The organism is Leuconostoc gelidum subsp. gelidum KCTC 3527 (genome assembly GCF_000166715.1).
Classification (GTDB): domain Bacteria; phylum Bacillota; class Bacilli; order Lactobacillales; family Lactobacillaceae; genus Leuconostoc; species Leuconostoc gelidum.
In genome coordinates this window covers 1-51,554 of sequence record NZ_AEMI01000039.1, presented here as the reverse complement: position 1 = coordinate 51,554, position 51,554 = coordinate 1, and the positions used below count along the sequence as shown (strand labels likewise).

Genomic DNA, 51,554 nt, shown 5'->3' with positions numbered 1-51,554 from the left:
TCTTTTTAATTTATTATATTGCCCCTGCTGGATTCGAACCAGCGCATAGCGGTACCAAAAACCACTGCCTTACCACTTGGCGAAGGGGCAATAGTTAATCTTTTTAGCCGTTAACTATTAAATCGGCTATGGGAGCGGTAGGATTCGAACCTACGAACCCGAAGGAACGGAGTTACAGTCCGTCGCGTTTAGCCAGACTTCGCTACACTCCCATATCTCAAACAACTATATAATCATATCAAATTTCAGCACAGTTGACAACCCCTTTTTGAAAATTCCTACAATGACATATTTTTGATAATAAATTAAACATTGTTAACTACAATTTTTGAATTTGTAATCTAAATAAGTGGATTATTATTTATTTGCTGCTCCAATAGCCTTGTTTATATCAGTATCTTTCATTATACTAGAGTAAGGTAAAAATCCGCATTTGGAGTCGTACAACATGATCGTATCTATTACAAACAAACAACGCCGGCAAGCAGTCATCAGTTGTATCATTGCTATGACCTTAGCCATCTTAATTAAATTTAATGTCATACTCCCAGCCATGCTTGATAATAGCATCCACCGTTGGTTTGCCAACATACAAACCGGATACGGTGACGTTGTGATGGCTATTGCTACTTTTCTGGGCAATCCTGTGGTTGATGTTGTTTACATACTTATTTTAGCTGGTATTCTTATTATTGCCAAACTTCATATACCAGCCATTTGGACCATTGCTACTATTATATCAGGTGATGTATTTCTAGCCTTAATAAGGATTATTGTTGGCCGTACACGGCCAGTAGGACATTTACTGGCTGATAGTTCGTCTTCGTTTCCAAGTACGCATGTCTTTGGTTTATTTATTGTCATATTTATCATTGCAATTCTCGTGACTCCTAACATAAATTCTACCTACACGCAGGTACTAATTAATTGGATTAGTATCACAATAGGATTGATGACCATGCTAAGTCGCATTTACTTTAATGCCCATTTCTTCAGTGATACCGTTGCAGCAGTTTTGTTTGCCTATAGTTGGGTTATTCTTTCTGCCTCTCTGTATCCCAAACTAGCAATATTTTTACAAAATCATATTGCATTATTTAAACACGATGAAATTTAAAATAAAACCTCTTAATATCATTAAATGATATTAAGAGGTTTTATTTTATGATCAATTATTGCTAATATTATAATCATCTTCTTCCATGGCTTCAACTGCGCCAAGTAAATAACCATTTCCCACACCAGAGAAAAAGTCATGATTAGCCGTTGAGGTTGAAATGCCATTCATAACAACTGGGTTGACATCATCCGCACCGTCTGGAAACATTGGCTCCTGACCCAAGTTCATTAACGCCTTGTTAGCGTTGTAACGCAAGAAAGTTAACACCTGTTCTGTCCAACCTAAATCATCATACAATTGATGTGTATACTTCTCTTCATTTTCGTATAATTCATAAAGCAAATCATACATCCAGCTTTGTAACTCACTTTTTTCTCCTGCTGGTAGTTGGTTAAAACCGATTTGGAATTTATAACCAATGTATGTGCCATGAACAGATTCGTCACGTATAATTAATTTAATAATTTCTGCAACATTCAACATTTTATTGTGCCCTAAAAAATATAACGGTGTATAAAAGCCAGAATAAAACAGAAATGTTTCCAAAAATACTGACGCTATTTTCTTTTGCAATGGTGATCCAGTTTGATAAATACCATTAATACGGTTAGCCTTGTATTGCAAAAATTCATTCGTATCAGCCCAATCAAAAATAGCTTCAATTTCTGTTTTTTCATTTAACGTTTCAAAAATAGATGAATATGACTTAGCATGAACAGATTCCATAAATTGAATATTATTCAACACTGCCTCTTCTTTTTGATTAACAACATCTAATTTTAATTGCGCCATGCCATCTTGTGATTGCAATGTATCCAAAGTTGTCAGTCCACCAAATACCAAATTCATCGTTTGACGTTCTTGATTTGACATATTACCACGCCACGTTTTCAAATCGTTGGAAATTGGAATACGTGTATCGAGCCAAAACTGTTGTGTCAATTTTTCCCAGGTTGCCTTATCAAGTTCATCTTCAATTGTATTCCAGTTAATTGCTGTATATGAGTTATCTTTTAAATGTTTCATAAGTTTTATTCTCCAAATAAAGGTTTTATTAAGTTATAGGCTTTCTCTGCATCAAATATGCTACCCCGCAGTTCAAAGGCAAATAGCATTGGCACATTAAATTTGTCGGCATAACGTAACGCTGTTAAATTAAATTGTACATTGAAATTACGATTTCCCGATCCAATAATACCTTTTAAATACTGACTATTACGCCCAAATGATAAATAGTCTCCTAAGGCACTCGTAAAAATTTCTGTCACTTCTGGACCAATTCCCGTTCCCCCAGTTAAATAGGTGGGAACCACGGCAACATAGGGTTCTGTTTCATTGGCGTACTCTGTCTCATCACCAATCATACGTGCTTCAAGTATATCATCATTTTTTTCAGCCACTACTTGTAATTTTTCCACAAAAGATTGTGTGTTCCCCTCAGTTGAGGTATATAAAACATTGATTTTTGTCATAAATAATTAGTGTCCTTCAATTACTGCTATGCTGTATGTACAAATAAACCATCTCACAAATAATTAGACGATTTATTTTTAAAACTAAATTGAGCAGCTCTCACATTCATTCACACCTGATTCTTGGTTATCATCAGTAAATGTTCGTATATAGTACAATGATTTGATTCCCTTGTTAAACGCATAATGACGTAAAATAGTCAAATCACGCGTCGTCATTTTATCTGTTCGACCTTTTTTCCATTCATACAAATCATTTGATAACGTCGAACGCATAAACAAAGTTAACGCCATTCCTTGATCGATATGTTCCTGAGCAGCCGCATAGATATCAATCACTTTACGCATGTCTATATCATACGCTGAGACGTAGTATGGCATTGTTTCATTATTCAAACCAGGAGCTGGATAATAAACTTTTCCAATCATACCCTCTTGACGTTCTTCTATTTTATTTACAATTGGCAATAAGGTTGCTGTTGTATCATTAACATAGGAAATAGAACCTGTTGGCGCAATAGCATGACGATAGGCATTATACATACCATATTTTGCGACATCAGCTTTTAATTCTGCCCAGTCATGCTTCGTTGGGATATTATGTTTGGCAAACGATACAGCGACTTTTTGTGTACGCGGCGCCCAATCTTTCTCTAGATACTTATCAAAGTAAGAACCATCAGCATACGTAGATTTTTCAAATTCAAAAAAAGTGTCGTTTCGTTCTTTAGCAATCGCCATCGACGCTTTAATTGAATAATAATTCAATGTCATAAAGAATGTTGTTGTAAAGTCCAGAGACTCCTCATCTCCATAATACATTTTATTTTGAGCAAAGTAAGCGGCTAAGCCCATAGCTCCTAAACCAATGGCATGCTTTTCAGTGTTCCCCTTGGCAATTGATGGCACAACATCTAAGTTTGATGTGTCTGATACATATGTCAACGCACGCACCATTGTATCCACTGATTCACCAAAGTTATTTGTTGCCATCATATTAACAATATTGATTGATCCCAAGTTGCAACTCACATCTGAACCTAAACGCGTATACTGTTGCCCATTATCTAATTCAGATGGTGTTTGTACTTGTAAAATTTCTGAACATAAGTTGGATGAAATAATTTTTCCAGCAATTGGATTGGCACGATTAGCAACATCAATGTTAATGACATAGGGATAACCAGATTCTTGTTGCAATTTTGATATTTCTTCTTCCAAAAAACGTGCATTGACATGATATTTAGTAATCTTATCGTTATTCACCATATTATCATATTCAGATGTAATATCAATATAGTTAAATGGTTTGCCGTACACTTTTTCAACATCAACTGGACTAAATAGATACATGACGTCGTTTTTACGCACTAAATCATAAAACTTATCAGGAATTGTTAATCCCAATGACAATGTTTTAACACGTATTTTTTCATCAGCATTTTCTTTTTTTGTTGACAGAAATGCCATGATATCAGGATGGAACACTGATAGATAAACAACACCAGCACCTTGTCGCGCGCCAACTTGGGAAGAAAAAGTAAAGGAATCTTCCAGTAATTTCATAATTGGTACAATACCACCAGCAGAATTCGCAATTCCCATAACTGGGGCTCCAGCTTCTCGAACATTTGACACATTGATACCAACACCACCACCCATTTTTGACAATTGCAATGCTGAGTTAACTGTTCGACCAATCGAGTTCATATCATCAGATGTTTGTATAATAAAGCACGACACTAATTCACCACGACGCGCACGGCCAGCATTCAAAAAACTCGGTGTGGCAGGTTGATAACGTTGATGAATCATTTCGTCAGCTAAACGCAATGCTAATTCTTCACGACCATCGGCATAATATAAAGCATTCATTGCTACACGATCTACATAGGTTTCAACGTAATGTTGCCCATCATTAGTTTTCAAAGCGTATTGATTATAAAACTTGAATGCTGCCATAAATGACTTGAAATTAAAATGTTGGCTTTCTAAATAAGTGTACAATTTTTCAATAAACGCAAGACGGTATTTCTCAATAAATGCACGTTCCAAAAAATCATTTTCAAACAACCACTCAAAGCGGTCTGCTAATGATTCAAACTGAATGACATTTGGCCAGACATTCTCTTTTAAAAAAGCATCAAGTGCTTCTTGATCCTTTTCGAGCTGAATTTGATTATTTTTAGGAATATTGACTTGATTATTTAAATCAAAATAAGTCACTTGATCCAAGTTAAGTTCTTTTAATGGCATGAATTTTGTCCTCTATACGTCTCACAATTTATGTTTCTAACTAAAATAAAAAAACATCGGTTGATTGCCTCACGATGTTAATTTCATTCAGTTTAAGCTGAAATCTGCTTTAATACATCTGGGCGGAAGCCAGAAAATTTTGGCATCCCTTCGATTGACACAACTGGTGTTTGACGAAAGCCATCCGCTTTTAGTGTATCAACATACTGTGTATTTTCTTCAATGTTGATCTCTTTAAACGGAATACCCTGTGTTTCCAAAAACTTTTTTGTCATTTTGCATTGTACACAATCGTACTTTGTATATACTGTTACTTTCTCCATAAGGCACCTCTTTAATAATATTTATTATTTTTCATTTTTTCATCATAAAATCAAATATCTGTTACTAGCTAGTTTACCTGTTTTTAAAAAAATAACAAGGACAACATGCGTCTTCACAAACAATTGTTCGATATGTCGCACTGAATTCAGTATATACAAAAGAAATACTACAATTTTTTTCACAAGCTAAATAGACGAACGTTAAAAACGCTGTCATATCAAAGTAAACCATCAGTAATCACAAATTAAATTAAACATAAAAAATTTATAAAAGTTGTTCTATACCTGTTCTATCAAACTTTAAATAGGCCAGTGGTTAATTTAATTAAGAACCCACCCGAAATTTTGTTCGACTTTATCTTTTATCCGTATACAGTTATCAGAAATTGTTCGCTTTTTTTAAACCTTATAATTTTTATAAATGGCTTAGATTTTTCATTTTTTTCTGGTATAATAGCGAATAGTTACACATTAGAAAAGAGGTTTACGAATTTGGATTCTGGTCCGTCTATGCTCCTCAACTTTGTCATTATTGTTGTGGTGCTACTACTCGCTATTTTGTTTACATTAACAGAATATTCTTTGGTGAAAGTCCGTCTCAGTGCTTTACGGGATTTGCAGGAAAAGCGTGAAAAACCTTCACGAAACATCGCCAATGCCATTCACATGGTGACCCATCTAACTGAATATTTATCGACTGCACAAGTCGGTATTACATTAACAAGTTTAATATTAGGTTGGGTCGGTGAAGAAACCGTCGCTAATATTATTCTAAACTCGGGTGCCTTACCACCTGAATATGCGCGCGCGGTTGCCTCAGTTTCTGCCATGATTATTTTTACAATAGTTCATGCTGTATTTACTGACTTGGTTCCCAAAAATATCGCTATTGAGTCCCCCGTTAAAGTCTTACTCTTTATTGTCCGCCCTGTTCGCTTTTTTCACATTACACTTTTCCCAATGATTTGGGCATTAGATCATTTATCAAACGTTATTACACATTTGTTGGGATTTCGTACTGATGGTGAAGAAGACATTTATTCGCAAACTGAAATTCTATCTTTATCTAAGAATGCTGCTGCTGCAGGAGAGTTAGACGCAGAAGACTTAACATTTATGAAACGTGCTTTTGAAATGAATGATAAAGTTGCTGTTGATATTATGATTGATCGCACATCTATGACTGCAATTGACGTCAAAACACCCATTGCTGATGCACTTAATTTGTATTTGCAAGAACGTTATTCCCGTTTCCCTGTCATTGCAGATAACGATAAGGACAAGGTTTTAGGTTATGTCTTCAACTATGATTTAGTCAGACAAGCACGAATTAAAGATACTGATCCAGTCTCTAAAATTATGCGTGACATTCCAGCCGTTCCTGAGAATATGGATTTACATGACGTTATGGATGAAATGATCATCAAACGCTCACCAATTGCCATTGTTGTGGATGAATACGGTGGCACAAGTGGTTTAATTACCGATAAAGATATTTATGAAGAACTTTTTGGTACAGTTCGAGATGAAATCGACGATGTATCAGATGACTATATCGAAAAACTTGGAGACCATCATTATAAAGTTTCTGGTAAAATGACACTTTATGACTTTGAAAGATATTTCAACCAGAACGTTAAAGAATTAGAAGATAACGATGCTGTCACTTTGACCGGCTATGTATTGAATGAAGATCCCGAATTTCGAGCTGGTGACACCATGAAGGTTGCTAATTTCCGATTAACTGCGTTAGATTATGATAATGCTTACATCTCTCAGTTCACCGTGAAAGTACTACCAACTCCTAGACAAGATCGAAATAACAATGGTATTTTTGATGAAGATGAGAATAAACAAAATGAAGAATCTTCAGAAATCACAAATCAACTTAATTAATCCCGAAACCGCTTAGGCGGTTTTTTTGTTCAAGAATTTATATCAATTAAATGTTAAAATAGAAATAATAAACTTTAGGAGAATAATGTACTAACTAGTGTTAATAATATATTCACACGAACACATATTGGAGCAATAACAACTGCTCCAATCTATCATATATTTTACACATGTGATGTACATACCCACAATTATGGCTATTAATCTTTATATTGTTCGACATGGCGAAACTTACTTTAATTTTTTACATCGTTTTCAAGGTTGGTCAGATGCCCCATTAACATCAAAAGGTATTCAACATGGGCTAGATGCAGGCTCAAGATTAGCTAATATCCATTTTGATGGTGTCTACTCTTCTGATTTAACACGTGCTATCCACACTGCACGTTACATTTTAAAAAATAATGCATCCCACTCTCCTGTTGAACCACATGAACTGCCTGATTTTCGAGAGCAATTTTTCGGTTCGTTTGAAGGTATCGACAGTGAGATTGTTGCAATGACGCTTAGTGCGTATACAACCAAAACTTTTACCACCTACTCAGACCTTATAACTGAGTATGGCATGGCTGAAACGATGAACACAATTAGATTAGCAGACCCGTTCAATTTTGCAGAAAATGATGAACAATGGTGGACACGCGTATCTCATGGATTTGATGATATTCGTGATCGCCATCAGGATGGCGACAATATTTTAATCGTATCACACGGCACAACAATTCGAGGCATTGCAGACAAATTAAATCGGCACGATCTTGCAGGTGATGCTGTTAAAAATGGTGCCCTCATGCAAATTGAATTACTACCAAATTCAGCAAATATCTCTCGTTTTAATGATGATACAACAGTTTTTTAATGGACAATATCCTCAAAAACTGTTAGACTAATATTAACTTAAATAAAGGAAGTGCAATGCATTGTTGATTAAATTTTAAGATTCCGCATACGAAGGTAACTTGACTATTTTTGTATGTACATCTTGAGATTGGTTTGCAATTTTGCCTTCAACATGTCAAAATGCCCCCAGTCTCATATACACTGGAGGTTTTTTTTATGGCACAGCAACACTCAAATATTGACACACCCCGCCAGGTTTTTCTAGTCGGATTAACCGCAAGCAATACTAACTTAACTTATGAATTAGAAGAACTGGCAAACCTGACAACAGCCAATAACTTAGAGCCAGTTGAAACATTTACACAAAAGCTTGAAAGACCTAATCCTGCCACATATTTTGGTAAAGGAAAGGTAGAAGAACTAGCTGAAGCTGTTAAAACTTATGATGTTGATATGATTGTTGCAAATGATGAGTTATCCCCTTCACAGATTCGCAACTTAGAAAAAGCAACAAACGCAACTGTCCTTGATAGAACCGGCCTAATTTTAGATATTTTCGCACAACGAGCGCAAACAAAAGAAGCCAAACTACAAGTTCAGTTAGCACGACTACAATATCAACTGCCGCGCTTACGTACCAGTATGTCTGTCAGCTTAGACCAACAAACCGGTTCCGGTGGTAGTGGTTTCACCTCTCGTGGATCCGGTGAGACTAAGTTAGAAGAATCTCGTCGTCGTATTACTGCCCAAATGGTTCATATTCGTCAGGACTTATCTGACTTAAAAAAAGGTGATACCACTAGGTCTGCGCGTCGACAAGAAAATGACTTACCAAATGTTGCCTTGGTCGGTTATACCAACGCGGGCAAATCCACTTTAATGAATCGTCTACTTGAAAGATTTGGTGTCGGATCCGACACAGCAGATTCTAAACAAGTTTTCGAAAAGGATATGTTATTTGCAACTCTCAATACAACAGTCCGACAATTGACTTTGCCAGATAAAAAACAATTTTTATTGAGTGATACCGTTGGATTTGTTTCAAAATTACCTCACAACTTGGTCGCAGCCTTTCAGTCAACTTTGCAAGAAGCTGCAAATGCCGATCTCTTGTTACATGTTGTTGATGTGTCCGATGAACATCACAAAGACATGATGGCGACCACCGAAAAAACACTATCTGAAGTCGGTATCACTGATATACCTATGATTACAATTTACAATAAAGCTGATCGTACCGAACTAACCTATCCTGAACTATCAGGGGAAAATGCTATTACAATTTCAGCGCTGGATTCAGATTCCCAAACAGCGTTAATTGATTTAATTAAAAAACACATCTTTAACGATGTTGAAATAGTTACCTTACACATTCCCTTTGATCAAGGTGCTGTACAGGCCAAATTAGCAGCCAATCATACCTTCTTATCCGAATCATACGACGAAACAGGTTCACTCCTAACTGTCGAACTTTCAAAATTAGAACGTGAATTATTTGTAACATATATTATTTAATGAGTTTATTTTTAAAAAACGAAGCGCTGATTTGATGTCAACGCTTCGTTTTTTTAATTTGTCAATATTATGTCACTGAAACATAAAATTCCCCATTTTAATGATTAATCATTAAAATGGCCATCAGCAATTTCAGCTAAAGTATCACGAGAAGGAATAAAAAAAAGTTGACCAGATAAAATATCGGAAAAGCTTAACAGAAAATCAGATTTTTCAAGCATATTTTCCAACATGCCTTTTGTAATTGACCAATGACGTGAATAACCCATGAAGTAAGTGCCAGTTTTACCAGATGCTGGTTCTGAAAATGGTACGTTCATTCGAATAATTTTTTGTTCTTCACCATCCTGTTCTAATTTAGAGGCAACATTATGGGCATTTTGAAGCTTATCTTCATCTTTCAACTCAATGTCAGTAAATTTTTCACGACCAACAGCCTTTTCTTGCTCTTCAGTCTTAAGATGTTGCCAGATGTCCATATTATGAAGCCATTTTTGTGCGAAAGCATATGATCCATTAATAAATTCTTTATCTTCTTCACCAACCAGCGCATATGGCGCTGCATCTTCAACAGCTGGTGCTTCTGTCCCATCTATAAATCCAATAATTGCGCGTCCTTCAAAATAACGGAAACCTTTTGTCTCATCGACAACTGTAGTCACTTCTCTTAAAAAGCGCATAAATTGTGTCTGTGCCTCATACACAACAGCTTCATTACTGGCACGAATATGAAAAAAGATATCCCCCCCAGTCGCTGGCATACTGTATTGTGGTCCTGATAATGATTCATAAGTTTCTAATTCAGCCGGTTTTGGTTGATTAGGAAATAAATAATCCCAAGCAGAGCTGCTGAATCCAAAAGATACCTTTAATTCTGATTCAGCTACTTTTGAATCACGAATCCTCAAAGATCGAATAATAGCTTGAGAACGATCAGCAAATTCCTGAATTGCTTCTTGTACTGCAACTTGATTTGTTCGTTTTAATTTTAAAACAGTGAATTGAACATGCTCACCAATATCTTTCCATACATCTTGTGCTTTTGATGGTTCGATTACCATTTTTAATTCCTCCGAATACTTATTCTTACTCTATAGTACATCACATTTTATTTTTTATCAAGAATGGTTCTAAATTAAAGCTACTATCATTTTTATTTGCTTTGTTTTATCAAATCTCTATCAGGTTGAAATATCTAATGAACTAGTTTAGAATTATTATAAACAATACCAAAAAGGAAGCCATTATGTTTAAAAATATACGCCAATTAACCCCATTTTCCCTGATGCTGCTATCAATTTCATTTATTATGTCAATTAGTCAGTCCACAATGACCACAGCCTACCCAATTTTAATGAGAAATTTTAACGTGAGCGCAACAACAGTACAATGGCTCACAACAGGTTTTATGGTGGCAATGACACTGGTTATGCCACTAAGTCCTTGGCTACTAGACAATGTACATTTGAAGCCTCTATTAAATAGTATTGTCACCATCTTTTTAATTGGTACTGCTATAGCTATGTTGTCAACAAATTTTTTAGGCATTATTATTGGCCGATTACTTGAAGGTATGGCTGTAGGTGCTTTATTTCCAACATTTCAAAGCGTCATCATGGAAAATACAACCAAAGAACAACGCGGTCTCACAATGGGCGTTGTTGGACTCGTGATGGGATCAGCGCTAGCTGTGGGTCCTATTATTTCTGGTGTTATTTTACAATGGGTGTCTTGGCGCGCATTATTTGCTTTGTTTTTCTTTACCTTGTTAATTTTAATTATTGCTTTCCAACACTTAATAAAAAACACACATTCCCTTAACCAATCAAACTTTGACTGGTTATCTGCCACAACACTCATTGGTTTTGGTGGTATTTTATACACTATTGCTAGCCTACCTAGCACCGGATTTAATTTAACATCATGGCTTATTTTTATAATGAGTATTCTCCTACTGTTTGTTTTTGTTGTACGTCAACAAAAACAATCTCAACCATTTTTAAATTTAACCGTATTTAAATATCAAGGCTTTTTACCTGGTTTAATCCTAACCGGCATATCTTACTCCGGTTTAATCATTGCAACCGTATTGATGCCACTTTTTTATCAACGTGTTTTTTATTTATCCCCACTGTGGTCAGGGTTATTAATGGTGCCAGCGGCAATTTTTCTCAGTCAACTCAATCCGCGTGCAGGCCGTTTGTTAAATCAAATTGGTTTGAAGAAGTTAGTTTATATTGGTATGTCGATGATGATCATCGGTTACGCCTTACTGGCCCTTGCCGGAACGATTTCTTGGTTTTATGGGCTAGTCGCTGCTATGTTGTTAGAAGGCGGTAACGCGTTTGTTATGATGCCATCTGTCACGGCCGCTAACAATGCTTTACCAAAAAATTTAGTCAGTCATGGCACAGCACTCATTACAACCATGCGACAAGTTATTGGTGCTAGTAGTGTTGTCGTAGCGACTATTTTAATGACTTTTTTCAATGAACACGTTTCAATTGGTCAATCATTAGTAAAAACAAGCGGTTGGTTTATCATTGTGCCAATTATTGGCTTGTTATTAGCCACTAGGCTTCATAGCCATTCTCAAAAACAATTATGACTGTAACAATTGTTATATTTGATTTCATTTTTAACACAAAAAGTTGTTACGCACTGGATTACTAGAATATGCGTAACAACTTTTTGTATCGACATTTGTGCTGTAAAATAAAAGATATTGCTACCTTAATTTGCTTATTTGACTGCGATAGTTCACCGTACTTATAGTGATACTATTCATTAATTTCAAAAAAAATTTACTGCTCCCTACTGTCAAGCCCTAACTAATAGTTTCTTCGAAGTTTAATCTCCAATCTAGAACTGCACGTCTTTGAGACGACTAGTCCCAAACAACTACTTAGTTTGTTAACTGACGCTGAAGAAAATCAACTCCTATATTTACTTAGAAAAATTAAATGATGCCACAAAAAAAACGCCTTAGTCTCTATGTCAACAGACATTTTAGAGATTAAGACGTTTTTAATCATTATAACCGATATGATCACAGGGATTTAAATGTAAACAAAAACCCCGTCATGACGGGGTTTAAGCCAGTTTCTTGGCGATAAAATATTAACGCTTTGAGAATTGAGAAGCCTTACGAGCCTTCTTCAAACCTGGCTTCTTACGTTCCTTCATACGTGAGTCACGAGTCAACAAACCTGCTGCCTTCAATGCTGCACGAAAATCAGGATCTACTGTCAACAACGCACGGGCGATACCGTGACGTGTTGCACCAGCTTGACCAGAATAACCACCACCAATAACATTAACTAATACATCATAATTTCCCAATGTTTCAGTTGTGTTAAATGGTTGCAAAACAACTTCACGCAAGTTAGCGAAAGGAATATATTCTTCGATTGACTTGCCGTTCATTGTGATTTGGCCATTACCTGGAACCAAACGCACACGAGCAACTGAGTTCTTACGACGGCCTGTGCCGGCATATTGTACTGCTGTAGCCATAATTTAGATTCTCCTTTCTTAAATCAACGTGTTGATGTCAAGTGCTTCAGGTTGTTGTGCTGCATGACCATGTTCTGATCCTGCAAACACGTGCAAGTTCAAACCTTGCTTACGACCCAAAGTGTTCTTTGGCAACATACCGTGTATTGACAATTCAAGCAACTTTTCAGGGTTGAATTCACGATAGTTTCCAGCAGTGCGAGCCTTCAAACCACCTGGGTGATTTGAGTGATGGTAATAAATCTTATCAGTGGCTTTTTTACCAGTCAACTTAATTTCGCCTGCATTAATAATAATAACATGGTCACCCATGTCAACGTTTGGTGTAAACGTTGGCTTGTTCTTTCCACGTAAAATTGAAGCTACTACTGTTGACAAACGTCCCAAAACGACGTCTTTGGCATCAATAATATACCACTTCTTTTCTATTTCACCTGGTTTTGCTAAAAATGTTGTACGCATGTTTGCGCTCCTTTGATTAGTTGTTTACAGGCGTGACCGTTCCTTGTCACGCAATGACAATAAGTTTCCGGGGCTTATCGTGAGGTAAACAATACCATTTACAATCTTACCGAAAATAAGATGATTTGTCAATAATTTAAACTAAAATTATTAGTTTAAATTAAACGTATGACGTCTTGATTATTTTTCAATAAAAATGATTTTTAAACTGATCACTTAACTCATTTCGGTAATTTAATCATAATAAATTTCATCTAAATACAAGCCACTCGCAGGAGCAGTGAATCGCGCCTGTTCTCTGTCTTTAACTGCTATTAAACGGATAATATCGTGCACGTCACGTCGACCGTTACCAATCTCTAACAAGACACCGACCATAATTCTAATCTGATTATACAGGAAGGCATTTCCTTCAAAAGTCAAAATCAGCTCTTGATCGTCGTTGTTCACCTTAATATCAGCACGCGTAATCGTACGTATCGTCGTAATCGTTTGATTGCCAGATGCTGCAAAACTGGCAAAATCATGTTCTCCCAACAAATCAGGTAAGGCTATTTTAATACGTTCAACGTCCAGTTTCCAATGAAAATGTCCAGTATAAAAACGTTTAAATGGGTCTGTAAAATCCTGGGTAGATACCCGATATACATAGCGTTTAGCATGTGTATTAAAGCGCGCGTGAAAATCATTTGCTACTTGATCGACAGATCGAATGATAATATCTTTTGGCAGCAGCGTGTTAAGTCCCTTACGCACGCCAATAACATTAATATCAAATGGTAAATCAAAATGCACAACTTGTCCAAAAGCATGCACACCAGTGTCGGTGCGAGACGCACCGACTACTTTAATGGCATGCGTTGGATTTTTAGCCATTTGATTGACTGCCTTGTTCAACTCGCCTTGTACCGTCCGTTGTCGTTCGACGCCATCCTTAGTTTGAACTTGAAATCCAAAAAATCCTGATCCGTCATAAGAAACTATCGCCTTATATCTTGGCATATGATTTAGCAGTGTACCAAATTTTTTTAGCACACTTTCCCTCCACTAATTTAGCACACAGATCACCTTATCAATTATCCGTGAAGCCATGTTTTAATTACAAAAAAAATGATTACAAACCCAATAAGAGCAGTAAATGCCACTTTATCTATTTTTTGATAACTCAAAATACGATATTTAGTGCGTTGCACAGCATCTTTAAAGCCACGCACCTCCATCGCATTAGCTAAGTCTAAAGCCCGTTGTAGTGCCCCTATAAAGAGTGGGATTAAAAGCGGAATAATAGCTTTAGCACGTTTAATTGGTCCACCTGTTGAAAAACTCATGCCACGAGATTTTTGTGCATTCATAATTTTTTGCATTTCATCCATTAATAATGGTACAAAACGAAGAGCAATGGCCAACATTAAAGCTAATTCTGCAACTGGGACGCCAATTTTTTTGAATGGACTAAGCAGCGACTCTAGTGCATTGGCAATGCTCGTTGGTGGTGTTGTCAGTGTCAAAATTGTGGACATTAAAATAATCAACACAAAACGTACCATCACATAAATGGCATTTAAAATACCTGGTACTGTGACTTGGAACGGACCTACACTAAATAATATGGGCGTTCCTGGTGTAAAGAGTAGCTGTAAAATAACAGTAAATAATATCAACCAAAAAATTGGTTTTAAGCCATCCCAATACAGTTTGAATGGTTGATCTGTTAATTTAACCAATGCCACAACAAATGCTGCTGTCCAAGCATATGTTTGCCAATTATTAGCCCAAAGCATCACAATAATATACACAAATGTCACAATCATTTTTGTGCGTGGGTCAAGACGATGTACCCATGAATTACCTGGCACGAAACGACCAATCATAATGTTATTCATGACTAACCTCCGCATTTATCAAATCAGCTAATTCATTTAAAGTTAAAGGACGTTTAGACAAAATAATACCCTCATCTCGTAGTTTTTCTGCTAACTGACCTGCTTTGGGTAGATCTAATTTCATTGTCTTAAACCATGTGATATCCCGATTAAACAATATTTGTGGGGATTCCTGTGCGACCACACGCCCTTCATGCATAACAATAACATGATCTGCTACTGCAACAACATGATCCATTTGATGTGAGATGATAATAATCGTCTTACCTAATTTTTTGAGTTCTAAAACTAATTGTAATAATTCGCCTTGTCCTTTAGGATCCAAGCCAGCAGCTGGTTCGTCCATTACCACAACGCTCGGGTCACTAGACAATGTACCAGCCATTGCAACGCGTCGCATCTGACCGCCTGACAATTCAAATGGGGATTTCCCCCACAAACCTCTCATAACGCCCGTGCGTGTTAAAGCACGCTCTGCAGCCAACTTAGCCTCTGACTTTGTTGCCCCAAAATTTACAGGCGCATACATAACATCTTCTAAAACAGTATTAGCAAATAACTGGTTTTCAGGAAATTGAAAAGCAATACCAACGCTCTTGCGTAGTTTTACTAATTCTTTTTCCTTGGTATGACTCGTTAATTCAAAATTATCTACGGTAACACGCCCACTAGTTGGTTTTAAGAGACCATTAATATGCTGAATTAATGTTGATTTACCAGAGCCTGTTTGCCCAACAACTGCAGTGACTCGACCCGTTGGCATCTCTAGTGTCACATCGTGTAAAATACTTTGAGCCAATGTTGTGCCTGCACCGTAACTGAAATTTACTTTTTCAAATCTGATAGCCATTTTATTAATTCTCTCTCATCTAAATAACCATCAGGTTTTGGATCTAATCGCACTGCTAGTTCACCAACAAAGGGTAATTCTAATCCATTGTGGTGCATCACATCACATTGACTAAACACTTCTGATGGCGAACCATCTAAAATAAGTTGTCCATCATTAATGACTACGACTCTGTCTGCTAACATTGCTTCATTCATGTCATGCGTAATTGTGATAAGTGTTAGCTCTGATCCAAACCGCTGTTTTAAATTCTGAAGTGTTGCCATGACTGTTGCACGACCATCTGGATCAAGCATCGCCGTAGCTTCATCCAAAATAATAATTTTTGGTTGTAAGGCTAAAACACTCGCCAATGCCACTCGTTGTTTTTGCCCACCAGACAGCATGTGTGGCTCTCGATATTTGAAATCTTGCATCCCAACTATCGTTAACGCTTCATCGATCACTTTAGGCATATCACTACTTGGCATTTCTTTATTTTCTAAACCAAATGCGACGTCATCAGCGACAGTTGCACCAACAAATTGATTATCTGGATTTTGAAACACCATACCAATTTGCTCACGAACATGGTGAACTGTATCAATACGCAATTGCTCACCAAAAACCGTAATGGTGCCATTGTTCGCTTCAATTAATCCTAAAATCAATTTAGCCAAAGTTGATTTTCCTGAACCATTATGGCCTACTAACGCCAACCACTGGCCAGCATCGATTTCCAGATTAAAGTCATCAAACACAGTATCATTATCATCATAATTATATTTTAAATTGTTTATTCTAATTGCTTGAGTCATTAGTCCTTATTTTATCATAGGTTGTACCATTTATACTATATTTAATTTATTGCGCTCTCAATGTCCACAATAGATATTTCACAAAGAAACTTTATCGTAAACCCTTTTAAAATAACGATAATTGGTCTATAATTAAATAGACATTTCACAATAATACGAGATAATTCACAAAAGGAAGAAAATAGTCATGGCAGAAAAAAATATTGTCATCGTTGGCGCTGGCTTCGGTGGCGTGTTTGCAGCAAAAACTTTATCAAAGAAGTTAAAATCACACAAAGAATACAATATCATTTTAATTGATAAGCATTCTTACTTCACATACATGACCGAATTACATGAAGTTGCATCTCAACGTGTTGCCCCAAAACACGTGCAAGAGGACTTAGAACATCTCTTTTACCAAGATAAAAACGTCAAATTGTTGACTGCCGAAGTTAATGGTATCAACAAAGAAGACAAGTTTGTCAAAACAACACATGGCGATATTAGCTATGAAAAGTTAATTTTGGCAGTTGGTGGACAATCTAATGACTTTGGTACACCTGGTGTTAAGGAACACGGATTCGAAATGTGGTCAATGGAAGAATCTCTACAGATTCGTAACCATATTGAAAATATTATTGGTCAAGGTGCCGCTGAACTTGATCAAAATAAGCGCGAACAATTATTAACAATTGCCGTTGTTGGCTCTGGATTTACTGGTGCTGAATTAATGGGCGAGTTTATCGAGCAACGTAAGGTACTCGCACAAAACTATAAATTAGATGAAAAAGAAATTAAACTAGTCTTACTAGAAGCTGCACCAACAATTTTGAACATGCTAAAGGATCGTAATTTAGCCGACAAAGCGTTCAAATATATGAAAGATAACGGTGTTGAGATTCGATTAAGTGCCAGGGTAACAGGTGTTGACGAAAACGGTGTTATCTTCAAAGATGGCTCAACTTTACCAACCAAATCATTAATTTGGACTGCTGGTGTTAAAGCTAAGTCATTTATTTCTGATTGGGGATTCAAATACGGCCGAGGTGGACGTATTGAAGCAGATGATTATATGCGTGCCACGCTTGATAACGATGAGTCAGCACAAGATATTTATGTTGCTGGAGACACGTTATCATATGTTGACGAAAAAACAGGTCCCGTTCCTCAAACCGTTGAAGGTGCCGAAAGCGCAGCGCGTGCAGCAGCACATAACATTTTAGCAGATTTTGGTTTTGGTAAAACAAAAACATTTTCTGAGGCTGTTAAATACCATGGTTTTGCCGTTTCTATCGGTTCCCATTTCACAGTTGCTAGTTTAATGGGTTTGAATTTTTCAGGATTTTTTGCAAGTATTGCCAAACACGGTATCAATTTATTTTTCTACTCACAAATTCGTTCAATGTATTCAATTTTTCATTATGTACTGGATGAGTTCTTCCGTACTGAAAACGGTCGTAATCCATTTAGAGGTACCATCTCCCGTCTTGGTAATGTATTATGGTCAACACCACTCCGCATATTCCTTGGACTCTTCTGGATTTTAGCAGCGTTAGGAAGTCTTGGTAGTTTAAACAGTTTATTTTGGCAACATGATTTAGTAAGTTTTATTGAAATAATTACAGGCGCGGGTATTTTAATTGGTTTATTAACTTGGCCCTTGGCCCTTGTTTCAATTATTTTAGCTATTACCGCTTGGTCAGTAAATGGATTTGATGTGATCCACTTGTTCTTAATTCTCTCGAGTATTGCTGTTATGAATGGCTCTGGTCGCGGGTTTGGCCTAGACTTTTATGTGATTCCATTACTACAAAAGCTATTTGGTGGTCTTTGGTATGGTAAAGCAAAATCATTGTACGATGAATTAGATAAATAAGTTATAATAATAATATGCGAGAATTAATTTTCTCGCATTTTGTACATAATATACGTATACTTGTGTATGCATGAGAGAAGTAGAGAAATTGACATGGCAACACCTACCTTACCTAAAATTTGGGAAACTTTCCCCGAACTATCCGAACCACTACACGCTATTTTAGCTGAAATGTCTGCCAGCTGGCATATTGGCTTTGATGAAATTGATCGTGCAATTCGCTCACAATTAAATGCTGGTAAACTTGTGCGCCCGGCGCTCACACTTATTTTTTCACAATTATCAGATCAAGATTATAATAAAAGCGCAATATCTCTTGGCGCAAGTGTAGAATTGCTACATCTGGCAACTTTAATTCACGATGATGTTATTGACGAATCAAAGCTTAGACGTGGACATGAGAGTATTCAAAGTCAATTTGGTAAAGACACTGCCGTGTATGCTGGTGACTATTTACTAACGGGCATGTTTTCTCTGTTAGATAGTGCTGATAAGCCTGTCGCAAATAAACTAGCTTTAACAGCCTTACAAGAAATTTTATTTGGCGAATTGGTTCAAAAACAAAACCGTTATAACCTTGATACAACTTTCCCAACTTATTTTTCTCAAATAAAGGGCAAAACAGCAGCACTTTTTAAACTTAGTGCGACTTTTGGATTGGTTAGTAGTAAATCCTACAACACCGAATTATTAGAAACAGTTAGTAAACTTGGCGAAAATATTGGTATTACATTTCAATTATTAGATGATTACTTAGATTTTGAATCAATTATGGACAATTTATCATTAGGCAAGCCGATCGGCCAAGACATTAGGAATGGTATTTATACGGCTCCAATATTATTTGCTCTAGCCGATAGTAAGGTAAATGAATCTGTAAAATCCTTACTACTTAAACGCGATGAAATTTCCGATACAGAAATGGTTTTACTACATGACTTGATTATTAGCAGCAATGCAATGATTAAGTTAGAAGCCTTACTTACGGAATATAGCGAATCACTCATTGCACTAATTACTGCACTACCTAATGTAGGTATGCAAAATCAACTCAATCAACTCAGCCAATTATTATTAAATCGGCATAATTAAAAAAGTCCTTGCAAGTTACAACTTGCAAGGACTTTTTTAAAGTTAACTTTTTTAATAGTAATTAATCAACAAGTTCCAAGATGACCAATTGCGCGGCGTCACCACGACGTTGGACAGTCTTGAGAATTCGTGTATAACCACCATTACGTTCAGTAAAACGTGGTGAAACATCGTCAAAAAGCTTTTGTAAAGCTGATTGCACTTTAACATTATCGCCTTCTTCAATCACATCCGCAACTTCGTTACGAACAAAGGCAGCGGCTTGACGACGAGCGGCCAAGTCACCACGCTTACCTAATGTAATCATTTTATCAGTAGTCTTACGAACTTCTTTAGCGCGAGCTTCAGTAGTTGTGATACGCCCGTTAATCAAAAGATCAGTGGTCAAGTCACGCAACATAGCTTTACGTTGTGAAGATGTACGACCCAATTTACGATATGGCATTGGTGAATCCTCCTTTATTAATAATTTAAAGACATGTGTTAATCTTCCTTACGGAATCCTAAACTCATTTCAGTAAGTTTTTCTTGGATTTCGTCAAGTGATTTCCGACCGAGATTACGCACCTTCATCATGTCTGCTTCAGTGCGATCCGTCAACTCAACAATTGTGTTGATACCGGCCCGTTTGAGACAATTATAAGAACGCACCGACAAATCCAAATCTTCAATTGGTGCAGAATCCGAAGCACTAACTGCAACGGGTTCTACTTCAACCATAACATTAGCTTCAGCTGCAACTGGAGAAATATCCATGAACAAGTTTAAGTGTTCTGCCAAGATTTTTGAACCAAGGCTCAATGCATCACTTGGTTTAATTGAACCATTAGTCCAAATATCAAAAGTGAGCTTATCATAATCATCACGCGAACCGACACGTGTATTTTCTACATGGTAGTTCACACGTTCAATCGGTGTATAAATAGAGTCAACTGCTAAAACACCAATAGGCATTTCGTCACGCAGTTGTTTATTTTCGTCAGCTGATGAGTAACCCCGACCTTTAAATGCCGTGATTGTCATATGAAGTGACTTACCTGCCGCTACGGTAGCAATATGTAGATCAGGATTCAAAACTTCAACATCAGCCCCTGCTTGCAAATCTGCAGCAGTGACATCAGCAGGACCTTGAATATCAACTTCAAGGCTTCGTTCTTCATCTGAATCAATTGCCAACACAACTTTCTTTAAATTCAAGATAATTTGTGTTACATCTTCAACGACACCATCCACTGTTGAAAACTCGTGAACAACGCCATCGATTTGAACTGTATTAACAGCTGCGCCTGGAAGTGAAGACAATAAAATACGACGTAATGAGTTACCTAACGTTGTACCGTATCCACGTTCAAGAGGCTCTATGACAAACTTGCCATAGCGGGCGCCCTCTTCGATGTTATGAATATTTGGCTTTTCAAATTCAATCATCTGTAATTCTTACCCCTTCTTTCAAAGCAAGAGCAATGAAAATCAATTAAACACGACGACGCTTTGGTGGGCGTGATCCGTTGTGGGGAACTGGAGTAACATCTTTAATTGATGTTACTTCCAAGCCAGCTGCGGCCAAAGCACGGATAGCTGATTCACGGCCAGAACCTGGTCCCTTAACAGTAACCGCAACAGTGCTCATGTTCATTTCCATGGCACTCTTTGCTGCTGCTTCCGCTGCCATTTGAGCAGCGAATGGTGTTGACTTACGACTTCCTTTGAAGCCAAGTGCACCAGCTGATGACCAGGCAACTGCGTTACCCTGGACATCAGTAATCATGACGATTGTGTTGTTGAATGTTGAATGAATGTGAGCCACACCAGCTTCAATATTCTTTTTCACACGACGCTTACGCGTTGTACGACCTGCCATAATGTTTGCCTCCTTTTCAATACTTTTGTATAATTTTTCGGGTTAATTTCTTAACCAACAATACGCAACTGTGGTTGCGATAATCATTTGTCATATCGATGAGGATACAACAGAAAAAAATAATTTTAAATTATTTTTTTCTACCAGCAATTGATTTAGCTGGGCCTTTACGTGTACGGGCGTTGTTCTTGGTGTTTTGTCCATGAACGGGTAACCCTTTACGATGACGAATGCCACGGTATGAAGCGATTTCTTGCAATCCTTTAATATCCAATGATACTTTACGACGCAAGTCACCTTCAAGTTGTAAGTCCAACTTGTCAACTGTTGCACGGATGGCATCTTCTTGATCTGCTGAGAGATCACGAACACGGACGTCTTCTGAAACGCCTGCTTCAACCAACACTTTTTGTGCAGTATTATTACCGATTCCGTAGATGTAAGTTAAGCCAATGACAATGCGTTTGTCACGTGGCAAATCAATACCTGCTATACGAGCCATAACAATTTACCTCCTAATTAGTATTTTGAAAATGACAATTATGTCTATTTACAATAATTTTTAGTGTGCTGAAAAATTACTTTCCAGCGCGTTGCTTATGCTTTGGGTTAGCTGAGCATATGATCATTGTGCGACCATTACGCTTAATAACACGGCAAGCATCACACATCTTTTTAACTGATGGGCGTACTTTCATAATCGATTCCTCCTATTCGGTTAACTGATTATTCCAAATCACTTCTTAACGGAAACGATAAGTAATACGACCTTTTGTTAAGTCGTACGGTGACATTTCCACTGTGACACGATCACCTGGCAAAATTCGAATAAAATTCTTACGAATTTTACCTGAAACATGCGCTAAAATAACCGCCCCATTTTCTAATTCTACTTGGAACATCGCATTTGGTAAAGTTTCTTTCACTTTACCTTCAATTTCGATGACATCGTTGGCCATGCACTTAACCTCCTGTGCTAATAATGTTCAACATTGCTGATAAGTGCTTAACCTATCAAATTATACCAGAAATACTGGTACTTCTCAATGTAATTTTAGAAACTTTCATAAGCTATCTAAAACATTTCTCACATCATGATACACCTCAGTCAGTTCACGACCGCCATCGATTGTGTGCAAAATACCTGCTTTTTTGTAATAATTTACTAAAGGCAAATTAGCTGCTTTATTGACTTCTAAACGGTTGTCAATAACTTCGGGTGTATCATCTGCGCGCCCACGTCCCAAGAGACGTTCGCGCAATAATGAATCAGAAACTTTAAAGTAAAGCGTAGCCAAAATTGATTTTCCAGTTTCAGATAAGTAGTCATCCAAAAATTCAGCTTGTGCCTCATTACGTGGATATCCATCTAACATGAAACCATCTGTTTCAACATCTGCTTGACTTAAACGATCAGCAACCATTGCGTTTGTAATCTCGTCAGGAACTAGGTTTCCAGCATCCATATATTCGCGTGCTCTTTCACCCAATTCTGTATTATTAGTTAAGTTCGCTCGGAAAATATCTCCTGTTGAGATGTGTACCGTTGCGTAATCCTTAACAATAAAGTCTGCTTGTGTACCTTTACCGGCACCGGGCAAACCCAACAAAATTAAATTTTTAACCATTAGTTGCCTCCCGATTTGCTAACTGATTTTTGGTAATAAACCCAATATAATTTCTTTTTTGCATCAAACCATCAATTTGCCTGATTAAATCTAGTGCAACACCAATGGCAATAAGCAAACTAGTACCACCCAAACCTATTTTTTCATTTAGACCCCAAATATTTGAGGCAATAAGTGGTACCAATGCAACAAACCCTAAGAAAATTGATCCAACAAAGCTTAAATTTAACAGTAATTGTGAAACAAACGATTTTGTCTCATCACCAGGACGAACACCAACAATGTATGCCCCTTGCTTTTGCAAATTTTCAGATAGTTTTTCTGGATTAACTTGCACAAATGCATAGAAATAAGTGAATACAATAATTAATACAGTATACAAAATCGCACCAGGCAATGTTGTCATACTAAAAATTTGTTGCAACACTTGATACCATTGCGCTGATGCATATTTTTCTTGAAATGCCATCATAATTGTTTGCGGTGTACTAATAAATGATGAGGCAAAGATTACTGGAATAACACCTGAAACATTAACTTTCAGGGGCAAATATGCTTCGCTGCCATATGAGGTTGCAGAACGTGTGTACTGCATTTGTAACCGACGTGTTGCCTCATAAAACCATGTTGTAACTGCAATAACTAAAATCATTGCTATAACTAACACAATCATGAAAACAATACCATTGGTTAAATCACCTGATCCAGCTTGTAATATATTTTCTCGAAAAATTTCATACAAACCTTCTGGTGCTTGCGCAATAATTCCGGCAAAAATAATCATAGAAACACCGTTTCCAAGACCTTTTTCAGTAATCATTTCTCCAAGCCACATGGCAAAAAAAGTTCCAATAGTCATAACCGATCCAATTATAACAAAAGACATCGCATTATTCGTTTGATTAACTAAACCATAAGCAGAAAGTGAATTGAATCCTGCTGTAATACCAACAGATTGGACAAAAGCAAGTACAAGTGTTAACCAGCGTGTGGCGTTGTTCAACTTTCGTCGTCCAACTTCCCCTTGCTTACTCCATTCAACAAAGCGAGGCACGATATCTAATTGCAAAAGTTGCACAACAATTTGTGCCGTCACGTATGGTGAAACACCCATTGCAAACAATGAATAATTCATCAAGCCACCACCAGAAAAGATATTTAAAATATTCATCAATCCTGAGTTAGCCATATTCGCCATAGCTGATGGGTTGACACCTGGCACAGTAATATGTGTCCCAATTCTGTAAATAAACAAAATTAGAAGTGTCCAGCCCATCTTTCTACGAATATCTTTTTCACGTACTGCATTAAATAACGTGCGTAGCATTAAATCACCTCAGTCGATCCACCGGCTTGTTCAATAGCAGCCTTAGCAGCGCTTGAAAACTTATGAGCCTTAACAATTAGCTTTTTGTCAAGTTGACCAACAGCCAAAATTTTGATCCCTGATTTTTGGTTTTTAACAATACCATTCTCAATCAAAAGTGTTGGTGTGATTTCTGTGCCATCTGTAAATATATTTAACTTTTCCAAGTTAACCACAGCAAATTCCTTGCGTGAAATGTTTGTAAATCCACGCTTAGGAATACGACGGTACAAAGGCATTTGACCACCTTCGAAACCTAAACGCACTTTGCCACGGGCTTTTTGACCCTTTTGACCACGTCCAGATGTCTTACCGTTTCCTGATGACGTACCGCGACCGACACGGTTACGTAACTTGCGTGAACCTTCAGCAGGTTGTAATTCGTTCAAGTTCATCTTTCGGTACCTCCTATTTTAATTGTTATTACTTTACTTCTTCAACACTTACCAAATGTGCAATATGAAAAATTGCGCCACGGGTAGCTTCGTTATTAGGCTTCACCACTGAGCTAGATACACGGCCAAGTCCAAGAGACTTAACAATCGTGCGTTGCTTAGGTAAACGATGAGCCACACTCTTAATCAAAGTGATTTTCAAATCAGCCATTTTATCGCTCCTTATTCAGCCAAGTGTTCCAAAGAAACACCACGCAAAGCTGCTACTTGTTCTGCATCTTTTAAGCTTGTCAAAGCATCAAAAGTTGCACGAACAACGTTAACTGGTGTTGATGACCCAAGTGACTTCGCAGTCACATCTGTGATACCTGCTAATTCCATAACAGAACGTGCAGCACCACCAGCAGCAACACCTGAACCTTCTTCAGCTGGTTTGACCAAAATCTTACCACCGCCCCATACGCCAAGAACGTCGTGAGGAATAGTTGTAGATACTGTAGGAACAGTGATCAACTTGCGCTTAGCATCTTCAATAGCTTTACGGATAGCTTCAGGAACTTCCTGTGCTTTACCAGTACCGAAACCAACGTGTCCTTGCTTGTCACCTACGACAACCAACGCTGCAAAACGCAAACGACGGCCACCTTTGACAACTTTCGTAACACGATTAATAGCAACCACGTTTTCTTCTAACTCACCAAGTGACTTAGGGTTAACGAATTCAACCATTTTTATATTCCTCCTTTCTTTAGAACTTCAAGCCGTTTTCACGGGCTGCTTCTGCCAATGCTTGAACACGACCATGGTACAAGTAACCACCACGATCAAAGATAATATCTTCTAATCCTGCAGTTTTCCCACGTGTAGCGATCAATTCACCAACTTTAGTTGCTTGTTCTGTTTTTGTACCTGATACTTCTGTATCATGGCTTGAGGCACTTGCTAGCGTTACACCCGCTACGTCATCAATTAATTGCGCGTAGATGTTTGCATTAGAACGAAATACGTTCAAACGTGGGCGAGCAGCAGTACCAGAAATCTTACCGCGGACGCGCTTATGACGCTTTACGCGAAGCTTATTTTTATCTGGTTTTGAAATCATAGCTGTGCTTTCCTTTTCTTATGGCTTATGCCATTATAAATTTATTATTTATGATGAAAATAACACTGATGAAGTAAGAGAATATAATATTCTTTTACTTACCAGTCTTACCTTCCTTACGACGAACAATTTCGCCTTCGTAACGAATACCTTTACCTTTATAAGGTTCAGGTGAACGTACGGCACGAATTTCAGCTGCCAAATCCCCAACACGTTGCTTTGAGATACCTGAAATTTTAATAGTCAATGCATCGGGCACTTCAACTGTCAAATCTTCACGTTCTTCAAAGTCAACGGGATGTGAATAGCCAACAGCCAAAGTCAATTTCGAACCTGACTTTGCTGCGCGATAACCAACACCGACAAGCTTCAAAGTTTTGGTGAATCCATTAGAAACACCTTCAACCATGTTAGCAACGTTTGCACGAGTAGTACCATGCAAAGCTTTTGTCTTGTTGTCTTCACTTTGACGTGAAAACGCTACAGTAGTACCTTCAACAGACATTGAAATTTGTGAAGCAATGTCACGAGACAATGTTCCCTTCGGTCCCTTAACAGTAACAACAGTACCTTCTTGAGATACTTCAACATTTGTTGGCAATGTAATTACTTTATTTCCAATACGGCTCATGGTAAGTCTCCTTTCTTAGATATATTACCAAACGTAAGCGAGAATTTCGCCGCCAATTTGCTTTGAACGTGCTTCTTTGTCAGTAATAACACCAACTGAAGTCGAGATAATAGCAATACCTAACCCATTCAAAACCTTTGGTAATGAATCAGATTTAGCATACTTACGCAAACCGGGCTTTGAGATACGCTTAATTCCTGTAATCACACGATTACGTTCTTCACCGTACTTCAGAAATACACGAATAACACCTTGCTTGTTATCTTCAATGTACTCTACGTCGCGGATAAAACCTTCTGATTTCAAGATTTCAGCGATACTCTTTTTAATTTTCGATGCTGGAATTTCAACAATTTCGCGGTGAGCCAAATTGGCGTTACGAATACGTGTCAATAAGTCAGCAATTGGATCAGTCATAGACATCTATCGATATCCTCCTTTAATTTTTGAACGAGACATAATTAAATGACACGCTCTTAACTATTATAGACTATTTCAGTCAATTACAGTTAAAAACGTGTCACTCTATTTAATTTTAAGAGCGACAGTCGTTTTTAGAATACAATTACTTAGTAAATGGCATTCCTAAGAGTGTCAACAATTCACGACCTTCTTCATCGTTTTGTGCTGTTGTAACAACAACAATATCTAATCCGCGAACGCGGTTAACTTTATCAAAATCGATTTCGGGGAAGATTAGTTGTTCACGAATACCTAAAGTGTAGTTACCTCGACCATCGAAGGCCTTTGATGATACACCTCGGAAATCGCGAACACGAGGTAATGAAATGTTAATCAACTTGTCTAAGAATTCATACATACGCTGCCCGCGCAATGTAACCTTAGTTCCGATTGACATACCTTCACGCAAACGGAAACCAGCGATTGATTTCTTTGCCTTTGTGATAACTGGTTGTTGACCAGCAATCAACTTCAATTCTTCAACCGCTTCATCCAAGTTCTTAGAGTTTGAAACCGCATCACCAACACCCATATTAAGAACAATTTTATCGATCTTAGGAGCTTGCATTGGTGATTTAAAGCCAAACTTTTCGATTAAAGCAGGTTGAACTTCATTAACATATTTTTCTTTTAATGCGTTAGCCATGAAAATGATTTCACCTTTCAAAATTAGCCTAGTACGTTACCAGACTTTTTAGATACGCGAACTTTTTTGCCTTCTTCAATTTTAAACGCAACTTTAGTTGGTTCATTAGTTGAAGGGTCAAGCAGTTGCACGTTTGATACGTGGATAGGTGCTTCAATATCGATAACACCACCTTGTGGGTATTCGTTAGAAGGCTTTTGATGCTTCTTAACGATGTTCACGCCTTCGACAACTACGCGATCTTTTCCAGCAACAATCTTAGTAATTGTGCCTTCTTTTCCCTTATCTTTGCCGGCAATGACGCGAACCTTATCACCTGTTTTTACAAACATGTTTTGGCTCCTCCTTGTCAGTATTAGAGCACTTCTGGTGCCAATGAAACGATACGCATGAAATCACTGTCACGCAATTCACGTGCAACAGGACCAAAAATACGTGTACCAACTGGTGACTTATCTTCCTTCACGATAACAGCGGCATTTTCATCAAAATTGATGTATGAACCATCTGTACGACGAACGTCAGAAACAGTACGAACGATAACAGCCTTAACGACGTCACCCTTCTTTACGTTACCACCAGGGATAGCTTGCTTAACTGTAGCAACAATCATGTCACCTACACCTGCAAACTTACGGCCTGAACCACCGAGCACTTTAATCGTTAAGATTTCACGTGCGCCAGAGTTGTCAGCCACTTTTAAACGACTCTCTTGTTGAATCATGGTTCTTCCTCCTTAGTTAGCAATTAATTACGACGATTTAGTACCGAACGAATTAGAGAACTACTGCCTCTTCAACGATCTTAACCAAACGGAAGTGCTTAGTTGCAGACAAAGGACGTGTTTCCATAATTTGAACAATATCATTCATCTTAGCGCTATTGTTTTCATCATGGGTTTTAAACTTCTTCGTGTACTTAACTCGCTTGCCATAGACTGCATGTGTTACATAAGTATCAACAGCGACAGTAATTGTCTTGTCCATCTTATCTGAAACGACACGGCCTTGGTAAACTTTTCGAGCATTACGTTCTTCACTCATTTTTCAGCTTCTTCCTTTCGTCTTATTTACTGGCGTTTGCCAATTCTTGTGCACGAATAACTGTTTTAACTCGTGCGATGTCCTTACGAACTTGTGCGATACGCGCCGTGTTTTCAAGTTGACCAGTAGCCAATTGAAAACGTAGGTTGAATAATTCTTCCTTGAATTCGGCTTCGCGCTTTTGCAAATCCGCAAGTGACAATTCTTTCAATTCACTTGCTTTAGCCATTATTCAGCCTCCCGAGCAATAATCTTTGTACGTACAGGCAACTTGTGTTGTGCCAAACGTAATGCTTCACGTGCAGTCGCTTCAGAAACTCCTGCCACTTCAAACATTACCTTGCCACGTTTAACTGGTTCTACCCAACCTTCGGGTGCACCTTTACCGTTACCCATTCGAACACCAACACCTTTAGATGTATATGACTTGTGGGGGAAGATTTTAATCCAAACCTTACCTCCACGTTTCATATAACGTGTTATTGCAATACGGGCAGCTTCAATTTGACGACTTGTAATCCAGCTTGATGTTGTTGCTTGTAAGCCAAAATCACCGAACGTTACCATCTTTCCACCTTTTGCTTCGCCACGCATGTGACCACGGTGTACACGACGGAATTTAACACGCTTTGGTACTAACATGTTCGCTTCCCTCCTTACTTACTGTTCTTTTTTTGTGGTAAAATATCACCACGATAAATCCAAGTTTTAATGCCCAAGTTACCATAAGCAGTCATTGCTTCGTCCCATGAGTAGTCAATATCAGCGCGTAAAGTATGCAAAGGCACAGTGCCTTCAGTATACTGTTCAATACGGGCAATATCTGCACCATTCAAACGACCTGAAACCATAACTTTTATACCCTTGGCACCTGAACGTGTTGCACGTTGGATTGCGCCACGCATTGCACGACGGAAAGCCACGCGACGTTCTAGGTCACCAGCAATTTGTTGCCCAACTAAGTGTGCAGACAAATCAGGCTTTTTGATTTCAACGATGTTGATGAAGACACGCTTTGAGCGTCCCTTTTCATCAACATCAGTCAACTTAGCCAACTGTGTACGAAGCTTTTCAACCTCAGAACCACCTTTACCAATAACCATTCCTGGCTTGGCAGTATGGACAGAAACATCAACACGTGATTTCGTGCTGCGTTCGATTTCGATGCGATCAACTGCGGCGTCAGCTAAGTTCTTTTCGATATACTTACGAATACGTAAGTCTTCGTGAAGTTGGTTAGCATAATCAGCCTTGTCAGCAAACCACTTTGCATCCCAGTCGCGAATAACGCCGACACGGAATCCAGTAGGGTTAATCTTTTGACCCATTACTTTGCCTCCTTCTCAGCAACCACAATAGTGATGTGACTTGTACGCTTGTTGATAGGTGAAGCAGAACCTTTGGCACGAGGACGGAAACGCTTAAGCGTTGGTCCTTCATTAGCAAAGGCTTCCTTCACGATAAGATCTTCTCGGTCTAATGAGAAGTTGTTTTCAGCATTAGCAACTGCTGAGTTCAAAACCTTGTAAATATCTTCAGTAGAAGTGTTAGGTAGGAACTTCAAAATTGCATATGCTTCGTTAACGCTCTTACGACGAATTGTATCAAGAACTAGGCGTGCCTTACGTGGGGCAACGCGAACGATCTTAGCTGTCGCGCGAGCTGAAGTAATTTGTTCAGCCATTTTTCAATTTCCTCCTTTATTTTTTAACAGTCTTCTTATCATCAGCTGTGTGGCCTTTGAATGTACGAGTTGGGACAAATTCGCCCAACTTGTGGCCAACCATGTCTTCTTGTACAAAAACTGGAACGTGCTTGCGTCCGTCATAAACGGCAATTGTAAAGCCGACAAAGCTTGGGAAGATTGTTGAACGACGCGACCAAGTCTTGATCACTGACTTCTTCTCAGAATCCGCTTGCGCTTCAATCTTCTTAAGCAAGTGTGGGTCCGCAAATGGTCCCTTTTTTAAACTACGAGCCATTAGTTATCTCCTTTCCCTTACTTACTCTTACGACTGCGAACAATAAGCTTCGTTGAAGCCTTCTTCTTATCGCGAGTCTTCTTACCAGCAGTCTTCTTACCCCATGGTGACATAGGACTTGGACGACCAACTGGTGCTTTACCTTCACCACCACCGTGCGGGTGATCGTTAGGGTTCATTACTGATCCACGAACGTGTGGACGCTTTCCACGCCAACGGTTACGACCAGCCTTACCCCAGTTAATTAATGAGTGTTCTGCATTACCAACTTCACCAATTGTTGCACGGTTAGTTGCCAAAACCAAACGAACTTCGCCTGAAGTCAGACGAACGATGATATACTTACCATCTTTACCCAAAATTTGTGCTGAAGTACCAGCCGAACGTGCTAACTGTCCGCCCTTACCAGGCTTCAATTCGATGTTATGAATCAAAGTACCTTCAGGGATATTACTTAATGGCAAGGCATTGCCGGGCTTAATATCGGCATCAGGACCAGATTGAACTTTATCGCCAACCTTCAATCCTTTTGGCGCCAAGATATATGATTTAATACCATCTTCATAAACTAACAAAGCAATGTTTGCAGTACGATTTGGATCGTATTCGATAGCTTTAACAGTAGCTGTCTTATCATCTTTGATACGTTTGAAGTCTACCAAACGGTAGGCTTGCTTGTGTCCACCAGCATGGTGGCGAACTGTCATACGACCAGAATTGTTACGAGCTCCAGTTTTTGACTTTTTGGCCAACAAACTCTTTTCGGGCGTTGACTTCGTGATTTCAGCGAAATCTGAAGTCGTCATGTTACGACGTCCGTTAGAGGTTGGCTTATACTTCTTGATAGCCAATGTCTTATCCTCCTACTTTATTTTTAACCTTCGTTAAAGATTTGAATATCTTTTGAATCTTTTGACAACGTTACTGTCGCCTTTTTCAACTTACGTGTGTAACCAACATAACGGCCTTGACGTTTTTGCTTACCGCGGACGTTAGCTGTGTTCAAGCCTGAAACTTGAACGTCAAATATTTCTTCAATCGCTTTTTTAATTTGAGGCTTTGTTGCGCGAACATCAACTTCGAAGACATAGCGCTTACGTTCTGTTTGCGCCATAGAAGCCTCGGTGATGATAGGGCGACGGATAATATCGCGTGCATCCATTAGGCAAAACCTCCTTGGATTTCTTCGATTGATGATTGAACAATCACCAGCTTATCTGCATTAACAACGTCGAGTACATTGATACCCTTTGTTGTCATAACTTGAACATTTGACAAGTTACGTGCCGACAAGATTGCGTTTTCGTTGTCTTCATCAACAACTACTAATGTCTTTGTGTCAACTGATAAGTTAGCCAAAACTTTCTTGAAGTCTTGTGTCTTTGGTGCTTCGAATGACAAAGCATCAACAACAACTAACTTACCTTCAGTAACTTTTTGTGACAAAACTGACTTCAAAGCCAATTGATAAGCTTTACGGTTAATACGGTATGCGTACGAACGAGGTGACGGTCCGAAGACAATTCCACCACCACGGAATTGTGGTTCACGGATTGATCCGGCACGTGCACGACCAGTACCCTTTTGCTTCCAAGGCTTACGTCCACCACCAGAAACCGCTGAACGGTTTTTAACAGCGTGTGTACCTTGACGCATTGATGCACGTTGCATCAACACAGCATCTGTAATAACCGCGTTGTTAGGTTCAACGGCAAAGACTGCATCATCTAATTCGATTTCAGCAGTTTGGCTACCGTCTTGCTTTAATACAGCAACTTTAGTCATGATTGATTGTTCTCCTTTCTAATATTTTATATTAAGCTTCTTCAGTTACAGCAGATGTAGATACACCAGCCATCTTCACTTCAGGATGCTTTGCGTTAACTTTAACAGTTGATTTAACTGTTAACAATGACTTATTGGCACCAGGAACGTTACCCTTAAGCAACAACAAGTTGTTTTCTACGTCAACGTGGACAATAGCAACGTTTTGCATTGTGCGCTTATGATTACCCATGCGTCCAGGTAAAAGTTTACCCTTGAAAACACGGTTGATAACAGCACCCATTGAACCAGGACGACGATGGAAACGCGATCCGTGAGACATAGGTCCACGAGATTGGCCATCCTTTTTAATGTTACCTTGGAAGCCATGCCCCTTCGTAATACCGGTTACATCGACGTATTCGCCAGCTTCGAATGTATCAACTTTGATTTCATCCCCTGCGTTAAATTCGCCTTCCGCATTGCGGATTTCACGAACGTAGCGCTTAGGGGTCGTGTTCGCTTTAGAAGCGTGACCTTGTTCAGGTTTATTTGACAGAACTGTGCGCTTGTCTTGGTAACCAAGTTGTAGTGCACTATATCCGTCTGTTTCTGCATTTTTAACTTGCAAAACAACGTTTGGTGTAGCTTCAACAACAGTTACGGCGATCAATTCACCAATTTCAGTGAAAACCTGAGTCATACCGACTTTACGGCCTAAGATACCTTTAGTCATGACTAATCTCCTTAATTATTTTTGTTTGACTGTATTTCGTCTCATTGCTTGAGACGCGAAGTTGTATTCCGTAGAATTACAACTTGATTTCAATTGCAACGCCTGATGGCAATTCAAGCTTACGCAATGCGTCAACTGTCTTGTCAGTAGGGTTCACAATATCAATCAAACGCTTGTGCGTACGCATTTCAAATTGCTCGCGACTATCCTTGTGCTTATGTGGTGAACGTAATATTGTATACAATGTACGTTCAGTTGGTAGCGGAATAGGACCAGCAATTTCTGCGCCCGTGCGCTTAGCCGTTTCAACAATTTTTTCCGCTGATTGGTCTAAGATACGGTGTTCGTATGCCTTTAAACGGATACGGATTTTCTTTTGTGCCATTCTTTCGTGCCTCCTCGTTGATTTTGTAAATCAGCTAACTTCGATTAAAAACCGACAACACTGCTTGTGTTTTGCGCGCCCATGGCAACGCGGCCGCGCGTGTCGCAACCTTAATCATCATCGCTAAACATTGATACACCAGGCTTTCGGTAGGTTTATGTGACTACTGTTCCAAAAGCGTACTTATTTATGTTAACAGAAATCCCATTGCAATGCAACTGTTTTTAAAAATTTATCTATATAACTTTTATTTTCCTTATTTCAAAATCAACTTGTCGTTTTTTCATCTTTGTGTCATTTTGAATTCTAAGAATGCATCATTGTATCTCTCCGTCCATGTTTGTCCTAAATCATCATATACTTGTAAATGACTGACTGTTTGACTATTCGGATAAAATTGCCTATCATCACGAATAGCTTTAGGTAGTAAAGCTACAGCTTTTTTATTGGGTGTTGCATAACCAATATATTCTGCGTTTTGTGCAGCATTTTTAGGCTCACTAATAAAATTAAGAAAAGCATATGCAGCCGCTTTATGTTTAGCAGTTTTTGGCATAACAATATTGTCAAACCAAAGATTAGAGCCTTCACTAGGAACAATGTAGTGCAAGTGTTTATTGTTGTTCAACGCTTCAGCTGCTTCACCTGAATAGGTGACTGCAATAGAAGCCTCATTTTGGGCCATATACATTTTAATCTCATCCGCCACAATAGCTTTAATATTTGGCATCAGGGTTCGTAACTTTGCCTGAGCTGCTGCAAGATCAGCGCGTGATTTGTCATTAACTGACTTATTTTGTGTGATTAACGGTATAGCAAGCCCATCGCGCGCCGAATCCACTAGCATGATTTGATTTTTAAATTGCGGCGACCATAAATCATCCCAGTGTTGTATGTCTTTAGCGTTAACATATTTATCATTATAGATAATACCTAATGTGCCCCAAAAATATGGTAGAGAATAACGATTATTTTTATCAAATGATTGATTTAAAAAACGATTATCATAATTACCGATACCCGTTAGTCTAGCATGGTCTATTGGTAAAAGTAGTTTCTCACGTTTCATTTTTTGAATCATATAATCAGAAGGCACTGCTAAATCATAGGATGTGCCACCTTGTTTAATTTTTGTATACATAGCCTCGTTTGAATCAAATGTTTCATAGCTAACTCTATATCCCGTTTCTTTCGTGAATTTTTTAAGTAACGCAGGATCAATATAGTCACCCCAATTATACAAATTTAAAACCTTATCGGATGAAACATTAGTGCCCGTCTTTGACGATAAATAACGCTGTGCCCCAAATAATATAAGGATGATCACAAGAATAGCCATAATACTAGTTATTATTTTTCTCATACTATAATCCCTCAGATGCAGGCAAGACAAGTCTTGTGCTACGTTTTTTATTCTTGACAGCACGTGTAGATATTACATAGTAAAACAACACCAGCAACAATGACACCACAAACATCATCGTCGATAACGCGTTAATTTCCAAGCTCACGCCTTGGCGTGCACGAGAATATATTTCTACAGATAAGGTTGTAAAACCGTTCCCTGTTACAAAAAAAGTTACTGCAAAATCGTCGAGCGAATATGTAAATGCCATAAAAAAACCCGCCAATATACCTGGTGAGATAACTGGTAAAATCACTCGAGAAATCATTTGCCAGTTATTGGCACCTAAATCCTTTGCTGATGCCACTATTGATTGATTCATTTCCTGTAACCGAGGTAGTACCATTAGCACAACAATCGGAATGCTAAAAGCAATGTGTGCTAACAAAACTGATGTAAAACCAAGCGCAAATCCCATGACAGTAAATAAAATTAAAAATGATGCACCAATAATGACGTCTGGTGAAACAAGCAGAATATTATTCAATGAGAGAAAAATATTTTTCACCACTGTATGTTTTAAATTATAAATATACAATGCCCCCGCTGTACCAATAATACTAGCAAGCAGTGATGACAATAGTGCAATCAAAAAGGTACTCACAACAATTTCTAGTATACGTGTATCTGAAAATAATTCACTGTAATGTTTTAAAGAAAACCCTGCCCAACCTTGCATCACATCCCCCGCATTAAAAGAATATACAATTAGGAAAAGAATAGGTAAGTATAACAGTACAAAAACACTTCCTAAATAAAGATTGCCCAACTTAAATTTTCGACTCATGCGTTAACCTCGCTTCCTAGAATGCTTACGATCACGTGTGAAGATCATGGTAATCACCATAGCCACAATCAAAATAATGCCAATAGTTGATCCTAGCTGCCAATTTTGCGTGACTAAAAAATGTTCTTCAATTGCAGTTCCTAAGGTAATGACACGATTCCCACCTATTAACCGTGTAATCATAAACAGGGATAAGCTAGGAATAAATACTGCTTGAATGCCAGCCTTAATACCAGGCATTGACAATGGCATTATCACACGGCGCAATGTTTGCCATCTATTCGCACCTAAATCTCGACTTGCCTGTTCTAACCTGGGATTAATTTCAGCTAATGAATTGAAAATCGGTAATATCATAAAAGGAATTTCAATATAAGCTGCAACTAACAGAAAACTCCAATTTGAAAAAAGGAGTTGTTGTGGCACGATACCAAATAAACTCATAAAATTATTAACAGTTCCAGTTTTTGAAAGTAAGCCTATAAAAGCATAGGTTTTCAATAATAAATTAATCCAAGTAGGTAAAATAACCAAAAGCAGCCAAAACTGCTTTTGCTTCAACTGATTCAATAAATACGCGGTAGGATAACTAATTACTAAAGTAATTATAGTGATTAATAAAGCATACCAAACCGAATTGAAAGTCATCAATAAATAGGTGCCACTAGAAAAATAAAGCGCATAATTGTGTAACGTAAACTGCCCATTCTGTGTTGTTAAGGACTGAAAAAGCAACAATATCAAAGGTGCTATAACAAATAGTAATAGCCATAAACCATATGGCATTAAATAAAATAATTGCCTTTGCTTCTTACTTTTCGGCATCCTCCTCACCCTCATAACTTTCCAAGCGTGCATCAAAATCATTTTCAGATTCGTTGAAACGCATAATATGAATATCTTCAGGATCAAAGGTCAAGCCGACACGCTCATCTATTTTTGATTTATTTGTTGCTTGTACTTGCCATTCGTTACCATCGTCATCAATTGCCGTAATTTCATAATAATCGCCACGAAATGATTGATCAGCAATAGTGACAATTAATTTACCGTTTTCAATTGCCGTCAAATCCAAATCTTCTGGTCTTAACACAATTTCAACACGCTCATTTGGACGCATACCAGCATCGACATTTTCAAAATCTTTTCCCGTAAAGTGCACAAGATAATCCGTTTTCATAATGCCATCTAAAATATTTGATTCGCCAATAAAATCAGCAACAAAGTGATTAATTGGTTCATCATATATATCTTCTGGTGAGCCATTCTGTTGGATAACTCCGTCATTCATCACGAAAATCCAATCAGACATTGCCAACGCTTCTTCTTGATCATGCGTTACAAATACAAACGTAATCCCAAGGCGTTGTTGAATTTCTCTTAATTCATATTGCATTTCTTTGCGTAACTTATAATCCAACGCAGACAGTGGTTCATCTAGTAGTAAAACTTCAGGATCATTTGCCAGCGCACGTGCTATGGCTACACGTTGACGTTGTCCACCAGACAATTCTGTAATTTCTCGATCAGCATACTGATTTAATTTAACCAACGTTAACATTTCTGTTACTTTAGTCTTAATATCTTTTTTGCTCATGCCCTTAATGCTTGGACCAAAAGCTACATTTTCAAAAACAGTCATATTCGGAAATAAGCCATAATCTTGAAAAACAGTGTTCATATGTCTTTTTTCAACAGGCACATCGTTAATAATATTTCCTTCGAACAAAATATCACCGTGTGTGACAGTCAACTGACCTGAAATGAGATTTAAAATGGTTGTCTTCCCAGACCCTGAGGGTCCCAACAACGTATAAAATTTCCCGGCCTCTAACTCAAGATCAATATTCTTCAAAACCTCGTCGTCACCATAAGACAACCCGACATTTTTAAATTCAATAATTGGTGTTGATATATTTGTCAATTCCCAACCCTCACTTTTAATCAATAAATCTATTGTAACAAGAAAAGCACACAACTTCACTGGTTGCATGCTTTTCTTGCTACAATATTTTATCTTTTTTCTCAACTATAACCATGGCAATAATCATTAGGATAAATAACACCAAAATAACAAATATTTGTGGTGTCCAACTGTGAAACCAAGAAAAAGCATAGCCGAATAATGCAGGGCCCAGTGCTGCAATTAAGTAACCACCGCTTTGAACCATGCCAGATATTTGTGCTGTTTGACTTGGACTACTTGTTTTCAAACTAAATGTAGTTAATAAGTAAGGGAACAAGCCAGATGTGCTAACGCCAATTAATATATTGACTATTAACCAGTAACTAAAGGTCCCTACGGGATGCAATAACAACAAATAGCCAAACACACCACTCAAAGAAATAATACTCATTAAAATTTGTCGCTGTTTACGTGTCGACCGCGCAATGATCGTTGGTATAATCAATGCAAATGGTAAACCTATCAGGGAATTTAAACCGGAAAAAATACCCGCAATAGCAGGTGACAAACCTGTCTGCACTGCCATAGTAGGTCCCCATGCCATCAAAACGTAAAACATCGCTGATTGCATGCCACAAAAGAACAATAACAGCCAAGCATATTTATTTTTCCAGACACTTATTTTTTCTTGCGTCCGAATAATATGATTTTCTGATACTTTATTTTGCTTATGTTTTACTGCAAATCTTTCATTTGGTAACCAAATTATTAACGCGATAAACAAAGCTATACTCAGTATAATGATAAATATATGCCAATTAGTCATCGCTGTAATGGGTGCTGCCATACTAGCCCCTAAGGCTGTTGCTAGCATCATACTGAAGGTAAATAGTGATGTCATCGGACCAATTTTAATTGGAAAATATGTGCGAATGACACTTGGTAATAAAACATTTAAATGTGCAATACCAATGCCAATTAACAATGTTCCAAAATACAAAAATGGTGTATTAATCACTCTAATAATTGAACCAATAATCATCAACCCTAACATCAATGCAAAAGCACGTTCTAAACCAAATTTTTGAGCAGTTTTCGGAGCAAGAGATGAAAACAAAGCAAAAGCTATCAACGGAATGGTCGTTAACATCCCCAATTGTCCTACTGACACATGCTGAGATTTAGCAATACTACCAAGAATTGGTGGAATTGATGTAAATGGCAAACGTAAAACCATGCCAACCACAATAATACCGAGAATCAAAAATTTACTATGTTCTTTATTCATACTATTCTCTATATTCTTTCAAATAAAACGGTATCACTCTAAAGAGCGATACCGTTTTTACTGAACCATCGATTATCATATTGAAACAACAATAGTTCTACACTAGTTTAAGCATTAATCTTCTTTACCACTGTTTTTAATAATTTCTTCTTGAATATTCTTAGGCACAGCTTCATAGTGATCAAACACCATTTGGAATGTACCGCGACCTTGCGTAGCTGAACGCAAAGTTGTAGCATATCCAAACATTTCTGACAAAGGCACCTTGGCCTTAACAGCCAAAACAGGTCCACGTGACTCTTGACCTTCAATCATACCACGACGTGCAGAAACATGTCCCATAACATCGCCAAGATTATCTTCAGGTGCAACAATGTCAACAGCCATAATTGGTTCCAAAATAACGGCACCAGCTGTTTTAGCAGCTTCTCTCAAAGCCAATGAAGCCGCAATTTTAAAGGCTGCTTCAGAAGAATCGACATCATGATATGAACCATCATACAATTTCGCCTTCAAATCGACCAATGGGAATCCAGCCAAAGGACCAGCATTCAATGAGTCTTTCAAACCAGCTTCAACTGAAGGAATATACTCACGAGGCACAACACCACCAACAATGGCGTCATCGAACTCAAATCCTGCGCCTTCTTCGTTTGGTGAGAATTCAATATAAACATCGCCATATTGACCCTTACCACCAGATTGACGCTTGAAGTAACCACGCGCCTGCACTGTTTTTGTAAATGCTTCACGGTAGGCAACTTGAGGTGCGCCAACAGTTGCTTCAACGTTGAATTCACGGCGCATACGATCAACCATGATATCCAATTGCAATTCACCCATACCAGCAATTAAAGTATCGCCAGTTTCAGGATTTGTTGTTGCACGGAATGATGGATCTTCTTCTGCTAACTTTTGAATAGCATTAGACAACTTGTCTTGATCAGCTTTTGTTTTTGGTTCAATCGCTAATTCAATAACTGGTTCTGGGAACTCCATTGATTCAAGAATCAATTGGTGATCAACAGCTGTCAATGAATCACCAGTTGTTGTATTTTTCAAACCAATAGCTGCAGCGATATCACCAGAGAATACTTCTTCAATTTCAGTACGTGATGTCGCATGCATTTGTAACAAACGACCAACACGTTCACGTGTATCTGACGACGTATTTTGTACGTATGAACCAGATTGTAAAGTTCCTGTATAAACACGCATAAATGTCAAACGGCCAACGAAAGGATCAGTCATGATCTTAAATGCTAAGGCAGCAAATGACTTACTATCATCGGCGATCAAGTCAATTTCTTCACCAGTTTTAGGATCATTAGCAATATACGCTTTAACATCCAAAGGTCCTGGCAAATAATCAACAACAGCATCCAACATCATTTGGACACCCTTATCTTTATAGGCTGAACCTGCAAGCACTGGGTAGAATTGCAATGCCAAAGTAGCACGACGAACAGCAGCTTTTAATTCTTCAACTGAAATGTCTTCGCCTTCAAGATATTTTTCCATCAAGTCATCATCAACATCAGCAACAGCTTCAATCAATGTATTACGCTTTTCTTCCGCCAAATCTTTCAATTCAGCTGGAATATCACGTGCTTCCCACTTTTCACCCAATTCATCAACTGGATAATAAGCTTCTTGTGTAATTAAATCAATAACAGCTTCAAAGTCATCTTCAGCACCGATTGGCCATTGAATAGCTTCAGCATTAACTTGCAAACGTTCGTGAATTGAATCCACTGACATTTGAAAATCAGCACCCATCTTATCCATCTTGTTAACAAATACAATACGTGGCACATCATATGTTGTTGCTTGACGCCAAACAGTTTCTGTTTGAGGTTCAACACCAGCAGCACCATCCAAAACCGCTACGGCACCATCCAAAACACGTAGCGCACGTTCAACTTCAATTGTGAAGTCCACGTGACCTGGTGTATCAATGATGTTCACACGATAAGGTGTCTTTTCGAATTGGTCAAAGAAACCATGCCAAACAGCCGTTGTAGCAGCTGATTGAATTGTGATTCCACGTTCCTTTTCTTGTTCCATGAAATCCATTTGTGAAGCACCATCATGTGTTTCACCAATTTTGTGAATTTTACCTGTGTAGTATAAGATACGTTCCGTAGTTGTTGTCTTTCCCGCATCAATGTGGGCCATGATACCAATATTACGTGTACGTTCTAGTGGGTATTCACGTTTTGCCATTGTGAGTTATCTCCTGGTTTTTTTGTTCTGTATGCAACAAAAAGCGACACAGAATTGTGTTCGCTTTTGGACGGTAAACACTGGTAGCATATTACCGTCTACTCTCATTTTACGCTATTTATTGTGTTTGGGAATAATTAAATTCTTAACAATCATAAATATTGTTAATGATACACAACGCAACACTAAATTGCGTCGTACGTTTTACCAACGATAGTGAGCAAATGCGCGGTTAGCTTCAGCCATCTTATGCGTATCTTCACGCTTTTTAACAGATGCACCAGTATCATTAGCTGCATCCATAATTTCTTTAGCCAAACGTTCATCCATAGTATGTTCATTACGTAAACGTGAATAATTTACTAACCAACGTAGTCCTAATGTTGAACGACGGTCTGGACGAACTTCAATAGGCACCTGATAGTTAGAACCACCAACACGGCGAGCCTTAACTTCTAATACTGGCATAATATTTTCCATGGCTTGTTCGAAAACTTCCAATGGTTCATTACCAGTAGATTCCTTGATACGATCAAAAGCATCGTACAGAATAGTTGAAGCTGTACCACGTTTACCATCAAGCATCAACTTGTTGATCAAACGTGAAACGAGTTTTGAATTGTAAATTGGGTCAGGCAAAACTTCCTGACGCTTAGTATAACCTTTGCGTGGCATTAGTCAGTCTCCTTCTTACTTCTTTGGCGCCTTTGTGCCATATTTTGAACGTGAAGTCATACGACCATCAACGCCCGCAGTATCCAATGCACCACGAATAACGTGGTAACGTACACCAGGCAAATCCTTAACACGTCCACCACGGATCAAAACAACCGAGTGTTCTTGTAAATTATGTCCAATACCTGGAATATAGGCAGTAACTTCATACAAGTTTGAAAGACGCACACGAGCATACTTACGCAAAGCAGAGTTAGGCTTCTTAGGTGTCATTGTACCAACACGCGTAGCAACACCACGCTTTTGTGGTGCAACATTGTTTGTTGCTTTCTTTTTCATTGAATTGTAGCCAAAGTTCAAAGCCGGTGACTTTGACTTAGTCACTTGTGACTTACGAGGCTTGCGAACTAATTGATTAATTGTAGGCATTCTACGATCTCCTTAAGATTTTTATTAATAACACAGTTCCAGGTGTATCATAATTGTACTTAAACAAAAATGCTCACTAGAAATCTGCTGACAATTGCCTTTACAGCGCTATTCAGCACGTTGTGATGATATCACAGAACAGATTACTTAAAAGCACGTTCAATATAATACCAGATTGAGTATGATTGTCAATAGATAACAACCCACTTTATTTATTTTGTATCTAAATTGATATTTTTTGTGCATTACTTGAGCGTGCCACGTATTATTTAGCATGGAAAAATTACTCATTATTATTTTAAATGCGGTTCTCGTGTCAACTATCATGTGCCTGGCTGATCGGGTGAATAATCATATTCATATTTTTATCAAGCGCTCATATTGCATGCATTGTGGTCATATCTTGCACTGGTACGACTTAATACCAATATTATCAGCTTTACTAACACACGCACGTTGCCGGTACTGCCACCGCACTTACGGTATGCATTATGCATACTTTGAATTAGTAGGTATGCTTGTTGGTAGTTATTTATTTTCAGACACGTTAGCTTGGATAACAGCGTACTTACTGTTATTTCTCGCCCTAGAAGATTGGCATACTGAACGCATTCATGCCGATATTTTAATACCTTATATTGTTTACTTATTCATCCACTCTTGGAGTGATCCAAAAATATTGACAACTTGCACCGTAATGATTATTAGTTTATTTTTAGTATATTATCGTCAAGCTATGGGCAGTGGTGATATTCCAGTACTGTTACTGATAACATTAACGACTACCGCACAAAGTTTTCCATTAACGTTGCTCTTGGCTTCTATATCTGCGTTGCTGTATCTTGTAAAGCACCATGTTCAGCGTCTACCGTTTGTCCCATTTCTTTATTTTGGTTGGCTAAGTATTATTTTAATTGAAAAAATAGTCACATCTATGACATCATAAAATTGATTCATGTATTCTTAAGCCTTTGCTGGTAATTTTTCAAGTGGTTTAATATTAATTTTAATGACACCGTTTTTTGCACCAATTGTTACAGCACTTTCAGTTGTAATGTTGCCACGAAGTAATTCTTCGCTCAATGCGTCTTCCACCTTGGTCTGCAAAGCACGTCTTATTGGACGTGCCCCATACTCAGGATCAAATCCTGCGCTAGCTACAACATCAATTGCTGCAGGCGTTATTTTAACGGAAATGCCCTGTTCCGCCACACGTTGCAGAACTGATTGACTCATCAATTTAACAATTTGATGTAATTCATTTTTTGTTAATGAATCAAATACAACAGCCTCGTCCAAACGGTTAATAAATTCCGGACGGAAAGTTTCTTTTAAAGTCTCACGAATTTTTTCAGCGACAGCCTCATTATTATTTTTTAAATCAACTGCTCCAAATCCCATTGATTTTTCATCACGTAGACGTGTTGCACCAAGGTTAGACGTCATAATAATGATTGTATTTCTAAAATCAATTTTACGTCCTTTAGCATCTGTCAGGTAACCATCATCAAACACTTGTAACATCAGATTAAATATATCTTGATGTGCTTTTTCTGCCTCATCAAGTAAAATAACAGAATATGGATGATTTCTCACTTGTTCAGTTAATTGACCACCTTCATCGTAACCAACATATCCTGGTGCTGAACCAACCAAACGTGAAGAAGACCATCTTTCTTGATACTCTGACATATCAATTCGAATCATATTATCTTCACTGCCAAACATAGCTTCAGCTAACGCCTTAGCTAACTCCGTTTTCCCAACACCTGTTGGCCCTAAGAACATGAATGCACCAATCGGACGACTGGGATCCTTTAATCCAGATCGCGCACGACGAATTGCGCGTGCAACAGCAGAGATAGCAGTTTTTTGTCCAATAACACGTTTACCCAAAACAGTTTCTAGGTTTACCAAACGTTGTTGTTCATTTTTTTCAAGCTGTGTTAATGGTACGCCTGTTTGTTGTGAAATCACTTCACTAATATCTTCCGCTGATACATGCAAACTATAGTGCGGTTGATCAGTATTTTCATCAATCAACAGTTTTGCTGCCATTTTATCAATTTTTGTTTTTAATTTCATTTCTTCTGCACGCTGTTTAGCAGCTTCTTCGAAATCCAACGCTGCAATCGCCGCGTCTTTAGCAGTTGTTACTGCTGATAAACGTGCTTTGTTTCGACTCATTGGTGTTGGTTTATCCACAGCATCAATGCGTACTTTTGCACCCGCTTCATCCATCAAATCAATTGCCTTATCTGGCAAAAAACGATCTGTAATATATCGAGAGGACAATTTAACGGCAGCTTCAATAGCAGCATCATCAATATGTACTTGATGATGTGCCTCAAATTTTGGACGAATACCTGTCAATATTTCAATTGCATCTGCTTGCGTAGGTTCATTCACCGTTACTGGTGCAAAACGTCTTTCTAATGCGGCATCAGATTCAACATATTTTTGATATTCATCAAAAGTTGTCGCCCCTAATGTCTGTAATTCTCCACGCGCCAAAGCTGGTTTCAAAATATTGGAAGCATCAATAGCACCCTCTGCACCGCCAGCGCCGATAAGTGTATGTAATTCATCAATAAATAAAATAACATTACCATCTTGATAAATTTCGTCAATGATTTTCTTTAACCGATCCTCAAACTCACCCCGGTACTTTGTTCCTGCGACTAGCGAACCCATATCTAAAGCCATTAACCGCTTATTTTGTAAGGTGACTGGTACGTCATTTTTAACAATTTGTTGTGCTAATCCTTCAGCAATAGCTGTTTTACCAACACCTGCTTCACCAATAAGAACTGGATTATTTTTGGTACGCCGTGATAAAATTTGCACAACTCGACGGACTTCTTTTGAGCGGCCAATAATTGGATCTAACTTCTCTTCTTTAGCCATCTGTGTTAAATCACGCGCTAATCCGTCTAATGTTGGCGTTCCTTGAGATTGTTGTTTATCCCGTTGTTTCATCTGTTTACGTACATCAGTGACACCTAATTTACGCAAAATGGCACGTCTCATTTCTTGTAAATTAGCATCTAAAGCCAATAAAATACGTGATGATAAAATACTTTCATCCTGAAGGAGTGCTAACAAAATATGTTCTGTCCCAATTTTTGTTTGGCCTAATGCACGTGATTCCTCACCTGACTGACGAAGAATATCAGACGCTTTTGGTGAATATGGCAAATAACTATTCTTGTCATATCGTGATGTCATGCCATATCCAGTAAAGTGTTCGATTTCCTCACGAATATCATCATCCGCTACATTAAATTGACCAAGTATTTTACTAGCAATACCTTCTTTTTCAATAGCTAGCGCAAGCAATAAATGTTCTGTCCCCACTGCTTGATGTTTGAAATATTTAGATTGTTCTTGTGCTAACACTAATACATTTTGTGCACTCGGTGTATAATTGGTATCCATATTTTGCCCTCCGTTTTTTAGGCAGTTAATGTCTAATGTTGACTTATATTATAGCGCATTACAGGCGCATTAGGAACTAATTTGTTTGAAAATTCAAAAAGCCGAAACTAACTGTTTCGACCTTTACTCACGTTAATTTGGGTTTTTCAAACTTAATTGCCACTGTAAATAGGCATTTATAAAGGGATCTAAATCACCATCCAACACTTGTTGCGGTTGGTTAGTTTCGTAGTCAGTTCGATGATCTTTGACCATTTGGTAGGGATGCAAGACATATGACCGTATTTGAGATCCCCAACCATTCTCTAATTTATCACCTGTCAAAGCAGCTCGTTCTGCTTCTTGTTTTTCCAACTCAAGCTGATATAACTTTCCTTTTAACAGACGCATAGCGTAATCACGGTTACCATACTGCGTACGTTCCACTGTCGAGGACACTACAATGCCTGTTGGTTCATGTGTTAAACGCACACCAGTTGACACCTTGTTAACGTTTTGCCCACCAGCACCACCAGAACGGAAAACATCCATCTTAACATCGTCATCACGTATTTCTACATCAATCGTGTCATCCAATTCTGGCATAACATCTACACTTACAAAGCTTGTGTGACGGCGCCCAGCCGAATCAAACGGTGAAATACGTACAAAACGGTGGACACCTTTTTCACTACGTAAAAAGCCAAAGGCATTATGTCCCGTGATTTTAATAGTCGCGCTATCAATACCTGCTTCATCACCAGCATGGTAGTCTAACACATCAACTTGGAAACCATGTTGTTGTGCCCAACGAGTATACATACGATACAAGTTGGCTCCCCAATCAGTTGATTCGGTACCACCTGACCCAGGATGCACTTCCAAAATAGCATTATTAGCGTCATACGGCTCCGTTAATAGTTGTTCTAAATTGTATGTTTCAATGTCTTTCTGTGCTTTGGCAATACTTTCTTCAAGTTCTGTCATCATTTCAGAATCAGTAACATCTTCAGAAAGCATTTCAATTAACAAATCAATTTCTTCAGCTTGATTGGTTAGATTCAAAAAAGAATCACGTCGATTTTTTAAAACGTTATTTTCTTCGATTATTTTTTGTGCTTTAACATTATCATCCCAAAATCCAGATTCTGTCATACGATTTTCAAAATCAGCAATTTCTTCTGTTAATGCCTCTAAATCTAATGTTGCGCGAAAGCGTGCGATATTTTCTTGAATATTTGCCTCAGCATGTTTAGCGTCGATAATTTCCATGATTACTGTATCCCTTCAAAAACATAAACGTTTACACCAATTGATATATTTAATGTTCAATTTACTAACAGCAGTTCAGATATCCTGCTAATTACTGCCATCAAATATTGCTTACGCGTTCAAATTTTGACGGATTTCAGCCTTCATAAACGTACGAGTCGCGTCATATTCAACATCAACAATCATTTTGTTAAAGTTTGTAAATGCTTCATTTTGATACTCTATAAGAGGGTTCAATTGACCATAGCCACGTAACCCTACACCTTGTCTCAATCGATCTAATGAATCAATATGATCCGTCCAATGTTGATCAACTGCACGTAAAACAACAACCTTTTCAAACTCTAACATTTGATCTGGGTCATATAACTGACCTTGCTTAGCTTTGTAATTTATCTTAGTTAAGTTCAATAATTTTAACTTAATCTCGTCACGAGACAGGTCTTGCAACTGTTCAACTGTTACATCACCTTCACGGATTAATGCATTATTTGCAAAAGTAATAATTTGATCCAAATGCCAATCTATCGCTTTTTTGCTTTTTGTCTGCGCGTCGACAACACGATTAATTGTCCGTTCAACCATAGGCATTAAAACCCATTCAAGAGACTTTTTTTCATCAATAACGACATCACGTTGGTGATAAATTAGCTCGCGTTGTTCACGTACAACATCATCATATTGCAAAACATTTTTACGTGTATCATAGTTGTTACCTTCAACACGCTTTTGGGCTGACTCTACTGAGCGCGTAATCAAGCGATTTTTGATAACTGTTTCTTCTTCATCAAGATTCATTCGTTCCCAAAGCGCACGAATACGATCAGCTCCAAAACGAATCATTAAATCATCTTCGAGGGATAAAAAGAACTGTGAAAATCCTGCATCACCTTGACGTCCTGCACGACCACGTAGCTGATTATCAATTCGACGAGATTCATGTCTCTCGGTCGCAATAACTACCAACCCACCTAAATCAGCAACGCCTGGGCCAAGTTTAATATCTGTTCCACGCCCCGCCATATTTGTTGCAACAGTAACAGCTCCTCGTTGTCCAGCATTTGCAATAATTTCAGCTTCTTTAGCATTGTTTTTAGCATTTAAGACATTGTGTGGCACATTTTGTGCCATCAAAATTTTAGATAACAATTCCGATGACTCCACAGATCCGGTACCAATTAAAATTGGTTGCCCTTTAGCGTGTAGTTCCTGTATCATTTTAACAACAGCATTATATTTCGCACGAATTGATGGGTATAACAAGTCAGCATAGTCAACACGTTTAATCGGACGGTTTGTCGGAATAGTGACTACTTCCATATTATAAATTTCACGTAACTCTTCTTCTTCTGTTTTAGCAGTTCCCGTCATACCTGACAATTTTTTATACATGCGGAACAAATTTTGATAAGTAATTTGCGCCATGGACTTATTTTCTTCTTGAATATCAACGCCTTCTTTGGCCTCAATTGCTTGGTGCAGACCATCTGATAGACGTGTGCCTTCTGAAATTCGGCCCGTTGATTGGTCAATTAATTTGACTTCACCATTTTGAACGACATAATCCTTATCGTTAATATAATTTAAATTAGCTCGTAATGCCTGATCAATATGGTGTGTTAAAGCAGTATCACCTGCATCGTATAAATTATCCAAATTAAAGAAAATTTCACCTTTATGAATACCTTCATTGGTTAACATCGTTGTTTTAGCTTCTTCATCGATTTTATAATCTTCTTCAGATTGAAGTGTCTTTACAAAACGATCAGCACGCGCATAAAGCTGAGAAACGCCTGAACCAGGACCTGAAATAATCAAAGGTGTGCGGGCTGTATCAATTAAAATTGAGTCGGCTTCGTCAATCAAAGCAAAGTTCAAGCCTCTTTGCATAACACGTTCATCTGCTCGACGTACCATATTATCGCGTAAATAATCAAAACCAATATTAAAGTTAGTAGAATATGTAATATCAGCATCATAAGCCGCACGTTTCTCATCTGCGGGTGAATCCCCTACGTTAACTCCCACCGATAAACCAAGCCAATTATACAATTGACCCATTTGTTCAGCATCACGTGCCGATAAATAATCGTTCACAGTGACAACATGAACACCACGACCTGACAACGCGTTTAAATAAACAGTCATTGTAGCTGTTAAGGTTTTTCCCTCACCCGTACGCATTTCAGCTAAGTTACCATCATGTAACGCAGCTGATCCCATTATTTGTACATGAAACGGGTACAAACCCAGAACCCTTTTTGCACCTTCGCGAGCCACAGCGAAGGCTTCAGGTAATAGTTCATCTAAAGTTTTAGTCAATATCTTATTTTGTTTGTCTTGACCTTTAACATCAACCAGTGCATCTGCAATAATTTGCTTAAATTGTGGCGTCTTTGCTTGTAACTCGTCATCCGACATCGCTGCCATTTGGTCAGCATAACTTTCTACTTGGTCAGCAATATGATTTAATTTTTTTAATTGTTTTTTTGAATTATCAACTAATTTACGTATTGGGTTTGCCATTGTTTTTAGCACACAACATTAATTTATCGTGTGTTTCTCCTCTGAAATCTAAATTTGTGTGTTTTTCCGCACAATAGTCTACTTTCAATTATATCAAAAAAACCTGACAAATACAGGTTTTTCATTATTAATAATGGGGCGTAGCAACTAATTTTTCTTGACCACCCATGTATGAACGTAAAATTTCAGGAATTGTTATCGAACCATCTTCATTTTGATAATTTTCTAAAATTGCTGCAACAGTGCGACCAACGGCTAAACCAGAGCCATTTAATGTGTGTACAAGCTGTAACTTATTATCTTCATCACGATAAGTAATATGCATCCTGCGCGCTTGAAAAGCCTCTGTATTTGATACAGAAGAAATTTCACGATATAAACTTTGCTGTGGCATCCAAACTTCTATATCGTACGTTTTAGCAGCGGAAAATCCCATATCGCCTGTTGACAGCATAATAACATGATAAGGTAGCCCTAATTTTTGCAAAATACTTTCAGCGTTGGCCGTCATACTTTCCAATTCAGCATAAGATTGATCTGGTTTAGTAAACTTAACCATTTCAACTTTATTAAATTGGTGTAAACGAATCAGTCCACGTGTATCTTTACCGGCAGCACCAGCTTCTTTACGAAATGAAGGTGACAATGCCGTAAACTTAATAGGTAAATCATCAGCAGGTAATGTTTCACCCGAATAATAGTTTGTTAATGGTACTTCGGCCGTTGGAATATATGTTTGTGCCAAACCAGACACGCGATACGCATCATCTTGGAATTTTGGATATTGTCCCGTACCAAACATAGCAGCATCATTAACTACAATTGGGGTGATCATTTCGGTGTAACCCTCTTTACGATGTTCATCCAACATGAAATTATAAACTGCTCGTTCTAGTCTTGCCCCATCACCAACATAATACAAAAAACGTGCGCCAGATACCTTTGCACCACGTTCAAAATCCAAAATACCTAACGCCTCACCAACTTCATAATGTGCTTTTAGCCATTCTGGCGTTTCTAGTAGTGCATGTGGCCTTTTTTGATAGTCAGTTGGCTCCCAAACACGCTGTTCAATATTAGCTGATTCATCCACGCCAACAGGCACTTCTGATGCAGCCAAGTTAGGTAAGTGCGCTGCTAAATTTTGAACTTGGTCATTTAATTCTAATTGCCGTGCATCTAATTTTTTGATTTCTTGACTAACTCTTTGCATCGCCAAAATAGATTGACTGGCATCTTCTTGATTACGCTTAGCATATGCAATCTTATCAGATTCAATGTTTCTGTCTGCTTTAAGATTTTCAACTTTTTGAATTGTGTCACGTCGTTCTTGATCCAAATTCAATAATTCTATCAAATTATCTGGTGAAACACCACGATCTTGTAATTTTTGTGTTACCTCTGTCACGTTTTTTCGCAAATACTTCATATCTAACATAGTCTTCTCCTCTACTGACGTGTGTCTATATAGTTAAACTCAAAAGCGCGTTTTTCATCCCATCCAAAAAGGACAAGGGACGAAAAACGCGCTTCCGTGGTACCACCCAGTTTCTATGCAAATTAATGCATAACACTCATTATCTGATAACGGCGAACAACCGAGTGGCATTACCCACTACTGTGACTTACTGGAATTTCAGCTCGTTGTTTCTCATTATCCAACAACTTTCTTAGATAGCCTACTTATGGTAAGTTAATAGGTTTATTGTATCTAAAAGAATCACAAAAAGCAAGTAAAGGGA

General features: G+C 38.1%; 59 protein-coding genes and 2 tRNA genes. 8 read left to right on the top strand and 53 right to left on the bottom strand.

Annotated elements, in window-relative coordinates; genetic code table 11:
• Positions 1-18: 18 nt before the first annotated feature.
• Positions 19-90, bottom strand: a tRNA-Gln gene (locus tag EUI_RS0109900).
• 39 nt (positions 91-129) lie between these two features.
• Positions 130-212: transfer RNA gene (locus tag EUI_RS0109895), tRNA-Tyr, on the bottom strand.
• Positions 213-448: 236 nt separating this feature from the next.
• Between EUI_RS0109895 and EUI_RS0109890 the strand changes: the two genes are divergently transcribed.
• Positions 449-1,117, top strand: a complete 669-nt coding sequence (locus EUI_RS0109890; RefSeq protein ID WP_010687997.1) for a phosphatase PAP2 family protein — start codon at positions 449-451, stop codon at positions 1,115-1,117.
• Positions 1,118-1,168: 51 nt separating this feature from the next.
• Here the strand turns inward: EUI_RS0109890 and nrdF are convergent, their stop codons facing one another.
• The 4 genes from nrdF to nrdH all read right to left on the bottom strand — a co-directional run bounded on the left by nrdF (position 1,169) and on the right by nrdH (position 5,171).
• Positions 1,169-2,146: a class 1b ribonucleoside-diphosphate reductase subunit beta gene (gene nrdF / locus EUI_RS0109885; protein WP_010687996.1), complete on the bottom strand. Its 978-nt coding sequence runs from the start codon at positions 2,144-2,146 to the stop codon at positions 1,169-1,171.
• A gap of 5 nt (positions 2,147-2,151) precedes the next feature.
• On the bottom strand, positions 2,152-2,592 hold the full coding sequence (locus EUI_RS0109880) for a class Ib ribonucleoside-diphosphate reductase assembly flavoprotein NrdI (RefSeq protein WP_010687995.1): 441 nt from the start codon (positions 2,590-2,592) through the stop codon (positions 2,152-2,154).
• Between the two features lie 84 nt (positions 2,593-2,676).
• Entirely contained in the window at positions 2,677-4,848 is a 2,172-nt protein-coding gene (nrdE, locus tag EUI_RS0109875) for a class 1b ribonucleoside-diphosphate reductase subunit alpha (RefSeq protein WP_010687994.1), read from the bottom strand.
• Positions 4,849-4,940: 92 nt separating this feature from the next.
• The gene (nrdH, locus tag EUI_RS10205; RefSeq protein WP_010687993.1) at positions 4,941-5,171 is read right to left on the bottom strand and encodes a glutaredoxin-like protein NrdH; all 231 of its coding nucleotides are present in this window, start codon (positions 5,169-5,171) and stop codon (positions 4,941-4,943) included.
• 492 nt (positions 5,172-5,663) lie between these two features.
• On the opposite strand from nrdH, the gene EUI_RS0109865 reads away from it, so the two are divergent.
• The 3 genes from EUI_RS0109865 to hflX all read left to right on the top strand — a co-directional run bounded on the left by EUI_RS0109865 (position 5,664) and on the right by hflX (position 9,422).
• A complete protein-coding gene (locus EUI_RS0109865) occupies positions 5,664-7,067 on the top strand; it encodes a hemolysin family protein (protein ID WP_010687992.1) in 1,404 nt (467 codons plus the stop codon).
• Positions 7,068-7,260: 193 nt separating this feature from the next.
• Complete coding sequence (locus EUI_RS0109860) at positions 7,261-7,926, top strand: histidine phosphatase family protein (protein ID WP_010687991.1); 666 nt, start codon at positions 7,261-7,263, stop codon at positions 7,924-7,926.
• A 197-nt stretch (positions 7,927-8,123) separates the two neighbouring features.
• Positions 8,124-9,422, top strand: a complete 1,299-nt coding sequence (gene hflX, locus EUI_RS0109855) for a GTPase HflX (RefSeq protein WP_010687990.1) — start codon at positions 8,124-8,126, stop codon at positions 9,420-9,422.
• A 104-nt stretch (positions 9,423-9,526) separates the two neighbouring features.
• Here the strand turns inward: hflX and EUI_RS0109850 are convergent, their stop codons facing one another.
• Entirely contained in the window at positions 9,527-10,483 is a 957-nt protein-coding gene (locus EUI_RS0109850; protein WP_010687989.1) for a Dyp-type peroxidase, read from the bottom strand.
• Positions 10,484-10,668: 185 nt separating this feature from the next.
• On the opposite strand from EUI_RS0109850, the gene EUI_RS0109845 reads away from it, so the two are divergent.
• Positions 10,669-12,030 (top strand): MFS transporter, encoded by a 1,362-nt coding sequence (locus tag EUI_RS0109845; protein ID WP_010687988.1) that lies wholly within the window; start codon positions 10,669-10,671, stop codon positions 12,028-12,030.
• Between the two features lie 512 nt (positions 12,031-12,542).
• Here the strand turns inward: EUI_RS0109845 and rpsI are convergent.
• From rpsI to EUI_RS0109815, 6 genes are all read right to left on the bottom strand, one after another.
• The gene (gene rpsI, locus EUI_RS0109840; protein WP_010389963.1) at positions 12,543-12,938 is read right to left on the bottom strand and encodes a 30S ribosomal protein S9; all 396 of its coding nucleotides are present in this window, start codon (positions 12,936-12,938) and stop codon (positions 12,543-12,545) included.
• An 18-nt stretch (positions 12,939-12,956) separates the two neighbouring features.
• Positions 12,957-13,400: a 50S ribosomal protein L13 gene (gene rplM / locus EUI_RS0109835; protein ID WP_010687987.1), complete on the bottom strand. Its 444-nt coding sequence runs from the start codon at positions 13,398-13,400 to the stop codon at positions 12,957-12,959.
• 234 nt (positions 13,401-13,634) lie between these two features.
• Positions 13,635-14,402: a tRNA pseudouridine(38-40) synthase TruA gene (gene truA, locus EUI_RS0109830; protein ID WP_014947696.1), complete on the bottom strand. Its 768-nt coding sequence runs from the start codon at positions 14,400-14,402 to the stop codon at positions 13,635-13,637.
• A gap of 74 nt (positions 14,403-14,476) precedes the next feature.
• Complete coding sequence (locus EUI_RS0109825) at positions 14,477-15,283, bottom strand: energy-coupling factor transporter transmembrane component T family protein (RefSeq protein WP_010687985.1); 807 nt, start codon at positions 15,281-15,283, stop codon at positions 14,477-14,479.
• Entirely contained in the window at positions 15,276-16,133 is an 858-nt protein-coding gene (locus EUI_RS0109820; protein ID WP_010687984.1) for an energy-coupling factor transporter ATPase, read from the bottom strand. The genes EUI_RS0109825 and EUI_RS0109820 overlap by 8 nt, the downstream gene beginning before the upstream one ends.
• Positions 16,109-16,930, bottom strand: coding sequence for an energy-coupling factor transporter ATPase (locus tag EUI_RS0109815; protein WP_010687983.1), 822 nt, complete (start codon positions 16,928-16,930; stop codon positions 16,109-16,111). Before EUI_RS0109815 ends, EUI_RS0109820 begins: the two co-directional genes overlap by 25 nt.
• Positions 16,931-17,117: 187 nt before the next feature.
• On the opposite strand from EUI_RS0109815, the gene EUI_RS0109810 reads away from it, so the two are divergent.
• Together EUI_RS0109810 and EUI_RS0109805 are read left to right on the top strand one after the other, a co-directional pair.
• A complete protein-coding gene (locus EUI_RS0109810) occupies positions 17,118-18,788 on the top strand; it encodes an FAD-dependent oxidoreductase (RefSeq protein WP_010687982.1) in 1,671 nt (556 codons plus the stop codon).
• Between the two features lie 93 nt (positions 18,789-18,881).
• Positions 18,882-19,880: a polyprenyl synthetase family protein gene (locus EUI_RS0109805; protein ID WP_010687981.1), complete on the top strand. Its 999-nt coding sequence runs from the start codon at positions 18,882-18,884 to the stop codon at positions 19,878-19,880.
• A 61-nt stretch (positions 19,881-19,941) separates the two neighbouring features.
• Here the strand turns inward: EUI_RS0109805 and rplQ are convergent, their stop codons facing one another.
• The 36 genes from rplQ to rpsL form a co-directional block, all read right to left on the bottom strand.
• On the bottom strand, positions 19,942-20,325 hold the full coding sequence (gene rplQ, locus EUI_RS0109800; RefSeq protein ID WP_010687980.1) for a 50S ribosomal protein L17: 384 nt from the start codon (positions 20,323-20,325) through the stop codon (positions 19,942-19,944).
• A 38-nt stretch (positions 20,326-20,363) separates the two neighbouring features.
• Entirely contained in the window at positions 20,364-21,308 is a 945-nt protein-coding gene (locus EUI_RS0109795) for a DNA-directed RNA polymerase subunit alpha (protein WP_010391467.1), read from the bottom strand.
• A 46-nt stretch (positions 21,309-21,354) separates the two neighbouring features.
• Complete coding sequence (gene rpsK / locus EUI_RS0109790; protein ID WP_010391465.1) at positions 21,355-21,741, bottom strand: 30S ribosomal protein S11; 387 nt, start codon at positions 21,739-21,741, stop codon at positions 21,355-21,357.
• A 130-nt stretch (positions 21,742-21,871) separates the two neighbouring features.
• Positions 21,872-22,243 carry a 30S ribosomal protein S13 gene (rpsM, locus tag EUI_RS0109785; RefSeq protein WP_010687979.1) on the bottom strand — a complete coding sequence of 124 codons (372 nt, stop codon included), beginning with the start codon at positions 22,241-22,243 and terminating at the stop codon, positions 21,872-21,874.
• 76 nt (positions 22,244-22,319) lie between these two features.
• On the bottom strand, positions 22,320-22,439 hold the full coding sequence (gene rpmJ, locus EUI_RS0109780) for a 50S ribosomal protein L36 (protein WP_002816013.1): 120 nt from the start codon (positions 22,437-22,439) through the stop codon (positions 22,320-22,322).
• Between the two features lie 45 nt (positions 22,440-22,484).
• A complete protein-coding gene (gene infA / locus EUI_RS0109775; protein ID WP_002816015.1) occupies positions 22,485-22,700 on the bottom strand; it encodes a translation initiation factor IF-1 in 216 nt (71 codons plus the stop codon).
• Between the two features lie 105 nt (positions 22,701-22,805).
• On the bottom strand, positions 22,806-23,369 hold the full coding sequence (locus tag EUI_RS0109770; RefSeq protein WP_010687978.1) for an adenylate kinase: 564 nt from the start codon (positions 23,367-23,369) through the stop codon (positions 22,806-22,808).
• Positions 23,362-24,696, bottom strand: coding sequence for a preprotein translocase subunit SecY (gene secY, locus EUI_RS0109765; RefSeq protein WP_010687977.1), 1,335 nt, complete (start codon positions 24,694-24,696; stop codon positions 23,362-23,364). The genes EUI_RS0109770 and secY overlap by 8 nt, the downstream gene beginning before the upstream one ends.
• Positions 24,696-25,130, bottom strand: a complete 435-nt coding sequence (rplO, locus tag EUI_RS0109760) for a 50S ribosomal protein L15 (RefSeq protein WP_010687976.1) — start codon at positions 25,128-25,130, stop codon at positions 24,696-24,698. Before rplO ends, secY begins: the two co-directional genes overlap by 1 nt.
• Positions 25,131-25,158: 28 nt before the next feature.
• On the bottom strand, positions 25,159-25,341 hold the full coding sequence (rpmD, locus tag EUI_RS0109755; RefSeq protein ID WP_010391454.1) for a 50S ribosomal protein L30: 183 nt from the start codon (positions 25,339-25,341) through the stop codon (positions 25,159-25,161).
• 11 nt (positions 25,342-25,352) lie between these two features.
• Positions 25,353-25,859, bottom strand: coding sequence for a 30S ribosomal protein S5 (rpsE, locus tag EUI_RS0109750; protein WP_010391452.1), 507 nt, complete (start codon positions 25,857-25,859; stop codon positions 25,353-25,355).
• Positions 25,860-25,878: 19 nt separating this feature from the next.
• The gene (rplR, locus tag EUI_RS0109745; protein WP_010687975.1) at positions 25,879-26,232 is read right to left on the bottom strand and encodes a 50S ribosomal protein L18; all 354 of its coding nucleotides are present in this window, start codon (positions 26,230-26,232) and stop codon (positions 25,879-25,881) included.
• Between the two features lie 94 nt (positions 26,233-26,326).
• Positions 26,327-26,863 carry a 50S ribosomal protein L6 gene (gene rplF / locus EUI_RS0109740; protein WP_010687974.1) on the bottom strand — a complete coding sequence of 179 codons (537 nt, stop codon included), beginning with the start codon at positions 26,861-26,863 and terminating at the stop codon, positions 26,327-26,329.
• Positions 26,864-26,887: 24 nt separating this feature from the next.
• Complete coding sequence (gene rpsH, locus EUI_RS0109735) at positions 26,888-27,286, bottom strand: 30S ribosomal protein S8 (RefSeq protein ID WP_010687973.1); 399 nt, start codon at positions 27,284-27,286, stop codon at positions 26,888-26,890.
• Positions 27,287-27,428: 142 nt separating this feature from the next.
• A complete protein-coding gene (rplE, locus tag EUI_RS0109730; protein WP_010391489.1) occupies positions 27,429-27,971 on the bottom strand; it encodes a 50S ribosomal protein L5 in 543 nt (180 codons plus the stop codon).
• A 23-nt stretch (positions 27,972-27,994) separates the two neighbouring features.
• On the bottom strand, positions 27,995-28,303 hold the full coding sequence (gene rplX, locus EUI_RS0109725; RefSeq protein ID WP_010391490.1) for a 50S ribosomal protein L24: 309 nt from the start codon (positions 28,301-28,303) through the stop codon (positions 27,995-27,997).
• A gap of 23 nt (positions 28,304-28,326) precedes the next feature.
• On the bottom strand, positions 28,327-28,695 hold the full coding sequence (gene rplN / locus EUI_RS0109720; RefSeq protein ID WP_010391491.1) for a 50S ribosomal protein L14: 369 nt from the start codon (positions 28,693-28,695) through the stop codon (positions 28,327-28,329).
• Positions 28,696-28,747: 52 nt separating this feature from the next.
• Positions 28,748-29,014 (bottom strand): 30S ribosomal protein S17, encoded by a 267-nt coding sequence (gene rpsQ / locus EUI_RS0109715; RefSeq protein ID WP_010687972.1) that lies wholly within the window; start codon positions 29,012-29,014, stop codon positions 28,748-28,750.
• A gap of 22 nt (positions 29,015-29,036) precedes the next feature.
• On the bottom strand, positions 29,037-29,243 hold the full coding sequence (gene rpmC / locus EUI_RS0109710) for a 50S ribosomal protein L29 (RefSeq protein ID WP_010391493.1): 207 nt from the start codon (positions 29,241-29,243) through the stop codon (positions 29,037-29,039).
• Positions 29,243-29,656, bottom strand: a complete 414-nt coding sequence (gene rplP / locus EUI_RS0109705; protein WP_010391495.1) for a 50S ribosomal protein L16 — start codon at positions 29,654-29,656, stop codon at positions 29,243-29,245. The genes rpmC and rplP overlap by 1 nt, the downstream gene beginning before the upstream one ends.
• A 14-nt stretch (positions 29,657-29,670) precedes the next feature.
• On the bottom strand, positions 29,671-30,342 hold the full coding sequence (rpsC, locus tag EUI_RS0109700) for a 30S ribosomal protein S3 (protein WP_010687971.1): 672 nt from the start codon (positions 30,340-30,342) through the stop codon (positions 29,671-29,673).
• Positions 30,342-30,698: a 50S ribosomal protein L22 gene (gene rplV, locus EUI_RS0109695; protein ID WP_004899456.1), complete on the bottom strand. Its 357-nt coding sequence runs from the start codon at positions 30,696-30,698 to the stop codon at positions 30,342-30,344. Before rplV ends, rpsC begins: the two co-directional genes overlap by 1 nt.
• 16 nt (positions 30,699-30,714) lie before the next feature.
• The gene (gene rpsS / locus EUI_RS0109690) at positions 30,715-30,996 is read right to left on the bottom strand and encodes a 30S ribosomal protein S19 (protein ID WP_010391499.1); all 282 of its coding nucleotides are present in this window, start codon (positions 30,994-30,996) and stop codon (positions 30,715-30,717) included.
• A 17-nt stretch (positions 30,997-31,013) separates the two neighbouring features.
• Positions 31,014-31,847 (bottom strand): 50S ribosomal protein L2, encoded by an 834-nt coding sequence (gene rplB / locus EUI_RS0109685; protein WP_010391500.1) that lies wholly within the window; start codon positions 31,845-31,847, stop codon positions 31,014-31,016.
• A gap of 23 nt (positions 31,848-31,870) precedes the next feature.
• On the bottom strand, positions 31,871-32,158 hold the full coding sequence (gene rplW, locus EUI_RS0109680; RefSeq protein ID WP_010391501.1) for a 50S ribosomal protein L23: 288 nt from the start codon (positions 32,156-32,158) through the stop codon (positions 31,871-31,873).
• The gene (rplD, locus tag EUI_RS0109675) at positions 32,158-32,781 is read right to left on the bottom strand and encodes a 50S ribosomal protein L4 (RefSeq protein ID WP_010687970.1); all 624 of its coding nucleotides are present in this window, start codon (positions 32,779-32,781) and stop codon (positions 32,158-32,160) included. Before rplD ends, rplW begins: the two co-directional genes overlap by 1 nt.
• A gap of 31 nt (positions 32,782-32,812) precedes the next feature.
• Positions 32,813-33,496 (bottom strand): 50S ribosomal protein L3, encoded by a 684-nt coding sequence (gene rplC / locus EUI_RS0109670; RefSeq protein ID WP_010687969.1) that lies wholly within the window; start codon positions 33,494-33,496, stop codon positions 32,813-32,815.
• A gap of 76 nt (positions 33,497-33,572) precedes the next feature.
• Positions 33,573-33,881: a 30S ribosomal protein S10 gene (gene rpsJ / locus EUI_RS0109665; protein ID WP_002816040.1), complete on the bottom strand. Its 309-nt coding sequence runs from the start codon at positions 33,879-33,881 to the stop codon at positions 33,573-33,575.
• 283 nt (positions 33,882-34,164) lie between these two features.
• On the bottom strand, positions 34,165-35,244 hold the full coding sequence (locus EUI_RS0109660) for an ABC transporter substrate-binding protein (protein ID WP_010687968.1): 1,080 nt from the start codon (positions 35,242-35,244) through the stop codon (positions 34,165-34,167).
• 1 nt (position 35,245) lies between these two features.
• A complete protein-coding gene (locus EUI_RS0109655) occupies positions 35,246-36,073 on the bottom strand; it encodes an ABC transporter permease (protein ID WP_010687967.1) in 828 nt (275 codons plus the stop codon).
• 3 nt (positions 36,074-36,076) lie between these two features.
• Positions 36,077-36,898, bottom strand: a complete 822-nt coding sequence (locus EUI_RS0109650) for an ABC transporter permease (protein ID WP_010687966.1) — start codon at positions 36,896-36,898, stop codon at positions 36,077-36,079.
• A complete protein-coding gene (locus EUI_RS11030; protein ID WP_187286555.1) occupies positions 36,885-37,997 on the bottom strand; it encodes an ABC transporter ATP-binding protein in 1,113 nt (370 codons plus the stop codon). Before EUI_RS11030 ends, EUI_RS0109650 begins: the two co-directional genes overlap by 14 nt.
• A gap of 79 nt (positions 37,998-38,076) precedes the next feature.
• Positions 38,077-39,267, bottom strand: coding sequence for a CynX/NimT family MFS transporter (locus tag EUI_RS0109640; RefSeq protein ID WP_010687964.1), 1,191 nt, complete (start codon positions 39,265-39,267; stop codon positions 38,077-38,079).
• A 114-nt stretch (positions 39,268-39,381) separates the two neighbouring features.
• Positions 39,382-41,493 carry an elongation factor G gene (gene fusA, locus EUI_RS0109635; RefSeq protein WP_010687963.1) on the bottom strand — a complete coding sequence of 704 codons (2,112 nt, stop codon included), beginning with the start codon at positions 41,491-41,493 and terminating at the stop codon, positions 39,382-39,384.
• 204 nt (positions 41,494-41,697) lie between these two features.
• Complete coding sequence (rpsG, locus tag EUI_RS0109630; RefSeq protein WP_010383886.1) at positions 41,698-42,168, bottom strand: 30S ribosomal protein S7; 471 nt, start codon at positions 42,166-42,168, stop codon at positions 41,698-41,700.
• A 15-nt stretch (positions 42,169-42,183) separates the two neighbouring features.
• Positions 42,184-42,597 (bottom strand): 30S ribosomal protein S12, encoded by a 414-nt coding sequence (gene rpsL, locus EUI_RS0109625; protein ID WP_010383887.1) that lies wholly within the window; start codon positions 42,595-42,597, stop codon positions 42,184-42,186.
• A gap of 274 nt (positions 42,598-42,871) precedes the next feature.
• On the opposite strand from rpsL, the gene EUI_RS10455 reads away from it, so the two are divergent.
• Positions 42,872-43,543, top strand: a complete 672-nt coding sequence (locus EUI_RS10455) for a prepilin peptidase (RefSeq protein WP_081460654.1) — start codon at positions 42,872-42,874, stop codon at positions 43,541-43,543.
• Between the two features lie 17 nt (positions 43,544-43,560).
• Here EUI_RS10455 and EUI_RS0109615 read toward each other — a convergent pair whose 3' ends face one another.
• The 4 genes from EUI_RS0109615 to serS all read right to left on the bottom strand — a co-directional run bounded on the left by EUI_RS0109615 (position 43,561) and on the right by serS (position 51,250).
• Positions 43,561-46,035, bottom strand: a complete 2,475-nt coding sequence (locus tag EUI_RS0109615; protein ID WP_010687961.1) for an ATP-dependent Clp protease ATP-binding subunit — start codon at positions 46,033-46,035, stop codon at positions 43,561-43,563.
• A 132-nt stretch (positions 46,036-46,167) separates the two neighbouring features.
• Positions 46,168-47,286: a peptide chain release factor 2 gene (gene prfB / locus EUI_RS0109610; RefSeq protein WP_010687960.1), complete on the bottom strand. Its 1,119-nt coding sequence runs from the start codon at positions 47,284-47,286 to the stop codon at positions 46,168-46,170.
• Between the two features lie 111 nt (positions 47,287-47,397).
• A complete protein-coding gene (secA, locus tag EUI_RS0109605) occupies positions 47,398-49,812 on the bottom strand; it encodes a preprotein translocase subunit SecA (RefSeq protein WP_010687959.1) in 2,415 nt (804 codons plus the stop codon).
• 127 nt (positions 49,813-49,939) lie between these two features.
• Positions 49,940-51,250 (bottom strand): serine--tRNA ligase, encoded by a 1,311-nt coding sequence (gene serS / locus EUI_RS0109600; RefSeq protein ID WP_010687958.1) that lies wholly within the window; start codon positions 51,248-51,250, stop codon positions 49,940-49,942.
• Positions 51,251-51,554: the final 304 nt, after the last annotated feature.

Bases quoted from the DNA above. Each gene is read 5' to 3' on its own strand.
- EUI_RS0109890 (WP_010687997.1), top strand. From the start codon at position 449: ATGATCGTATCTATTACAAACAAACAACGCCGGCAAGCAGTCATCAGT.
- nrdF (WP_010687996.1), bottom strand. From the start codon at position 2,146: ATGAAACATTTAAAAGATAACTCATATACAGCAATTAACTGGAATACA.
- EUI_RS0109880 (WP_010687995.1), bottom strand. From the start codon at position 2,592: ATGACAAAAATCAATGTTTTATATACCTCAACTGAGGGGAACACACAA.
- nrdE (WP_010687994.1), bottom strand. From the start codon at position 4,848: ATGCCATTAAAAGAACTTAACTTGGATCAAGTGACTTATTTTGATTTA.
- nrdH (WP_010687993.1), bottom strand. From the start codon at position 5,171: ATGGAGAAAGTAACAGTATATACAAAGTACGATTGTGTACAATGCAAA.
- EUI_RS0109860 (WP_010687991.1), top strand. From the start codon at position 7,261: ATGGCTATTAATCTTTATATTGTTCGACATGGCGAAACTTACTTTAAT.
- hflX (WP_010687990.1), top strand. From the start codon at position 8,124: ATGGCACAGCAACACTCAAATATTGACACACCCCGCCAGGTTTTTCTA.
- EUI_RS0109850 (WP_010687989.1), bottom strand. From the start codon at position 10,483: ATGGTAATCGAACCATCAAAAGCACAAGATGTATGGAAAGATATTGGT.
- EUI_RS0109845 (WP_010687988.1), top strand. From the start codon at position 10,669: ATGTTTAAAAATATACGCCAATTAACCCCATTTTCCCTGATGCTGCTA.
- rpsI (WP_010389963.1), bottom strand. From the start codon at position 12,938: ATGGCTACAGCAGTACAATATGCCGGCACAGGCCGTCGTAAGAACTCA.
- rplM (WP_010687987.1), bottom strand. From the start codon at position 13,400: ATGCGTACAACATTTTTAGCAAAACCAGGTGAAATAGAAAAGAAGTGG.
- truA (WP_014947696.1), bottom strand. From the start codon at position 14,402: ATGCCAAGATATAAGGCGATAGTTTCTTATGACGGATCAGGATTTTTT.
- EUI_RS0109825 (WP_010687985.1), bottom strand. From the start codon at position 15,283: ATGAATAACATTATGATTGGTCGTTTCGTGCCAGGTAATTCATGGGTA.
- EUI_RS0109820 (WP_010687984.1), bottom strand. From the start codon at position 16,133: ATGGCTATCAGATTTGAAAAAGTAAATTTCAGTTACGGTGCAGGCACA.
- EUI_RS0109815 (WP_010687983.1), bottom strand. From the start codon at position 16,930: ATGACTCAAGCAATTAGAATAAACAATTTAAAATATAATTATGATGAT.
- EUI_RS0109810 (WP_010687982.1), top strand. From the start codon at position 17,118: ATGGCAGAAAAAAATATTGTCATCGTTGGCGCTGGCTTCGGTGGCGTG.
- EUI_RS0109805 (WP_010687981.1), top strand. From the start codon at position 18,882: ATGGCAACACCTACCTTACCTAAAATTTGGGAAACTTTCCCCGAACTA.
- rplQ (WP_010687980.1), bottom strand. From the start codon at position 20,325: ATGCCATATCGTAAATTGGGTCGTACATCTTCACAACGTAAAGCTATG.
- EUI_RS0109795 (WP_010391467.1), bottom strand. From the start codon at position 21,308: ATGATTGAATTTGAAAAGCCAAATATTCATAACATCGAAGAGGGCGCC.
- rpsK (WP_010391465.1), bottom strand. From the start codon at position 21,741: ATGGCAGGTCGTACAACGCGTAAGCGTCGTGTGAAAAAGAATATTGAA.
- rpsM (WP_010687979.1), bottom strand. From the start codon at position 22,243: ATGGCTCGTATAGCAGGTATTGATTTGCCACGTGACAAACGCATTGTC.
- rpmJ (WP_002816013.1), bottom strand. From the start codon at position 22,439: ATGAAAGTACGCCCATCAGTTAAAAAGATGTGTGATGCTTGCCGTGTT.
- infA (WP_002816015.1), bottom strand. From the start codon at position 22,700: ATGGCCAACGATGTCATCGAAATTGAAGGTAAAGTGAAAGAAACTTTA.
- EUI_RS0109770 (WP_010687978.1), bottom strand. From the start codon at position 23,369: ATGGTTAAAAATTTAATTTTGTTGGGTTTGCCCGGTGCCGGTAAAGGT.
- secY (WP_010687977.1), bottom strand. From the start codon at position 24,696: ATGCTACGCACGTTATTTAATGCAGTACGTGAAAAAGATATTCGTAGA.
- rplO (WP_010687976.1), bottom strand. From the start codon at position 25,130: ATGAACTTGAACGAATTACAACCTGCTGAAGGTTCACGCAAGTTACGT.
- rpmD (WP_010391454.1), bottom strand. From the start codon at position 25,341: ATGGCTGATTTGAAAATCACTTTGATTAAGAGTGTGGCTCATCGTTTA.
- rpsE (WP_010391452.1), bottom strand. From the start codon at position 25,859: ATGGTTGAATTCGTTAACCCTAAGTCACTTGGTGAGTTAGAAGAAAAC.
- rplR (WP_010687975.1), bottom strand. From the start codon at position 26,232: ATGATTTCAAAACCAGATAAAAATAAGCTTCGCGTAAAGCGTCATAAG.
- rplF (WP_010687974.1), bottom strand. From the start codon at position 26,863: ATGAGCCGTATTGGAAATAAAGTAATTACATTGCCAACAAATGTTGAA.
- rpsH (WP_010687973.1), bottom strand. From the start codon at position 27,286: ATGTCTATGACTGATCCAATTGCTGACTTATTGACACGTATTCGTAAC.
- rplE (WP_010391489.1), bottom strand. From the start codon at position 27,971: ATGGCTAACGCATTAAAAGAAAAATATGTTAATGAAGTTCAACCTGCT.
- rplX (WP_010391490.1), bottom strand. From the start codon at position 28,303: ATGTTTGTAAAAACAGGTGATAAGGTTCGCGTCATTGCCGGCAAAGAT.
- rplN (WP_010391491.1), bottom strand. From the start codon at position 28,695: ATGATTCAACAAGAGAGTCGTTTAAAAGTGGCTGACAACTCTGGCGCA.
- rpsQ (WP_010687972.1), bottom strand. From the start codon at position 29,014: ATGAGTGAAGAACGTAATGCTCGAAAAGTTTACCAAGGCCGTGTCGTT.
- rpmC (WP_010391493.1), bottom strand. From the start codon at position 29,243: ATGGCTAAAGCAAGTGAATTGAAAGAATTGTCACTTGCGGATTTGCAA.
- rplP (WP_010391495.1), bottom strand. From the start codon at position 29,656: ATGTTAGTACCAAAGCGTGTTAAATTCCGTCGTGTACACCGTGGTCAC.
- rpsC (WP_010687971.1), bottom strand. From the start codon at position 30,342: ATGGGTCAAAAGATTAACCCTACTGGATTCCGTGTCGGCGTTATTCGC.
- rplV (WP_004899456.1), bottom strand. From the start codon at position 30,698: ATGGCTGAACAAATTACTTCAGCTCGCGCGACAGCTAAGATCGTTCGC.
- rpsS (WP_010391499.1), bottom strand. From the start codon at position 30,996: ATGGCTCGTAGTTTAAAAAAGGGACCATTTGCGGACCCACACTTGCTT.
- rplW (WP_010391501.1), bottom strand. From the start codon at position 32,158: ATGGATGCACGCGATATTATCCGTCGCCCTATCATCACCGAGGCTTCT.
- rplD (WP_010687970.1), bottom strand. From the start codon at position 32,781: ATGACTAAAGTTGCTGTATTAAAGCAAGACGGTAGCCAAACTGCTGAA.
- rplC (WP_010687969.1), bottom strand. From the start codon at position 33,496: ATGACTAAAGGTATCTTAGGCCGTAAAGTCGGTATGACTCAGGTTTTC.
- rpsJ (WP_002816040.1), bottom strand. From the start codon at position 33,881: ATGGCACAAAAGAAAATCCGTATCCGTTTAAAGGCATACGAACACCGT.
- EUI_RS0109660 (WP_010687968.1), bottom strand. From the start codon at position 35,244: ATGAGAAAAATAATAACTAGTATTATGGCTATTCTTGTGATCATCCTT.
- EUI_RS0109655 (WP_010687967.1), bottom strand. From the start codon at position 36,073: ATGAGTCGAAAATTTAAGTTGGGCAATCTTTATTTAGGAAGTGTTTTT.
- EUI_RS0109650 (WP_010687966.1), bottom strand. From the start codon at position 36,898: ATGCCGAAAAGTAAGAAGCAAAGGCAATTATTTTATTTAATGCCATAT.
- EUI_RS0109640 (WP_010687964.1), bottom strand. From the start codon at position 39,267: ATGAATAAAGAACATAGTAAATTTTTGATTCTCGGTATTATTGTGGTT.
- fusA (WP_010687963.1), bottom strand. From the start codon at position 41,493: ATGGCAAAACGTGAATACCCACTAGAACGTACACGTAATATTGGTATC.
- rpsG (WP_010383886.1), bottom strand. From the start codon at position 42,168: ATGCCACGCAAAGGTTATACTAAGCGTCAGGAAGTTTTGCCTGACCCA.
- rpsL (WP_010383887.1), bottom strand. From the start codon at position 42,597: ATGCCTACAATTAATCAATTAGTTCGCAAGCCTCGTAAGTCACAAGTG.
- EUI_RS10455 (WP_081460654.1), top strand. From the start codon at position 42,872: ATGGAAAAATTACTCATTATTATTTTAAATGCGGTTCTCGTGTCAACT.
- EUI_RS0109615 (WP_010687961.1), bottom strand. From the start codon at position 46,035: ATGGATACCAATTATACACCGAGTGCACAAAATGTATTAGTGTTAGCA.
- prfB (WP_010687960.1), bottom strand. From the start codon at position 47,286: ATGGAAATTATCGACGCTAAACATGCTGAGGCAAATATTCAAGAAAAT.
- secA (WP_010687959.1), bottom strand. From the start codon at position 49,812: ATGGCAAACCCAATACGTAAATTAGTTGATAATTCAAAAAAACAATTA.
- serS (WP_010687958.1), bottom strand. From the start codon at position 51,250: ATGTTAGATATGAAGTATTTGCGAAAAAACGTGACAGAGGTAACACAA.